General features: G+C 64.3%; 30 protein-coding genes, 2 other RNA genes and 3 pseudogenes (1 of these 35 running past the window's edge). 10 read left to right on the top strand and 25 right to left on the bottom strand.

The features are described 5' to 3' along the window. The 4 genes and pseudogenes from lysS to J7367_RS11345 all read left to right on the top strand — a co-directional run. Nucleotides 1–849, top strand: the 3' portion of a protein-coding gene (gene lysS / locus J7367_RS11360; RefSeq protein WP_057660024.1) for a lysine--tRNA ligase. The gene continues 669 nt to the left of window position 1, outside the view; 849 of the gene's 1,518 nt are visible here — the last part of the coding sequence; its start codon lies off the left edge, out of view; its stop codon occupies nt 847–849. Nucleotides 850–990: 141 nt separating this feature from the next. Then, nucleotides 991–2,127, top strand: coding sequence for a two-component system response regulator (locus tag J7367_RS11355; protein WP_007963604.1), 1,137 nt, complete (start codon nt 991–993; stop codon nt 2,125–2,127). 1 nt (nt 2,128) lies between these two features. Then, nucleotides 2,129–2,759: pseudogene (locus J7367_RS11350) on the top strand (RpfH protein). 7 nt (nt 2,760–2,766) lie between these two features. Then, on the top strand, nt 2,767–4,947 hold the full coding sequence (locus J7367_RS11345) for an ATP-binding protein (protein ID WP_057660021.1): 2,181 nt from the start codon (nt 2,767–2,769) through the stop codon (nt 4,945–4,947). A gap of 12 nt (nt 4,948–4,959) precedes the next feature. Here J7367_RS11345 and J7367_RS11340 read toward each other — a convergent pair whose 3' ends face one another. Continuing rightward, complete coding sequence (locus J7367_RS11340) at nt 4,960–5,829, bottom strand: crotonase/enoyl-CoA hydratase family protein (protein ID WP_003486308.1); 870 nt, start codon at nt 5,827–5,829, stop codon at nt 4,960–4,962. Nucleotides 5,830–6,004: 175 nt separating this feature from the next. Beyond that, nucleotides 6,005–7,687 (bottom strand): long-chain fatty acid--CoA ligase, encoded by a 1,683-nt coding sequence (locus J7367_RS11335; protein ID WP_057660019.1) that lies wholly within the window; start codon nt 7,685–7,687, stop codon nt 6,005–6,007. Between the two features lie 97 nt (nt 7,688–7,784). On the opposite strand from J7367_RS11335, the gene J7367_RS11330 reads away from it, so the two are divergent. Continuing rightward, a complete protein-coding gene (locus J7367_RS11330) occupies nt 7,785–8,234 on the top strand; it encodes a hypothetical protein (protein ID WP_057660018.1) in 450 nt (149 codons plus the stop codon). A gap of 383 nt (nt 8,235–8,617) precedes the next feature. On the opposite strand, the gene acnA is transcribed toward J7367_RS11330, so the two are convergent. Further along, entirely contained in the window at nt 8,618–11,386 is a 2,769-nt protein-coding gene (acnA, locus tag J7367_RS11325) for an aconitate hydratase AcnA (RefSeq protein ID WP_057660016.1), read from the bottom strand. Between the two features lie 147 nt (nt 11,387–11,533). Between acnA and J7367_RS11320 the strand changes: the two genes are divergently transcribed. The 4 genes from J7367_RS11320 to J7367_RS11305 all read left to right on the top strand — a co-directional run bounded on the left by J7367_RS11320 (nt 11,534) and on the right by J7367_RS11305 (nt 15,872). Further along, nucleotides 11,534–11,782 carry an AbrB/MazE/SpoVT family DNA-binding domain-containing protein gene (locus J7367_RS11320; protein WP_003486316.1) on the top strand — a complete coding sequence of 83 codons (249 nt, stop codon included), beginning with the start codon at nt 11,534–11,536 and terminating at the stop codon, nt 11,780–11,782. Next, nucleotides 11,779–12,189: a type II toxin-antitoxin system VapC family toxin gene (locus J7367_RS11315; protein ID WP_003486318.1), complete on the top strand. Its 411-nt coding sequence runs from the start codon at nt 11,779–11,781 to the stop codon at nt 12,187–12,189. Before J7367_RS11320 ends, J7367_RS11315 begins: the two co-directional genes overlap by 4 nt. 51 nt (nt 12,190–12,240) lie before the next feature. Beyond that, a complete protein-coding gene (locus tag J7367_RS11310; protein ID WP_007963592.1) occupies nt 12,241–14,832 on the top strand; it encodes a bifunctional aconitate hydratase 2/2-methylisocitrate dehydratase in 2,592 nt (863 codons plus the stop codon). A gap of 194 nt (nt 14,833–15,026) precedes the next feature. After that, nucleotides 15,027–15,872: an alpha/beta fold hydrolase gene (locus J7367_RS11305; RefSeq protein WP_057660014.1), complete on the top strand. Its 846-nt coding sequence runs from the start codon at nt 15,027–15,029 to the stop codon at nt 15,870–15,872. Between the two features lie 386 nt (nt 15,873–16,258). Here the strand turns inward: J7367_RS11305 and J7367_RS11300 are convergent, their stop codons facing one another. The 10 genes from J7367_RS11300 to J7367_RS11255 form a co-directional block, all read right to left on the bottom strand. Then, nucleotides 16,259–18,544: an EAL domain-containing protein gene (locus tag J7367_RS11300; protein ID WP_057660012.1), complete on the bottom strand. Its 2,286-nt coding sequence runs from the start codon at nt 18,542–18,544 to the stop codon at nt 16,259–16,261. A gap of 78 nt (nt 18,545–18,622) precedes the next feature. Beyond that, nucleotides 18,623–19,699 (bottom strand): chemotaxis response regulator protein-glutamate methylesterase, encoded by a 1,077-nt coding sequence (locus J7367_RS11295; protein WP_003486327.1) that lies wholly within the window; start codon nt 19,697–19,699, stop codon nt 18,623–18,625. Next, nucleotides 19,696–20,292 carry a chemoreceptor glutamine deamidase CheD gene (gene cheD / locus J7367_RS11290; RefSeq protein ID WP_003486330.1) on the bottom strand — a complete coding sequence of 199 codons (597 nt, stop codon included), beginning with the start codon at nt 20,290–20,292 and terminating at the stop codon, nt 19,696–19,698. The genes J7367_RS11295 and cheD overlap by 4 nt, the downstream gene beginning before the upstream one ends. A 2-nt stretch (nt 20,293–20,294) precedes the next feature. Next, on the bottom strand, nt 20,295–21,155 hold the full coding sequence (locus J7367_RS11285) for a CheR family methyltransferase (protein WP_005914920.1): 861 nt from the start codon (nt 21,153–21,155) through the stop codon (nt 20,295–20,297). 246 nt (nt 21,156–21,401) lie between these two features. Further along, complete coding sequence (locus J7367_RS11280; RefSeq protein ID WP_057660010.1) at nt 21,402–23,792, bottom strand: methyl-accepting chemotaxis protein; 2,391 nt, start codon at nt 23,790–23,792, stop codon at nt 21,402–21,404. Between the two features lie 83 nt (nt 23,793–23,875). Further along, nucleotides 23,876–24,259 carry a hypothetical protein gene (locus tag J7367_RS11275; RefSeq protein WP_003486337.1) on the bottom strand — a complete coding sequence of 128 codons (384 nt, stop codon included), beginning with the start codon at nt 24,257–24,259 and terminating at the stop codon, nt 23,876–23,878. A 248-nt stretch (nt 24,260–24,507) separates the two neighbouring features. Next, nucleotides 24,508–24,584, bottom strand: a non-coding RNA gene (locus tag J7367_RS11270) — sX9 sRNA. A gap of 132 nt (nt 24,585–24,716) precedes the next feature. Beyond that, nucleotides 24,717–25,199 carry a chemotaxis protein CheW gene (locus J7367_RS11265; RefSeq protein ID WP_003486339.1) on the bottom strand — a complete coding sequence of 161 codons (483 nt, stop codon included), beginning with the start codon at nt 25,197–25,199 and terminating at the stop codon, nt 24,717–24,719. A gap of 135 nt (nt 25,200–25,334) precedes the next feature. Further along, the gene (locus tag J7367_RS11260) at nt 25,335–26,120 is read right to left on the bottom strand and encodes a flagellar brake protein (protein ID WP_007963584.1); all 786 of its coding nucleotides are present in this window, start codon (nt 26,118–26,120) and stop codon (nt 25,335–25,337) included. Between the two features lie 713 nt (nt 26,121–26,833). After that, the gene (locus J7367_RS11255) at nt 26,834–29,503 is read right to left on the bottom strand and encodes a Cache 3/Cache 2 fusion domain-containing protein (protein ID WP_057660008.1); all 2,670 of its coding nucleotides are present in this window, start codon (nt 29,501–29,503) and stop codon (nt 26,834–26,836) included. Between the two features lie 645 nt (nt 29,504–30,148). Between J7367_RS11255 and J7367_RS11250 the strand changes: the two genes are divergently transcribed. Next, nucleotides 30,149–30,223: non-coding RNA, sX9 sRNA (locus J7367_RS11250), on the top strand. A gap of 74 nt (nt 30,224–30,297) precedes the next feature. Here the strand turns inward: J7367_RS11250 and J7367_RS11245 are convergent. From J7367_RS11245 to J7367_RS11190, 12 genes and pseudogenes are all read right to left on the bottom strand, one after another. Beyond that, the gene (locus J7367_RS11245; protein ID WP_057660005.1) at nt 30,298–32,559 is read right to left on the bottom strand and encodes a methyl-accepting chemotaxis protein; all 2,262 of its coding nucleotides are present in this window, start codon (nt 32,557–32,559) and stop codon (nt 30,298–30,300) included. Nucleotides 32,560–32,766: 207 nt separating this feature from the next. Next, on the bottom strand, nt 32,767–35,028 hold the full coding sequence (locus tag J7367_RS11240; RefSeq protein ID WP_057660003.1) for a methyl-accepting chemotaxis protein: 2,262 nt from the start codon (nt 35,026–35,028) through the stop codon (nt 32,767–32,769). Nucleotides 35,029–35,611: 583 nt separating this feature from the next. Continuing rightward, nucleotides 35,612–38,076, bottom strand: a pseudogene (locus J7367_RS11235) (methyl-accepting chemotaxis protein). A gap of 85 nt (nt 38,077–38,161) precedes the next feature. Continuing rightward, nucleotides 38,162–40,423: a methyl-accepting chemotaxis protein gene (locus tag J7367_RS11230; RefSeq protein WP_057660002.1), complete on the bottom strand. Its 2,262-nt coding sequence runs from the start codon at nt 40,421–40,423 to the stop codon at nt 38,162–38,164. Between the two features lie 193 nt (nt 40,424–40,616). Then, nucleotides 40,617–40,884: pseudogene (locus J7367_RS11225) on the bottom strand (hypothetical protein). 180 nt (nt 40,885–41,064) lie between these two features. Next, complete coding sequence (locus J7367_RS11220) at nt 41,065–43,176, bottom strand: methyl-accepting chemotaxis protein (protein ID WP_057660072.1); 2,112 nt, start codon at nt 43,174–43,176, stop codon at nt 41,065–41,067. Nucleotides 43,177–43,763: 587 nt separating this feature from the next. After that, nucleotides 43,764–46,022 carry a methyl-accepting chemotaxis protein gene (locus J7367_RS11215; protein WP_057659999.1) on the bottom strand — a complete coding sequence of 753 codons (2,259 nt, stop codon included), beginning with the start codon at nt 46,020–46,022 and terminating at the stop codon, nt 43,764–43,766. A 498-nt stretch (nt 46,023–46,520) separates the two neighbouring features. Continuing rightward, nucleotides 46,521–48,779: a methyl-accepting chemotaxis protein gene (locus J7367_RS11210; RefSeq protein WP_057659997.1), complete on the bottom strand. Its 2,259-nt coding sequence runs from the start codon at nt 48,777–48,779 to the stop codon at nt 46,521–46,523. Between the two features lie 220 nt (nt 48,780–48,999). Then, complete coding sequence (locus J7367_RS11205) at nt 49,000–51,369, bottom strand: methyl-accepting chemotaxis protein (RefSeq protein ID WP_057659995.1); 2,370 nt, start codon at nt 51,367–51,369, stop codon at nt 49,000–49,002. A gap of 13 nt (nt 51,370–51,382) precedes the next feature. Then, on the bottom strand, nt 51,383–52,144 hold the full coding sequence (locus J7367_RS11200) for a transporter (RefSeq protein WP_057659993.1): 762 nt from the start codon (nt 52,142–52,144) through the stop codon (nt 51,383–51,385). 302 nt (nt 52,145–52,446) lie between these two features. Next, the gene (locus J7367_RS11195; protein ID WP_057659991.1) at nt 52,447–55,236 is read right to left on the bottom strand and encodes a methyl-accepting chemotaxis protein; all 2,790 of its coding nucleotides are present in this window, start codon (nt 55,234–55,236) and stop codon (nt 52,447–52,449) included. A 72-nt stretch (nt 55,237–55,308) separates the two neighbouring features. Then, nucleotides 55,309–57,486, bottom strand: coding sequence for a methyl-accepting chemotaxis protein (locus J7367_RS11190; RefSeq protein ID WP_057659988.1), 2,178 nt, complete (start codon nt 57,484–57,486; stop codon nt 55,309–55,311). Nucleotides 57,487–57,671: the final 185 nt, after the last annotated feature.

The raw sequence follows: 57,671 nt of genomic DNA, 5'->3' as shown, positions 1-57,671 counted from the left end.
ACCACCCACCACAATGCGCTGGACCTGGACCTGTACCTGCGCGTCGCCCCAGAGCTGTATCTCAAGCGTCTGGTGGTCGGTGGCCTGGAGCGCGTCTACGAGATCAACCGCAATTTCCGCAACGAAGGCGTGTCGACCCGGCACAACCCCGAGTTCACCATGCTCGAGCTCTACGAGGCTTATGCCACGTATCACCAGATCATGGACCTGACCGAGCAGGTGATCCGCGACACCGCGCAGTCGGTGTTGGGCACCACGCAGGTAAGCTGGGACGGTGCCGACATCGATTTGGCGCCGGCTTTCCGGCGCTGGCGCATGGATGAGGCCGTTCGTCACCACAATCCGGAGATCAGCGCGGCCGACTGCACCGACCGCGAGGCGCTGCTGCGCCATTGCGAGCGGCTCAAGATCCGCGTGAAGCCGTCTTACGGCTGGGGCAAGCTGCTGCTGGAGATTTTCGAGGCGACCGTGGAGCACACCCTGGTGCAGCCGACCTTCATCACCGACCACCCGGTCGAAGTGTCGCCGCTGGCGCGTTCCAGCGACACCGAGCCGGGTTACACCGACCGCTTCGAGCTGTTCATCAACGGTAAGGAGCTGGCCAACGGCTTCTCCGAGCTCAACGACCCCGAAGACCAGGCCGCGCGTTTCCAGGCGCAGGTGCATGCCAAGGACGGCGGCGACGACGAAGCGATGCATTTCGATGCCGATTACATCCGTGCCTTGGAGTACGGCATGGCGCCGACCGGCGGCTTGGGCATCGGTATCGATCGTCTGGTGATGCTGCTGACCGGCAGCACCTCGATCCGCGATGTCCTGCTGTTCCCGTATATGCGTCCGGAAGCCTGATTTTTTTGTGCCGGCGGTGTGCCGACGGCACAGATACTGCATATGCTAGGGCGGAGCCCCGAACAGCGTATCGTTTGGGGATAGTCGGCGCAGGGGCCGGCGTCATCGCTTTTCCGTTCTCGAGATAGAGGAGCAACGGCTATGCAGGATGTTTTAGGGGGTCCGGGCGGCGCATTGTCGACGGATACATGGGGAAGCTGGGCGGAAAAGGCGGATCTGGGATTGAACATCGTCATTGTCGATGACCAGATGTCCGCTCGGACGATGCTGCGCCATGTCATCGAGGACATCGCGCCGGAGCTGAAGGTTTACGACTTCGGCGATCCGCTCGACGCCTTGGCCTGGTGCGAAGCCGGGCGCGTGGACCTGTTGCTGCTGGACTACCGCATGCCCGGCATGGACGGTCTGGAATTCGCGCGTCGGCTGCGCCGGCTGCCCAGCCACCGCGATATTCCGATCATCCTGATCACCATCGTGGGCGACGAACCGATTCGTCAGGCGGCGCTGGAAGCCGGCGTGATCGACTTCCTGGTCAAGCCGATCCGTCCGCGCGAGTTGCGGGCGCGCTGCTCCAACCTGCTGCAGCTGCGCCAGCAGAGCGAAAGCGTCAAGCAACGCGCGTTGTCGCTGGAGCAGCGCCTGCTGGCCAGCATGAACGAGGTCGAAGAGCGCGAGCGCGAAACCCTGTCGCGGCTTGCGCGCGCGATCGAGTATCGCGATTCGGGCACCAGCGCGTTCCTGGAGCGCATGTCGCACGTGGCCGGCCTGATCGCCGAGCAACTGGGGCTGTCGGAAGAGGAGGTGCGCATCATCGAGATGGCCGCACCGCTGCACGACATGGGCAAGATCGCCATTCCCGATTCGGTGCTGCTCAAGCCCGGCAAGCTTACCGATGACGAAATGAGCGTGATGCGGCGCCATCCGCGCATCGGCTACGAGCTGCTCAGCGGCAGCCAGAACCGTTTCATCCAGGTCGGCGCGTTGATTGCGCTGCGTCACCACGAACGTTATGACGGCACCGGTTATCCGGATGGCCTGGTCGGTGAGGCGATTCCGCTGGAAGCGCGCATCGTGGCGGTGGCCGACGTGTTCGATGCGCTGCTGTCGCCGCGCCCGTACAAGGAGGCCTGGACCATGGACGCCGCGCTGGCCTATCTGTATGCCCAACGTGGCCGCTTGTTCGACCCGCGCTGCGTGGATGCTTTGTTGCGCGGCCGCGCGCAGTTGGAGCAGATCTGTGGCGAGTTCTCCACCGCATCGGCGCGACCCGGGGTGTGAGGTGAGGGCGGCGCTTGCCCAGCTGCGTCGGCGACTCGCACGGCGCCCCGACAGCGAGCACGGTCAGGCGTTGGTGCGCATCGTGATGCTCTGGCTGATCCTGGCCTACACGCTGGTCTGCGCCCCGCATTGGCAACTGAGCGATGGCCATCTGCAGCGATTGCTGTGCCTGGTCGCGATCGGGCACGGTTGGGGCATTGCTGCTGTTTGCGTGGATCATTGCGAAGCCGCGGCCCTCGCACCTGCGCCGGACGCTCGGCATGCTGGCGGACTATGGCCTGCTCAGTCTGGCGATGACCTGGTTCGCCGCTCCGATGGCCTGCCTGTACGTGGTGGTGATGTGGGTCACGATCGGCAATGGCTTGCGCTTTGGCAGGCAGGCACTGCACACGGCGGTGGCCATGGCCATGCTCAGTTTCGGGGCGACGCTTACCAATAGCCCGTATTGGCAACAGCGGATCGAGCTCGGGATCGCCCTGTTGGCGGCGCTGGTGGTCATTCCTCTGTCGTTGTTGCGGCTGATGCAGGACAGTGCCGATGCCGCTGCGCGTATCGCCGCGTATGCCCATGGCGCCGATGCTGCAGGACCGCACGGCCCACTTTCATCCCCATCGAAGCGACCGCAGGTCTGAGGCGTCTATGAAGTCTCCATTGCCATGGTTGAAGCGGCGTCTTTCGGGGCGGGCGGATTCGGAACACGCGCAGAACCTGATCCGCATCATCACCACCACGTTGTTCATTTCCTACCTGGGGTGGCGCTACCACCACACCCATGGCGATACGCTGATGGCCACCTGGTTGATCCTGGTCGGCGAGCTGGTGGTGTCGCTGGGGCTGATGGTGGCGATCCTGCTGCGGCCGCACGTGTCGCACACGCGTCGCCTGATCGGCATGGTGCTCGACTACACCTGCACCGGCGCAATCATGGCAATCCAGGGCGAACCGGCGTCGCCGCTGTATGCGGTCTGCATGTGGGTGACCATCGGCAATGGCTTGCGCTACGGCAGTCCCTATCTGCGTGCCGCCACGGCGATGGCCAGCCTGAGTTTTCTCAGCGCCATCCTGATTTCGCCTTACTGGAAGGCCAATCCCTATCTGAGCTGGGGCTTGTTGCTGGGTTTGATCGCCGTGCCGCTGTACTTCGATTCGTTGTTGCGTGCGATGACGCGCGCAGTACGCGAGGCGCGGCATGCCAACCAGGCCAAGAGCCGCTTCCTGGCCAATATGAGTCACGAATTCCGCGCCCCGTTGAATGGGTTGTCGGGCATGACAGAAGTGCTGGCCACCACGCGTCTGGATGCAGAGCAGAAGGAATGCCTGAATACCATCAAGGCTTCGGCGCGCAGCCTGCTGTCGCTGGTGGAAGAAGTGCTCGATATTTCGGCGATCGAGGCGGGCAAGATCCGTATCGATCGCCGCGATTTCTCACTGCGCGAGATGATCGGCTCGGTCAACATGATTCTGCAGCCGCAGGCCAAAACGCGCGGACTGGATTACGGCACCGAGGTCGCCACCGATGTGCCGGACCTGCTCAAGGGCGACACCGGACATCTGCGCCAGGTGTTGCTCAACCTGCTGGGCAATGCGGTCAAGTTCACCGAGCACGGGCATGTGCTGCTGCGGGTCGCGCGGCTCTCCGGCAATGGTGCCGACACGGTGCGGCTGCGTTTCGATGTCGAGGACAGCGGTATCGGCGTGCCGATGGACATGCGTCCCCGTCTGTTCGAGGCGTTCGAGCAGGCGGACGTGGGTTTGTCGCGCCGCTATGAAGGCACTGGCCTGGGCACCACGATCGCCAAGGGCCTGGTCGAGGCCATGGGCGGCGCGATTGGCTTTGCGCCCAATCCATCCGGCGGCAGCGTGTTCTGGTTCGAGTTGCCGCTGGAGATCGGCGTGTTGGACGCGGCAACGCCGGCTCGCTCGCCGGTCGGGGCGCTGCTGGAGACTCCCGACGAGCTGGAAGCCTCCAACGTCATCGCCTTTTCCAACCCGTTCCTGCGTCACCGCGCGCGCGTGCGCAGCATGCGCATGCTGGTGGCCGACGACCATGAAGCCAATCGCATGGTGTTGCAGCGATTGCTGGAGAAGGCAGGGCATAAGGTGACGTGCGTCAACGGCGCCGAGCAGGTGCTGGACGTGATGGCCGACGAAGATTTCGATGCGGTGATCGTGGATCTGCACATGCCGGGCATGAGCGGCCTGGACATGCTCAAGCAGTTGCGCGTGATGCAGGCCAGCGGCATACGCTACACCCCGGTGGTGGTGCTCAGTGCCGACGTGACGCCAGAAGCGATCCGCGCTTGCGAACAAGCTGGCGCACGCGCGTTCCTGGCCAAGCCCGTCGTGGCCGCCAAGCTGCTCGATACGCTGGCCGAACTTGCCGTGAGCACCCGTGCGCTGGCAACGCCGGCGCCGGTGGTGCAGGCATCGACCAGTTTCGAGGGCGTGCTCGATGCCAGCGTGCTGGACGAACTCGCTGCGTTGGGCATGGGCGAAGAATTCGAACGGCAGTTCGTCCGGCAATGTCTGGATGATGCGCACAACTGCGTGGGCGCGATCGAGCGCGATGGCACGCGCTCGGATTGGGAACAACTGCGCGAAAGCGCCCACGCGTTGCGCGGCGTTGCCAGCAATCTGGGGCTGGCCCAGCTGGCCGGCAGCGGCGGTGAGCTGATGCGCATGGCCGATTGGCAGCTGCAGGCCGAGTGGCGACAGCGGCTGTCGGCGTTGCGCGAACAGCTGCAAACCGGAAAGGATGCACTCGCCGCGCGCGTACAAGGCGCCAACGACGACGAGCGCTCCCCCCGGAGTAGCGAATAGCCCGCCGACGCATCAGCCGGCGTCGAGCCCTGAGCGGCGCGATTGCGCGCGGACCAGACGGTCCATGGTGCGTAATGACTTTTCGCCCAACTGCATTGCCGTATCGACCCAGATTTCGGTGATGCGCATCATTTCCTCCAGCGGTACCGCCGTGGTCATTTCGCGAACCTGCTGCATCGCCGCCCAGGCATGCGGTGTGCGCTTGCTTTCGCGGATCACTTGTTCGACGGCCGCCACGCCCTGACCGCGCGGCACGACGCGATCGACCAGGCCCATGCCGAGCAACTCCTCGGCGGAGTACAGATTGCCTTCGAGCATGATTTTTTGCGCCAGTTGCGCACTGACGCGCTGGCACATGAAAGAGTAGGCGCCCATCCCCGGGAACAGGTCGAACAGCACCTCGGGCAATCCCATCATTACGCCTTCCTCGGCGACGATGGTGTGGCAACTCAATGCCGCTTCGAAACCGCCGCCGAGCGCGTTGCCCTGCACCAGGGCGATGCTGTGCGCGCGCGCACCGAGGCCGACATGGAATGCGTGCACACCGCGTACACAGCGTTGGGCGTAATCAAGCAGTCGAGCACGGTCGCCTTCGCGAATGAGTTGGCAGAACAAGGCCAGATCGCCGCCCAGGTTGAACACGTCGCTGTCGGATGCCAGCACCACGTGCGGGGCCAGCACGCCGGCGTTGTTCAGTCGTTGACCAAGGTTGCTCTGGTAGCCGGTGATGTCGTCGACCAGGCGCGTCGAAAAGCAGGCACGCCCCGGGTTGACGGCGAGGTCGGCATGCATATGGATCCAGTACACGTCACGCTGCGGTTCTTCAACGATGCGTAGGGTCGAGCCGATGTTGGTGCGAATGAAGGGTTGAACTGCAGACATGGTGGTTCTCCGTGATGACCGTCCGGCCGGCCGCCTTTCGGACGGAGATGAGGTTGAACGCGTGAGCGTGCGCCGACATCGGATTCTATGCGTGCAAAAGCGAACGCCCGCAAGGCCTTGCGGCGTTGCGGGCGTCAAAGAAGGCTGAACGCCTTCGGCTGCGGCATAAGCGGTATTACGCCTTCGGCGCGTCTCGTAGCTCGCGGCGCAGGATCTTGCCGACATTGGTCTTGGGCAATTCCTTGCGGAATTCGATCACGCGCGGCTGCTTGTAGCCGGTGAGGTTGGCACGGCAGTGCGCCTTCACAGCGTCGGCCGTCAGGGCAGGGTCCTTCTTCACGATGACCGCCTTGACGATCTCACCGGACTTGTCATCCGGCACGCCGACGGCTGCCACTTCCAGCACGCCGGGCATTTCGGCGATCACGTCCTCGATCTCGTTGGGGTACACGTTGAAGCCGGACACCAGAATCATGTCCTTCTTGCGATCGACGATGTAGACGAAGCCCTGTGCGTCCATGCGCGCGATGTCGCCGGTATGCAGCCAGCCTTCGGCGTCCATGACCTTGGCGGTTTCCTCGGGTTTCTTCCAGTAGCCCTTCATGACCTGCGGGCCCCTGATGCACAGCTCGCCAATCTCGCCCAGTGGCAGTTCCGCGCCGGCGTCGTCCTTGATGCAGGCATCGGTGGACGGAATCGGCAGGCCGATCGAACCGTTGTAGTCCTTCAGGTCCATCGGGTTGATGCATGCGGCCGGCGAGGTTTCGGTCAGGCCGTAGGCTTCGACCAAGGTCAGGCCGGTGACCTTCTTCCAGCGCTCGGTGACCGAGCGCTGGACGGCCATGCCGCCGCCAAGGGTCATCTTGAGCGAGGAGAAATCCACCTGATCAAATCCGGGCGTATTGAGCAGCCCGTTGAACAGCGTGTTGACGCCGGTGAAGGCGGTGAAGCGGGTCTTTTTCAGCTCCTTGACGAAGCCCGGCATGTCGCGCGGGTTGCTGATCAGCTGATTGCAGCCGCCGATCTTCATGAAGACCAGGCCGTTCGCGGTCAATGCGAAGATGTGGTACAGCGGCAGCGCGGTGATCACCACTTCGTTGCCTTCTTCCAGCTTGCCGGTGCCTGCCAGCCACTGGTGCGCCTGCTGCATGTTGGCGACCAGATTGCGGTGGGTCAGCATGGCGCCCTTGGCCACGCCGGTGGTGCCGCCGGTGTACTGCAGGAAGGCGATGTCGTCGGGTTCGATCTGCAGCGTCGGCACGTGGTGCTTGCGGCCCAGCGCCAGCGCCTCGCGGAAGCGAATCGCGCCGTTGATGCGGTAATCGGGCACCAGCTTCTTGACGTACTTGACCACGAAGTTGAGCAGCGCCGCCTTCGGGAAGCCCAGCATGTCGCCCAGGCCGGTGGTGATGACTTGCTTGACCGGCGTGTCGGCGATGACCTGCTGCACGGTGGTGCCGAAGTTGTCGATGACCACCAGCACGCTGGCGCCGGAGTCGATCAACTGATGCTTGAGTTCGCGCGGGGTGTACAGCGGATTGACGTTGACCACGGTCAGGCCGGCACGCAGCACGCCGAAGGTCGCAATGGGGTATTGCAGGCAGTTGGGCATCATCAGGGCGACGCGGTCGCCTTTCTTCAACTGCAACTCGCCAAGCAGGTAAGCGGCGAATTGCTCGACCAGCTGATCCGCCTCGCGGTAGGTGATGGTCTTGCCGAAGCTGTGGTACGCAGGCCGGTCGGCGAAGCGTTTCACGGAGGTGGCAAACACCTCGGCCACCGTGCGGAACTGCTCAAGATCGATTTCGGCGGCAACGCCGGCCGGATAACTTTGCAACCAAGGACGTGCCTGATTCATCTGCCCCCCTCCAGGGTGTTCTCGACGCGCCGCAGTGTGTTCCACGGCGTTACAACAGCTGGCAGCATACCGTCATGCATGGAAAAGGCGAAGCGTGATGCAGAGCAGCATTCAAGGGCAGAGGCGCGCGGTGTGGGTAGGGTTTTGCATGCTGGTCTTGCTCGGCTGCACACGTGCCGCGCCGGAACAACGTCTGCGCGCCACGCTGGAGCAGATGCATCAGGCGATCGAAGCACGCGAGATCGGCGATGCGATGGCGCCGGTGGCGGAGGATTTTGTTGGCGAAAACGGGCTGGACGCCGCCGGGTTACGGCGCTTGATGCGCGTGCAGATGCTGGGCAACCAACAGATCGGCGTGACCATGGGACCGGTCGACGTGGCGCTCGCCGGTGATACCGCCACGGTGCGCTTCGCGGCGTTGTTGACGGGCGGCAGTGGGCGCTGGGTGCCCGATCAGGCGCAGACCTATCAAGTCACCACCGGTTGGCGATTGCAGGGCAGCGACTGGCAGCTGTATCACGCGCAATGGGTGCCGGCAGCGCATTGAACGCGCCGATGCAGTGGGGCGCGGCTGGTCGTGTGGTACGGCCGACTCCTGGTGCCGGTGCATGGATGGGGCGCGTGGGGCATCCGGTCCAAGGGCGGGTCGCCCGGTAATGCCAGTGCGTGGCGCTGAGCTTGGAGGTGGCCGATCCGGCTGGCCTCCGTTAGATGGATAGTTCAACGGTGTCGCCGCCTTCTTCTCGGCCAAACAGTTCGGCGGTGAGATCGATGTCCGTGGTGCGCCGATGGCATAGGGCAACACCAACGGCGGTAGGCCATGCGCACGTGCTGACCGCGGCGTGATCGCCGTTTTCACAAGGCCTGGAACGCCACTCCCGCCGAGCGGCGGGAGTGCGTTGCATCGTTGGAGCGCGATGCGCGTTGTGGTCAGGCGGCCTTGCGTGCCGCCAGCTGACGCAGCACATACTGCAGCAGGCCGCCGTGCTTGAAGTACTCCACTTCCTTCGGCGTCAGCAGCAGCACCTTGACCTGGAACTGCTTGACGCTGCCATCGGGCTTTTTCGCATCGACGGTGGCACGGCGGCTGGCGCCGTCCTGCAGACCGGTGATGTCCAGCACTTCCGAACCATCCAGGCCGAGCGTCTGTGCGTTTTCGTTTTCCAGGAACTGCAGCGGCAGCACACCCATGCCCACCAGATTGGAGCGGTGGATGCGCTCGAAGCTTTCGGCGATCACGGCCCTGACCCCGAGCAGGTTGGTGCCCTTGGCCGCCCAGTCGCGTGAGGAGCCGGTGCCGTATTCCTTACCCGCCAACACCACCAGCGGCACGCCATCGGCCTTGTACTTCATTGCAGCGTCGTAGATGGCCAGCTTTTCCGGCTGACCGCCGTTGGCTGGGTAATACAGCGTATTGCCGCCTTCTTCGCCGCCGAACATCAGGTTCTTGATGCGGATGTTGGCGAAGGTGCCGCGCACCATCACGTCATCGTTGCCGCGGCGGCTGCCGTAGCTGTTGAAGTCGGCCGGCTGCACGCCGCGTTCCTGCAGGAAGCGGCCCGCCGGCGAATCTTTCTTGATGTTGCCGGCCGGGGAGATGTGATCGGTGGTGATCGAGTCGCCGAACAGGCCCATGATGCGCGCGCCGTGTACGTCGTCCACGTTGCCCACCTGCATGGTCATGCCGTCGAAGTAGGGCGGGTTCTTGATGTAGGTCGAGGCTGCGTCCCACTCGTACAGCGCGCCATCGGGCGAGGCGATGGTGTTCCAGCGCGTGTCGCCCTTGAACACATCCGCGTAGTTCTGCTTGAACATCTCCGGGCCGACGGTGGCGGCGATGGTGTCGCCGATTTCCTTGTTGCTGGGCCAGATGTCGCGCAGATAGACCGGCTGCCCGTCGCTGCCGGTGCCCAGCGGCTCGGTGGTGAGATCGATGTCGGTAGTGCCGGCGATGGCGTAGGCCACCACCAGCGGCGGCGAGGCCAGGTAATTCATCTTGACCTCGGGGTGCACGCGGCCTTCGAAGTTGCGGTTGCCCGACAGCACCGATGTCACCACCAGATCGTCCTTGGCAATGGCCGCAGACACGTCTTCCGGCAGCGGCCCGGAGTTGCCGATGCAGGTGGTGCAGCCGTAGCCGACCACGTAGAAACCAAGCTTCTCCAGGTCGGCGAGCACGCCGGCCTTTTCAAGATAGTCTGTGACCACGCGCGAACCCGGCCCGAGCGAGGTCTTGACCCACGGCTGCGCCTTCAATCCCCTGGCTGCGGCGTTGCGCGCGAGCAGGCCGGCGCCCAGCATCACCGCCGGATTGGAAGTGTTGGTGCAGGAGGTGATCGCGGCGATGACCACCGAGCCATCGCGCAGCTGCCAACCGGCACCGCTGGCGCTGGCGCTTTCTGCCTGCGATGCCTTCGCACCGACGGCGGTGCCGCCGCCACCTTCGTTCTTGAGGCGATCTTCCTGCTTGAGATCGGCCAGCTTCTTGCTGCGCGCTTCGGCAAACGGCTTGAGGCTTTCGCGGTAGTTGGACTGCATGTCTTCCAGCAGCACGCGATCCTGCGGGCGCTTGGGGCCGGCCAGCGACGGCTTGACCTGGCCCATGTCCAGTTCCAGCGTGGCGCTGTACCGGGCGGGCGGGGTATTGGCGTCGTGCCAAAGGCCCTGCGCCTTGGCATAGGCTTCGACCAGGGCAATCTGTTCCTCGCTGCGGCCGGACAGGCGCAAATAGGTCAGCGATTCTTCGTCGACCGGGAAGATGCCACAGGTGGCGCCGTATTCGGGCGCCATGTTGCCGATGGTGGCGCGGTCGGCCAAGGGCAGGTGCTGCAGGCCGTCGCCATAGAACTCGACGAACTTGCCCACCACACCGGCCTTGCGCAGCATCTGGGTGACCGTCAGCACCAGGTCGGTGGCAGTGGCGCCCTCGGGCAACTTGCCGGTGAGCTTGAAACCCACGACCTGCGGGATCAGCATCGACGACGGCTGCCCCAGCATGGCCGCTTCCGCCTCGATGCCGCCCACGCCCCAGCCCAGCACGCCGATGCCGTTGATCATGGTGGTATGGCTGTCGGTGCCGAACACGGTGTCGGGGTAGGCGACCAGGGTGCCATCCTTGTCGGCGCTCATCACCACGCGCGCCAGGTTTTCCAGGTTCACCTGGTGAACGATGCCGGTATTGGGCGGCACGACCTTGAAATTCTCGAATGCCTTCTGGCCCCAGCGCAGGAAGCCGTAGCGTTCCTGGTTGCGCTGGAATTCGATCTTGCCGTTGAGGTCGAGCGCGTCCGGCTTGCCGAATACATCCACCTGTACCGAGTGGTCGATGACCAGTTCGGAGGGAATCTGCGGGTTGATCTGGTCGGCATTGCCGCCGAGCTTGACCACCGCATCGCGCATCGCAGCCAGGTCGACCACGCAGGGCACGCCGGTGAAATCCTGCAGCACCACGCGCGCCGGCATGAAGGCGATTTCGGTATCGGGCTCGGCGGTGGGGTCCCACTTGGCAACCGCTTCGATATGGTCCTTGCCGACGGTCACGCCGCCGTCTTCATGGCGTAGCAGGTTTTCCAGCAGGATCTTCATCGAATAGGGCAGATGGCCGATATCGAAGCGTTCGCCCAGCTTCGGCAGGCTGTAGTACGCGTAGCGCTTGCCGTGGACCTCAAGTGAGGTGCGAGTGGAAAAGGATTCGCTCATGCATCACTCCTATGGCATCGAAGGCTTTAGGTAGGGGCTCATTCTGAGCGATTCAGTGTGTACGTACGGTGTGTCCAGACAGATCTGCGAACTTGAGTAGGACGGCATAAGTACGTATCATGCATGCATACTTTCTGGAGCATGCTCATGGAAGCCACCGTTGCCGAACGCGGGCAGATCACGCTGCCAAAGGCCGTGCGCGATGCCCTGGGCCTGACCAAGGGCACCACATTGAAGATCGAGCTCGACGGCGGGCGCATCATCCTGCGCAAGGACGTCAGCGAGGCGCTGCGCAAGGTGCGCGGCAAGTTCAAGCTGGTCGACGGCCTGACCAGCACCGATGCGGCGATGCGCGTGATCCGTGGCCGCGCCCCCGGAGATCCGTTCGACCCATGATCGCCCTGGATTCCTCGGTCCTGCTGGACATCCTGATCGGCGACCCGGTCTATGGCGAAGTGTCGGAGATCTGCATCGGCGACGCCCTGGCGCGCGACGAAGTGGTGGTCTGCGACGCGGTGGTGGCCGAGGTGCTGGCCATGCTCGACACCCAGGTCGACCTGATGGAAACCCTGGCCTCGATCGGCGTGCGCTACGAGGCCACCCAGGAAGCGGCGGCAGTGCGCGCCGGCCATATGAACAAGCGCTTTCGCGCGCGCGGCGGCAAGCGCGAGCGGGTGGTGGCCGACTTTCTGATCGGCGCCCACGCGATGCTCCAGTGCGACGGGTTGATCACCCGCGACGAGGGCTTTTTCCGCGATTACTTCAAGGGTTTGAAGATCGTCGTTCCCAAACCCGCACCCTGATCCACGTTTTGCGCTTTACCACCTTCACCGCTGCTTTTTTGGAGAACCCGCATGTTGGAAGCCTATCGCCACCACGTTGCAGAGCGCGCCGCGCTCGGTATCCCGCCGCTGCCGCTGACCGCGCAGCAGACCGCCGAGGTCATCGAGCTGCTCAAGGCGCCGCCTGCCGGTGAAGAGCAGTTCCTGGTCGAACTGCTCAGCCAGCGCGTGCCCGCCGGCGTCGACGACGCTGCCAAGGTCAAGGCCTCGTACCTGGCCGCGGTGGCCTTCGGCACCGAGACCACCGCGCTGATCAGCCCCACGCGCGCTACCGAACTGCTCGGCACCATGCTCGGTGGCTATAACATCCAGCCGCTGATCGACCTGCTGGACAACGCCGAGCTGGGCGCCACCGCCGCCGAAGCGCTCAAGCACACCTTGCTGGTGTTCGATGCGTTTCACGACGTGCAGGAAAAGGCGCAAGCCGGTAATGCGCATGCCAAGGCCGTGCTGCAGAGCTGGGCGCAGGCCGAGTGGTTCACCAGCAAGCCGGAAGTGCCGCAGAGCCTGACCGTCACCGTGTTCAAGGTGCCGGGCGAGACCAATACCGACGACCTGTCGCCGGCGCCGGATGCGACCACCCGTCCGGACATCCCGCTGCACGCGCTGGCGATGCTGAAGAACAAGCGCGACGGCGCCGCGTTCGAGCCGGAGGAAGACGGCAAGCGCGGCCCGATCCAGGCCATTGCCGACCTCAAGGACAAGGGCCATCTGGTCGCCTACGTGGGCGATGTGGTCGGTACCGGTTCTTCGCGCAAGTCGGCGACCAATTCGGTGCTGTGGTGGACGGGCGAAGACATTCCGTACATCCCCAACAAGCGCTTCGGCGGCGTGTGCCTGGGCAGCAAGATCGCCCCGATCTTCTACAACACCATGGAAGATGCCGGCGCATTGCCGATCGAGCTGGACGTGTCGCAGATGGAGCACGGCGATGTGGTCGAGCTGCGTCCGTACGACGGCAAGGCGCTGAAGGACGGGCAGGTGATCGCCGAGTTCGCGATGAAGTCGGACGTGCTGTTCGACGAAGTGCGCGCCGGCGGCCGCATCCCGTTGATCGTCGGTCGCGGCCTCACCGCCAAGGCGCGCGAGTTCCTGGGCCTGCCGGCCTCGGACCTGTTCCGCCTGCCGATGGACCCGCCGGACACCGGCAAGGGCTTCTCGCTGGCGCAGAAGATGGTCGGCCGCGCCTGCGGCTTGCCGGAAGGCCAGGGCATGCGCCCGGGCACCTATTGCGAGCCGAAGATGACCTCGGTGGGCTCGCAGGACACCACCGGCCCGATGACCCGCGACGAGCTGAAGGACCTGGCCTGCCTGGGCTTCTCCGCCGACCTGGTGATGCAGTCGTTCTGCCACACCGCCGCGTACCCGAAGCCGGTGGACGTCAAGACCCACCACACGCTGCCGGAGTTCATCTCCACCCGCGGCGGCGTGTCGCTGCGTCCGGGCGATGGCGTGATCCACAGCTGGCTCAACCGCATGCTGCTGCCCGACACCGTCGGCACCGGCGGCGACTCGCACACCCGCTTCCCGATCGGCATCTCGTTCCCGGCCGGCTCCGGCCTGGTGGCGTTCGCAGCGGCCACCGGCGTGATGCCGCTGGACATGCCCGAGAGCGTGCTGGTGCGCTTCAAGGGGCAGATGCAGCCGGGCGTGACCCTGCGTGACCTGGTCAACGCGATCCCGCTGTACGCGATCAAGCAGGGCTTGCTGACCGTGGCCAAGCAGGGCAAGAAGAACATCTTCTCCGGCCGCATCCTGGAAATCGAAGGGCTGCCGAATCTGAAGGTGGAGCAGGCGTTCGAGCTGTCCGATGCGTCGGCCGAGCGTTCGGCGGCCGGTTGCACCGTGCACCTGGACAAGGCGCCGATCATCGAATACCTGACCAGCAACATCACCCTGCTGCGCTGGATGATTGCCGAAGGCTATGCCGATGCGCGCACCCTGGGCCGCCGCATCAAGAAGATGGAAGAGTGGCTGGCCGACCCGCAACTGCTGCAGCCCGATGCCGACGCCGAGTACGCTGCAGTGATCGAGATCGACCTGGCCGACATCGTTGAACCGATCGTGGCGTGCCCGAACGATCCGGACGACGTCAAGACGCTGTCCGACGTGGCCGGCGCTGCGATCGACGAGGTGTTCATCGGTTCGTGCATGACCAACATCGGGCACTTCCGCGCCGCGGCCAAGCTGCTGGAAGGCAAGCGCGATATTCCGACCCGCCTGTGGGTGGCGCCGCCGACCAAGATGGATGCCTCCGAGCTGACCAAGGAAGGCCATTACGGCACCTTCGGCGCGGCCGGCGCGCGCATGGAAATGCCGGGCTGCTCGCTGTGCATGGGTAACCAGGCACAGGCGCGCGAGGGCGCCACGGTGTTCTCGACCTCCACGCGTAACTTCCCCAACCGCCTGGGCCGCAACACCAATGTGTACCTGGGCTCGGCGGAACTGGCGGCAATCTGTTCGCGCCTGGGCCGCATTCCGACCAAGGACGAGTACATGGCCGATGTAGGCGTGATCAAGACCAGTGGCGAGCAGATCTATCGCTACATGAACTTCGATCAGATCCAGGAGTATCAGCACGTGGCAGAGACCGTCGCCGCCTGAGTCATCCAGCAGGTTGGTTGTCCCGAAATGCCCGGCACTGCCGGGCATTTCGCTTTCCAGGCAATGGCTTCGTGTTGTGCTCACGATGCCCGGCGTTAAAACAAATACCAGCTGACTGGATTGTGGCATTGCAACAAAAATCTGAAGTGCGCAGGTCTAGAGTCCGGCCGCTCTACCACTGCCCGTTGATGCCCATGCCCACTTGCACAATCTCCGGTCAAACCCTGCATTACACGCAACACGGCCGGGGTTTCCCGGTCTTGCTTGGCCACAGCTATCTCTGGGACGCTGCGATGTGGGAGCCGCAGATCCAGGCGCTCTCGCAGCACTACCAGGTCATCGTTCCAGAGCTGTGGGGGCATGGGCAGTCAGGTCCGTTGCCGCACGGCACGCAGCAGATCGGCGACCTTGCCCGGCACATGCTGGCCCTGCTGGACGCACTGAAGTTGCCGCAGTGCGCGGTGGTCGGCCTGTCGGTGGGCGGCATGTGGGCCGCCGAGCTTGCCCTGATGGCGCCGGAGCGCGTGCGCAGCCTGGTGTTGATGGACACCTTCCTGGGCGCCGAGCCAGCCGCCACGCGTGCGCGCTATTTCGACCTGCTCGATGCGATCGAGACGGCCGGGCAGGTGACGCCTGCGTTGATCGAGGCGATCGTTCCGATCTTCTTCCGCCCCGGCATCGATCTGAGATCGGCACTGCCGGCCGCCTTTGCGCAGCGTCTGGCTGCCATGTCGGCCGAACAGTTGCGCGCATCCATCGTGCCACTGGGCCGGCTGATCTTCGGCCGAGCCAATCGACTGGATGCCCTGTCTGGACTGGATCCGGCCAACACCTTCCTGCTCGGTGGCGCCGAGGACATCCCGCGCCCGACCGAAGAGGTGTGGATGATGGCCGAGGCAATCTGCTGCGATTACGAGCTGATCCCGGACGCAGGACATATCGCCTCGCTGGAGAACCCGGGCTTTGTCAACGCGCAGTTGCTGGGATGGCTGAAGCGGACGGTGGGTGAGACCGAGGTGGAGCTGATGCGCGTGGGATAAGGGCAATGGCCTCGCCTGACGTGGGATGAGGCGCGTGGTTCCTTCTCAACTCCTCACGTTTTTACGCACAGGAGGGGGGCTTGAAGCGCGCTCTCGTCGGAGATGGCTGAAGCGCTGCAGTTGTCAGGATGATGTTTCCCTTGTCCTGTCGGGCATTGTCCTTCTTTATGGAGAGAAGGTGCCCGCAGGGCGGATGAGGGTACGGCGTCGGCGCGATGCGTGGGTGGCCGCACCCTCACCCCAACCCCTCTCCCGCGGGGAGAGGGGCTCCAAGCGCTGTCGTGGGGGGAGGGCTTGCAGCGCTTCTCTCCCGCGGGAGGGAGGCTCATGACTTGCCACGCCATGGCCCGCCTTTCCTGGCTGGATGGGAGTTCGAAGCTGTGCGATTACGGTTGCGCGCCCAGCCAGGCTTCCAGTGCCGGGGCAGGTAGAGGGCGCGAGAACAGATAGCCTTGCAGCACCTCACAGCCCAGGTCGGCGAGGAACAGGCGCTGCGCTTCGTTTTCCACACCTTCGGCGACCACGTGCTTGCGCAGGTGCTCGCCGATGCGCAGTACCGAGGTGGTGAGCGCGCGCGCGTCTTCGCTGTGTTCGATATCGCGCACGAAGCTCATGTCCAATTTGAGTTCGTCGATCGGCAGGCGATGCAAATGGCTCAGGCTGGAATAGCCGTTGCCGAAATCGTCCAGCGACAGCGAGATGCCGGCTTCGCGAATGGCATGCAGGTTTTCCAATACGCCCGGTTGCCCGGACAGCATCACGCTTTCGGTCAGTTCCAGGGTCAGGTCGGAGGGCTGCACGCCCATCTCGGCGATGAGCCGGAGCAGATCCGGCAGCATGCGCGGACTTTCGAAACCACTTGCCGACAGGTTCACCGACACGCGTGCGACCGGCACGCCACGCTGGCGCCAGTCGGCGACCTGCTGGCAGGCGCTGCGCAGGACCCACGCATTGATCTGCGGCATCATGCCTTGTTCTTCGGCCACGGGCAGGAAGCGCGCCGGCGACACTGCACCCAACTGCGGGTGATTCCAGCGCAGCAGCGCTTCCACGCCATAGAGCGTGTGCGGCGCGGCGCTGTGCATCTGCGGTTGGTAATGCAATTGCAGTTGATTGCGGTCGATGGCCTGACGCAGTTCCGCTTCCAGCGCAACGCGTTCTTGCGCCATGCGGTTCATGTCGGAACTGAAGAAACGGAAGCGCCCACCGCCTTCCTTCTTGGCGCGATTCATCGCCAAATCTGCGTGGCGCAGCAGGATATTGATGTCCTGCCCATCTTCGGGAAACATCGCCACGCCGATACTGGCCGACGGATGCACGGTCATATGGCCGACCGGCAGGGGGCTGGCGATGCTGACCAACAGACGCTCGGCGGCGGCACTGGCCTGCTCTGCGCTGCATTGCGGCAGCGCAAGCGCGAATTCGTCGCCGGAGAGTCGCGCCAGCATCGCCGTGGCGGTGACCTGGTCGTTGACGCGCAAGGCGATATCGCGCAGCAGGCCATCGCCTGCGGCGTGTCCCTGGCTATCGTTGATGAGCTTGAAGCGATCGATGTTGATGAACATCAACGCGGCCGGTTCGCCTGCGTATTCGGCCTGCGTCAGCGCCTGCTCGGCGCGCGCGCTGAACATGATGCGGTTGGGCAGGCCGGTGAGCGTGTCGTAGAACGCCAGTTGATGCACGCGCTGGCGGATCTGCTCGCGTTCCAGCGCCAGGGTGCACAGCTGCTGGCACAAATCGGTGAGCCGCATATGCCAGGCATCGGCACGTTGCGGCTTGCGGTAGTACAGCGCGAAGGTGCCGAGCACGCGCGCGCTGTTGGAGCGGATCGGCGTGCTCCAGCAGGCGCGCAGGCCCCAAGGCAACAGCGTGTCGCGATACGCCTCGAACAATGGGTCGGTGGCGACGTCTTCCACCATCACCGCGCGACCGCGCCAGGCCGCGGTGCCGCAGGCGCCTGTGCCCGGGCCGATCTTCAGGCCGTTGACCGCATCGGCGTATTCGGGCGGCAGGCTGGGCGCAGCCAGCGAATGCAGGCGACCTTGATTGTCCGCACTCATCACCGTGGCCAGCACGTCCGGTGCGATGCGTTCGACCTCGGTGCAGATCAGCGTCATCACCTCGATCAGCGGGCGTTCCTGCACCAAGGCTTCCAGCACGCGGTGCTGCAATACCTCGTGCATCTTGGTGTCGGTGATGTCGGTCAATACCGCCACGTAATGCGAGGGAGCGTGGTTGGCGTCGTAGATCGGGTTGAAGTTGAGCGAGATCCACAGCGGTGTGCCATCCTTGCGATAGACCAGCAAGTCGGCGCGGGTGTGCTGCAAGGCATCGGCGCGATCGCGCACGCGGGCGACCTCGCTTTGGTCGCTTTGCGCGCGGGTCAAGACATCGGAGGGACGCAGACCGACCAGCTCGGCTTCGGTGTAGCCGAACATGCGCTGGAAGCCGTCGTTGGCGTATAGCAGACGCGATTGCAGATCGCAGATGAGGATGGCGCTGCTGCTGCCATCGAGGGCTTCTGCGAGCAGGCGCGCACGGCGCTGCTCGGGCTGCTCGCCGGGCTTGGCCATGCCGGCGGTAATCGGGCCGGGCCTGACCAGGCCAGCGCTTGGGGCGTTGGCATTGATCGGCTCAGCCGTCAGCGGCATGCGGTCCACCGCTGCATCCACGCCAGCGCCCGCCGCGCTTCCCGGTGCTGGAGGAAGCGTTTGGTTGGTCGGGTGCGAGGGATGCGCGGCCATGCCGGATCAGCGCGCCTGCGCCGACAATGCGAGCAAGCGTTCGGCCACGCGGTCCAGCGGCACCACTTCCTGTGCGGCGCCAAGCTTGTACGCTGCACCGGGCATGCCCCAGACCACGCTGCTGGCTTCGTCCTGCACCAGCGTCGGCGCGCCGGCCTGCAGCATTTCCAGCAGGCCGCGTGCGCCGTCGTCGCCCATGCCGGTGAGGATGGCGCCCACCGCATTCGGGCCGGCATTGGCGGCAACGGAACGAAACAGCACGTCCACTGCCGGTTTGTGGCGATTGACCGGCGGGCCATCGTCGATACGGCAGCGCCACCGTGCACCGTCGCGAATGATGCGCAGATGCTGGCCGCCCGGCGGCAGATACGCATGACCTGGCAGGATCGCCTCGCCATCGGTGGCTTCACGTACCGACATGGCCGAATGGCGGTTGAGGCGCTCGGCGAACGCGGTGCTGAAGCTGGCAGGCAGATGCTGGGTCATCACCACCGCGGGCGCATCGGCGGGCATGTGTTCAAGCACCACGCGCAGCGCTTCGGTACCACCGGCGGAAGCGCCGATGGCGATCAAGCGATCGGTCGTGCGAAAGCGCAGCGCACTGCCGGCCACCGGTGCCGATTGCATATCCAGCGTGACTTTGGGTGCGCTCGGGCGATTGAGTGCGCTGACCTTGGCCTTGGCGGCCATTTTGACCTTGCTGACGATCTCTTCGGCGTAGCCTTCCAGCCCCCGTGCGACGTCGATCTTGGGCTTGGACACGAAGTCCACGGCGCCCAGCGACAAGGCCTGCAAGGTAGTGTCGGCGCCGCGCTCGGTCAGCGATGAAATCATCACCACCGGGGTAGGGCGCAGGCGCATCAGGTTTTCCAGAAACACCAGGCCGTCCATGCGCGGCATTTCCACATCCAGCGTGATGACGTCCGGATTGAGGCGCTTGATCTTTTCGCGCGCCAGCAGCGGATCGGCGGCCGAGCCGACCACTTCGATGCCGGCATCGCGCGACAGGATTTCGGTGAGCATCTGACGCACGACCGCCGAATCGTCGACGATCAATACACGCACAGGAGTTTCCAGCGTCATTCGAACAACTCCACTCCACCGGTAACCGGTGCTTTGGACAGACGGGCGCGCACGGCCGATTCGGTGGCGGCGACTTCGGCTTCGTGTGCGTGCGGCAAACGCTGCACGACGACGCGGCCAGTCGTCGCGAAGAACCACACCTTGCGCGGATGGATGCCACACAGATCTTCAGCGATGATGGGAATATGTTCGGCCTGCAGGTACTGGCGCACGAACTCGGCGTTGCGGGTGCCGACCGGGTTGCTGGTGAAGCCCTTCAACACGTTGGCGCCACCGAAGACCTTGGCTTCGATGCGTTTGCGGTGCGCGCCGCGCTTGAGCATGTCGTTGATCAGCAGCTCCATGGCATAACTGCCGTAGCGCGTGGGTGCGCCATCGCCGACCTGGCCTTCCGGCAACAGAAAGTGGTTCATGCCGCCGATCTTGAGCACCGGGTCGCGCAGGCAGGCTGCAACGCACGATCCCAAGGTGGTCGTCAACGCGGTGTCGTCGTCCACCACCAGGTACTGGGTGGGCAGCAGTTTGGCGGCAATGGTCTGGAACCGCGAATCGCGGTAGCGCATGACGTCGTCGACTTGCACGGCAGTACTCATGCTCACGCTCCTGCGCGCGGTGCGCGCCGATACAGCGTGCGCCCGCACGGCTGGATCAGGTCGGCCGCGTGCAGGTAGTTCTCCGAGTGCCCGGTGTAGAGCAGGCCGTCGTCGCCCATGTGGCTGACCAGGCGCGACAGGATGCCGCGCTGAGTGGGCTTGTCGAAGTAGATCATCACGTTGCGGCAGAACAGTGCCGCATACGGACCGCCGACGTCGTAACGCGGCGCCAGCAGATTCAACTGGCGGTATTCGATGAGCTGGCGCAGCGCCGGAATGACCCGGCATTTGCCTTCATTGGGGCCGCTGCCGCGCTGGAAGTACTTGCGCTTGATCGCTGCATCGAGCGAGGCAACGCGATCGATGGCATAGACACCGCGCGATGCGGTTTCCAGCACCTGGGTGTCGACGTCGGTGGCGACGATGCTCACTGGCGGGGTCAGCGTGCCGAAGGCTTCGCAGGCGGTAATGGCGATGGAGTAGGGCTCCTCGCCGGTGGAGGCGGCGCACGACCAGATCTTCAATGGCGCCTGCGAGGCGCGCTTTTGCAGTTCTTCGCGCAGCTTGTCGAAATGGTGCGGCTCGCGGAAGAACGAGGTCAGGTTGGTGGTCAGCGCATTGGTGAATGCCTGCCATTCTTCCTCGTCGTTGCCGGCTTCGAGCTGGTCGAGGTAATCGCGGAACGAGCGCAGGCCGAGCACGCGCAGACGCCGCGACAGGCGGCCATACACCATGTCGCGCTTGGCCGGCGCCAATGCAATGCCCACACGCTGGTAGATCAGGTCGCAGACGCGCTTGAAGTCGCGGTCGCCGAAATCAAATTCGCGTGTGTCTGAAGCGGAAGTCGTAGTCGTCATATCCATACGCGTCGTGAGCTATAACTGGATATCGGCCACGGAGCCGCGCAACTGAAGCGCTAATGCGTGGATTGGACGCGGTTGTGTTCGCTACCTGGTCCGATGGGGACGGCGGCTGGTGATGGAATGCCAGAGAGCAAAGACGCCCCAATGGTGTGCTGCCGTATCGGACCCGCGAGGATCAGTGTCGGTGCCTTGCCTAAATGCACAACGCCCCGGCAATGCCGGGGCGTTGTGGGTGACAGCGGTGAATCAGAACTCTTGCCAGTTACCGTCGGCCAGCGCGGCCTGGGATGTGGCTGGCCGCGACGCGCTTGCGGCTGCGCGCGCTACCGGCCTGGCGGCGCTTTTCACTGCAACCGGGCGCGAGGCGATCGGGCGTACGCGTGCGCTCTGCGGCGCCTGCGCAGCCGAGTCGTCCAGCTTGAACACCGACACCGCTTCGGCCAGATGACCTGCCTGCTCTTCCATCGAGCGGGCGGCGGCAGTGGCTTCTTCCACCAGCGCAGCGTTCTGCTGGGTGGTTTCGTCCATCTGGGTGATGGTCTGATTGACCTGCTCGATCCCGGACGACTGCTCCTGCGAAGCGGCAGAGATCTCGCCCATGATGTCGGTCACGCGTTGCACGCTGGCCACGATGTCGGCCATGGTGGCGCCGGCCTTGCGCACCAGTGCCGAGCCTTCGGCCACCTTGTGTACGGAGTCGTCGATCAGGCCCTTGATCTCCTTCGCCGCGCCGGCCGAACGCTGTGCCAGCGTGCGCACTTCCGAGGCGACCACCGCAAAACCGCGGCCCTGTTCACCGGCGCGTGCCGCTTCCACAGCCGCGTTCAAGGCCAGGATATTGGTCTGGAACGCGATGCCATCAATGACGCTGATGATGTCGGCGATCTTCTTGGACGAGGCTTCGATGCCGGACATGGTGGTGACCACTTGCGACACCACTTCACCGCCTTGCGAGGCCACGCCGGTGGCGCCGATGGCAAGCTGGTTGGCCTGACGGGCGCTTTCGGCATTCTGCTTGACGGTGGAGGTGAGCTCCTCCATCGAGGCGGCGGTTTCTTCCAGATTGGCGGCCTGCTGCTCGGTACGGTGCGACAGGTCGCTGTTGCCGGAGGCGATTTCGCCGGCGGCCGAATTGATCGCAGTGGACGACATCTTGATGCGCCCGACGATGTCGGCCAGCTGCTCGGCGGTGGCATTTGCATCGTCGCGCATCTGCGCGAACACGCCGCTGAACTCGCCATGCATGCGCACGGTCAGGTCGCCACGCGACAGCGCCGACAGCGCCGACAGCAGGGTCGAGATCTGTTCCAGGCTGCCGGCATTGGCGTCCAGCAACCCGTTGAGCTGCTGCGCCAACTGCAGGAAGAAGCCCTGCTTGCCGTCGGTTTCCACACGCCCGCTCATGTCGCCGCTGGCGGCCGCACGCACGATGCGGGCCACTTCTTCTTCCACCTGCACTTCGATGGTGCGGTCGCGCCATTCGCAGACTTCGCCGCTGGTCTCGCCCTGTTCGTTCTTGATCGAGGTGACGGTCTGCGCCAGCACCACTTCGCCGAAACGCTCTTCGAAGCTGGTGACGCCATCGCGTTCCAGCGCGGCAATGGCCTTGCGCACGGTCGCATCCGACAAACCCAGGTAGCTGATGTGCTGACCGATGACCTTGCTTGCGTCGAACTCGGGCGATGCCAGGCGGATGCTGCTTTCGTACTGCGCCACGATCTTCTTGAAGGCGTCGTTGGCGTAGATCATCACGCGTTCGGGATCGGTGATGAAGGTGCCGGTCGAGGACTTGTCCAGCGCAGTGCGGATGCGCAGGTTTTCATCGGCAATTTCCTGGTCGCGTTCGATGCGTTCCTTCAGGTCGCGCTGCATGCGCTGCATGGAACGCATCAACTCGCCCACTTCGTCCTGGCCCTGCACGTTGATCTGGCCGTCCAGCTTGCCGCCGGCAATTTCGGTGGCCGTGGTGACAGCGCCGCGCATGCTCTTGACGATGGAGCGGGCGAACAGGAAAGCCAGGCCCAGGCCGCCGGCGATGCCGATCAACAGCACCACCAGGGTCAGCGTGACGGAGGTGGCGTGGACCTTTTCGGCCTTGGTCTTAGCAGCCTGCGCGAGCAGGTTGTCTTCAGCAATCAAGGCCGCCAGCGAATCCTTGGCCTTGTTGTGCAGGGTACGGGTTTCGCCGACGAAGGTGTCGATGGCGTCGTCGGGCAGATTCAGCTCCATCATTTCGTCGACGCTGGCATAGGAGGCCGACGCCTTCTTCCAGTCCGCCACGAACACGTCGAACAGCTTCTTCTGTTGCGGGCTTTCGATCAGGCGCGGGTAGCCCTTGATGGTGGCTTCGATCTCGCCATTGAGCCTCTTGGCGCGGACCTTGGCTTCCTGCTTGACCGAATCGCTGGCACGCACCAGGTTCTGGTAGGCCGCATTCCGGTATTCGCCGAGCATGCCGCGCAGATCGCCTGCCTCGCGCACGCTGGACATGGTGTTGCCGGCCAGGTCGCGGGTGACGTTATTGAGCGAGGCCAGACCCGAATAGGCGATGACGCCCTGGACGAGCATGATCAGCAGCACGATGCCGAACGCCAGCATCAGCTTGGGCATCAGTTTCAGATTGTTGATCCATTGCATTGACACGATTCCCCGTAGAAGTCAGTCCGCATAGCCGCAACAGCACATCGCCACGCGCAAGGGCGTGGCGATGTGCGAGGCGATTACTTGATGGTGGCAAGCTTCAGGCTGGCCGGGGAGCTGACTTCGATTTCGGCGCGCGAACTGTCGCGCTGGATCTTGCCGAGGACGCAGACGTCCTTGCCTTCGAGCGTTTCCGGGGCGAAGCTGAACTTGCCGCGGTTGGCACCGTCGATGCGTGCGGAGAAGGTGTGGCGCGGGAACATGCCGCCCATGTACAGGAAGGTAGGTTCGCCTTCCGAGCTCTGCGCGTACTTGGCCTTTTCGACCTTGCCGCACACCATGCCGTCCTTGCCGACGAAGCGCGTCGCCATTTCCGGCGGAATCATTTCCTGCGACTGAGCCGACAGCGTGGGAGCAACGATGACAAGAGCAGCGACGGGGAGGAGCGAGAGCAGGAACTTCATAGGGATTCTCCAGAAATCAAAAGTCGATCGGTGACCCGTTGTGTGGACGCGGGCTTCATTCAGCTATCGGCTAACCGCCGTTCAACTTGAATCCAGAAAACGTGATTTTTATCTCAGTTCTATCGCGTGGTGCGTCGCGTGTCGGGAGCTTCCTGACACGCGATCGTCGTAGATGCGGTCGCGCCAACGCGTTGCGGCCGCCGGAGCGGTGCAGCGGGTGCAGGATGGCGCCATGTACGCTGAGAAGCGGCTACCGAAACGGAGCGAATCAGCCAGCAGGTGGGCGCGGGCGGGGCGCAGAAGCCGGAGTGCACGTGTGCTACCTCAGGATTCTGAGCACCAGCGGCGCCTTCTGGCGGCGTGGCAATCGTTTGGTAGCCGCTCGTCGTACATGGCGGCTCCTGCATTCCTCTACACCTCTCCGGCGACCGCAGGCGAGGCGACACAGCCGTTTGAATCAGGCGGCTTCTTCGACCAGTTGCTGACCCAGCTCGGTGCTGTCCAGCAGGGTTTCGATATCCAGCAGGATCAACATGCGATCGTCCTGGGTGCCGATACCGGAGATGAAACGGGTGTCGACCGATGCACCGAATTCGGGGGTAGGCCGGATCTGGTCGTCGTTGAGCGGAATCACGTCGGACACGCTGTCCACGACGATGCCGACCACGCGGTCCTCGACGTTGAGCACGATCATCACGGTGAAAGCGTCGTAGCGCGCTTCTTTCAGGCGCAGCTTCAGGCGCAGGTCGATCACCGGCACGATGGTGCCGCGCAGGTTGATCACACCCTTGATGTAATCCGGCGCGTCGGGCAGACGGGTGACCGAATCGTAGCCGCGGATTTCCTGCACTTTCAGGATATCCACGCCGTAGTGTTCTTCGCCCAAAGCGAAGCTGAGGAATTCACCACCGGTGCCGGTGGCAGTGCTTTTATCGTTCATGGAAACTCCGGGCGTTGCGGCTAAGTGTCAGGTTGAGGCAGGACTGCGGCAGCAGGGACGGATGCGGGATGCCCTAGCAACATCGGCGGGGTAGGCGGCAACTTTAGGTGCCGGCCCCGCGTGGTACGCGAGGGTTCAGAACACGCCGCTCTTGCGCGCATTGCGCTGGCGGTCGACACGGAAAATGTAGCGCTGGATGGTTTCGTCGGCGCCGCGCGGTAGGTCGCTGAACTGCATGCCGATCCGGAAGCCTTCGCTGCCGTTGGGCAGGGTCTGCTTGTGCTGGCTGCACACCGTCAGCGGCAGCGTGATGGGGGCGGTGTCGGGCAATTGCAGGATGCAGTTGCGGTAGGTGCGTTGCGGTTCAAGCAACGGCATGCCGTCGGTGAGAGACACCGCCAGACCGCCGCTGCTGATGTCGATCACGCGCAGCTGCAGGTTGAACTCGTTTCCCTGCGCGGCTTCCTGGCGGATAGTGCAGACTGGCGAATCGGTGATCGGCGTTTCCAGTCGATACGATTCGCGCCGCTGCATGTGGTACATCGCGGCTGGCAGGTCGACGCGGAAGGCGACGTGGATGTCGCGCTCGATCCGCTCGGCCTTTTCCAGGCGGAAGCGGATGTTCACCCGTTCCAGCTGGGCGTAGCACAACAGGTATTTGGCGCCTTCGATGGCGCGGTTGGAGGCATCGTTATGGCTGCCGTCCAGGATCACGCAGTCGTCGTCTTCGTCCACTTCCAGCACGGCGGTGGGCACGGCCATGTCGCGGCCGGCCACATGCATGGTCACGATGGCGCGTTGGTCGAGCAGCTGGCGCAGCAATCCACGGATCTGCCGCTTGTTGCGCAGCAGGTAGCGCTCGTCACCTTCGGCGAGGTGATCAGCGTCGTGGTCCAGCTCTGAGGTATCGCCTTGGGACATGGGCACAAGCACAGTGGAAGCGGGAAGGCGCCTGGCGGGTTGTCCCGGCGTCGCCTTGATATCGGCGGCAACGCCAAATCTTTAAGGCGGCTGACGAAACGTGTATGCAGTGCTCCCGCGACGGCGTGCGGGCAAGGACCCGTCGCGTTGGTCGGTGTGCAGCGTCTCAGGCAACCAGCGGACCATGGGGGGCGGTCCGCCTTTTCCAGTAAGACCACCCGCCAACTGTCTGGTGCGGTGTCCTCGCCGATTGCCAGACCGTTGGCGGCATGGATGCCGCCATCGAGCCCGCAGGGACGGGTTCACGGCGTGTCCCGCGAGCGGCGAAGGCATCGCACCCGCGATGTCTTCGCGCTTGCTGCAGGGCCCTTGCCCGCCCACCATCGCAGGACACGCTGCAAGTACGTCCCTGTCAGCTCCGTGGCGGCATCCATGCCGCCAAGGGTCCCGCGACGGTGGGCGGGCAAGGGCCGGTCGCGTTGGTCGGTGTGCAGAGTTTTGAAACCAGCCAGCAACCGCCGACGAGGCGTCCCTCGCTCGTCAACAAACCACTGGCCAATTGTCTGGCGCGGTGCCTTGCCAATTGCGGGACCGTTGGCGGCATGGATGCCGCCATCGAGCCACCATGGACGGGTTCGCGGCGTGTCCCGCGAGCGGTGAGGGCACCGCGCACTCGACGCTGCGACGTTGCTGCAGGTCGTCGTGTTGCCGTCTCAGCTATAGGCGTGGCGTGCATTGGCCAGCAGGGTACTGAGGCGGTCCTGCGGCTCCAGGCGGAACACTGCGACCGCATCGACCAGCTGTGCGGCCTGGTCTTCCATCGAGCGTGCGGCGGCGGTGGCTTCTTCCACCAGCGCGGCGTTCTGCTGGGTGGTTTCGTCCATCTGGGTGACGGTCTGGTTGACCTGGGTGATGCCTGCGGCCTGTTCGCGCGAAGCGCTGGTGATTTCGCCCATGATGTCGGTGACGCGCTGCACCGAGGTCACCACCTGCTGCATGGTGCTGCCTGCTTCGGAAGCCAGTGCCGCGCCGTTGCCGATGCGGGTCACCGAGTCTTCGATCAGGTGCTTGATCTCCTTGGCCGCGCCGGCCGAGCGCTGTGCCAACGTGCGAACCTCCGAGGCCACGACGGCAAAACCACGGCCCTGTTCGCCGGCACGCGCCGCTTCCACCGCCGCGTTCAAGGCCAGGATATTGGTCTGGAAGGCGATGCCGTCGATGACGCTGATGATCTCGGCAATCTTTTTCGACGAGGCGTCGATATCGGCCATGGTGGTCACCACGCGGTTCACGACGTCGCCGCCCTTTGCCGCCACACCGGCAGCATCCAGCACCAGGCGATTGGCTTGGTCGGCGTTGTCGGCGTTCTGCTTGACGGTGGCGGTGAGTTCTTCCATGGAGGCTGCGGTTTCTTCCAACGCGGCCGCTTGCTGTTCGGTGCGACGCGACAGGTCGCCGTTGCCGGTGGCGATCTCGGTGGCGGCCGAATTGATCGTCAGCGAAGCGTCCTTGATGCGGCGCACGATACCGGCGAACTGGTCGGCGGTGGCATTGGCGTCGTCGCGGATCGTGGCGAATACGCCCTGCAGCGCGCCGTCCATGCGTGCGGTCAAATCGCCTTGCGACAGTGACGAGAGCAGGGCGGAGACGCGCGACAGGCCGTCGGCGTTGTTGTCCAGCAGCGTGTTGAGCTGTTGAGCCAGCAGCAACAGGAAGCCATGCTTGCCGCGCACGTCGATCCGTTCGCTGAGGTCGCCGGCGGCGGCGGCCTCCACCACGTGCGCGACTTCCTGTTCCACCTGCACTTCCTGGGTACGGTCGCTCCATTCGACCACATAGCCCATGCGCTCGCCGGTCGCAGCCACGACCGGGCTGACCACTTCCTGCACGATGCGGCCGCCGATTTCGATCTGTGCGGTGTGCGTGCTCTTGAGTTGATCCAGCAGGCGTGATTGCTCGGGATTGCGATGGAACTGGTCGATGCGGGTCGTGCTCAATGCCGTGGCATCGAAGTTGGGCAGATCGTCTCGCAGGACGTCCTGCATTTCCGACAGCATGCGCTGCAGCGGGCGATTGACGTAGATGATGCGGCGCTCGGCATCGGCGATCATCACATTGGTGCTGACGTCGTCCAAGGCGGTGCGCACGCGCAGTGCTTCGCTGGCGATCAGGTGGTCGCGTTCCAGGCGCGCGCGCAGGTCGTCGCGCATGGTGCGCGCGTTGAGCAGCAGGCGGCCGAGTTCGTCATGCCGGTCGATTTCGATCGGGTTGTCCAGGCGGCCGGCCGCCACGTCGCCGAGCACGCGTTCCACTGCCAGCAGCGGGCCGGTGACCATCTTGCGCGCGGCGATGAATACCACCGCGATGCACAGTGCCAGCACCACCAGCGAGAACAGCAGCATGCTGCCCATCAGTGCGTCCAGCGGACCGTCGATGGCACTGCGCGGCTGCGCGCCGATCACCGCCCACTGCCACGGCGCATAGCGCTGTGCGGTGACTTCGAACGCCTGGCTGGTGCCCTTGGCATCGCGCAGCTGCAGGTTGGCGCTGGGCTGCTTGCCGTCCAGCACTGCCTGCAACAGGGCCTGTTGTTCGGCCGGCACCAGTGCCGCCAGTGTGGCCGGGGTGCCCGGCGGGGCCGCGATGACCTGGCCCTGATGATCGCCCGGCGCCATGTCGACGATGACGAAATAGCCGTCCTGGCCCAGTTTGGTAGTGCTGACCTGGGCCTTGAGCGCGGCCAGGCCCTGGGTGTAGTTACGCCCGACGAACAGCGCACCAATGACCTCGCCGGCGGCATCGCGCAGCGGCTGGTAATGGGTCATGTACTGCTCGCCGAACAGCTGCGCCTGGCCGGTGAAGCTCTTGCCTTGCGACAGGGCGGCGTAGGCCTTGCCCTTGCGATCGAGCAGGGTGCCGATGACGCGTTCGTCCTGCTTGTTACGCAGCGAGGTGGTGATGCGCACGAAGTCGTCGCCGGTACGGGCGAAGATCGTGGCAACGCCGCCGGTCGCCTTGGCAAAGCGGTCCACGGCGTCGACATTGAGATTCAGTGCCTGCTTGCCGGCACGCAGCGACGGGGTGTTCTGTTGGCCGATGGTCACCGTGCTGGCGCTATCGAGTTCGCGCGCGCCGGCGGGGAGCATGTCGTCGAACACGCTGCCCAGACGCTGGGTGCCTTCGCTGAGGGTGACGTCGTACATCGCCACCGACTGCTGCATCAGCCGGGTGCTGGAACGCAGTTCGGCCTTGACCTGCGATTCGATATCGCCCGCGGACTGGCGATAGATGGTCAGGGCCAACAGCCCTAGCGAGGTGGCAATGACCAGCGTAAGCAATGCGGAGAGCCGCGTACCGACCGAGAGGCGGTTGAAGGAATGCATGAGGAATCGGCCTTGCCCGGGGGAGGGCGTTACGAATGCGTGAACTTGGTAGCGGCCGTTTATGCTGAAAATTGACTGTTACCGTTGAAATCAGCATAAAATTGGGCGTTCCATTCAGCATTCGATGGCTGAAAGCGGTTTCACACTGCACGTCTTGTTACTGGCAATTGTAAATTTCGAGTGAAATTAGGGTGCTCTTGAGTGTCTCGACGGGCCGCGTATGGCTGGCGAAAAGCACGCCTTGCTGCTGCCATCGGAGCACCATCTTGGGCAACCAGTGCGATGGCTGCATAGCCGTCGAGCGGTTGCGCCCTGGGCTTGGAATTGTCTCTCATGCCTCGGTTCCTACGCATCGCTCTGCCTGAAAATTGCGCATGCGGTTTATCGGTTGCCGCACAGGGAGGGCAGCACAAAAAAGGGCCGCTTCCCCTCGCAAGGGAAGCGGCCCACAAGATCTGCGGAGCGCGGATCAAAGGCTCTCGAAATGTGTGTGTGTGGCTGGACAACGGTGTTACGTGAAACGTGCATCGGCAGCCGCGACCGGGTGACGATGAGGACGGCGGCCGATTGCACCACAGGGACTAAGAGCAGCTAACAAACTACTGTGCAGCTGCCAGGCGGGCGCGGCCGGTGCTCGGAAACGGCATGTACCGCGCGTCACGCCGGCTCCTCCGCGCCGTCCGCACCCACCTGACGACTGCTCGCTACTTTTTGTTAGCCGCTCTAAAAACGATCCCGGTGTCTGTGCCGGTCGCCCACCGCTGCCGGCGACCGGTGCGCTCTGGCGCTGCGGCTTAAAACTCCTGCCAATTGACATCGCCAACGGTCGATGCGGTTGCACCGACCGCCACGCGCGGCGGTGTCGCCGCGGCCACGGCGACACGTGCAGCCGGGCGCGTTGCCGGCCGCTGGTGGCCCACTGCGCCGGCGATGGCCGATAACCTGCGCGCCACCGGCGCGTTCGCATCGACCTTGAAGACCGCCACCGCTTCGGTGAGTTGCTGTGCCTGTTCTTCCATCGCGCGCGCAGCGGCAGTGGCTTCTTCCACCAGGGCAGCGTTCTGTTGGGTGGCTTCATCCATCTGCGTGACGGTGAGGTTGACCTGTTCGATGCCGGCCGATTGTTCCTGCGACGCGGCGGAAATTTCGCCCATGATGTCGGTGACGCGCTGCACCGATGAGACGATTTCGGCCATGGTGCGGCCGGCCTGGTCCACCAGCAGCGAGCCGTCGGTGACGCGCTGCACCGAGTCGCCGATCAGATCCTTGATCTCCTTGGCGGCGGCCGCCGAACGCTGCGCCAGCGTGCGTACCTCACTGGCCACCACGGCAAAGCCGCGGCCCTGCTCGCCGGCACGCGCCGCTTCCACTGCGGCATTCAAGGCCAAGATGTTGGTCTGGAACGCGATGCCGTCGATGACGGTGATGATGTCGGCGATCTTCTTGGACGAGGCCTGGATGCCAGCCATGGTGTCGACGACCTTGCCGACGACCTCGCCACCTTGCGACGCGACGCTGGCCGCACCGATCGCCAGTTGATTGGCCTGGCGTGCACCTTCGGCATTCTGCTTCACGGTCGAGGTGAGCTCTTCCATCGAGGCCGCGGTTTCTTCCAGGTTGGCGGCCTGCTGTTCGGTACGCTGCGACAGGTCGTTGTTGCCGGCGGCAATTTCGCTGGCAGCCGCATTGATCGAGACGGCCGAGGTCTGGATGTGCCCGACGATACCGGCCAGTTGCGTGACCGTGGCATTGGCATCGTCGCGCATCTGCGCGAACACGCCCTGGAATTGTCCATCCATACGCGCAGTGAGATCGCCCGCAGCAATGGCCTGCAACATGCCCGACAACGCCTGCAGGCTGCCATCGGCAGTGGCCATCAGCTGGTTGAGGCTCTCGACCATAATGCGGAAGTCGTACTGGAACTGCGCTGCGTCGCCGCGTGCACTGAAGTCGCCGGCCGCAGCGGCCTGCGCCAGCTGCTTGATCTGCCGATTCATCGCGGCCAGGTTGTGTTTGACCTGCGCCATGGTCTGAGTGAGTTTGGCCTGTTCGCCGGGCAGGGCGTCCATGTCGTCGCTGAGGTCGCCGATCGCATAGCGGCCCATGATCTGCGCCAGGCGCGCGGTGACCTGGATGTGGCTGTCGACCAGTGCATTGGTGTCGCCGGCCATGCGGCCGTAGTCGCCCGGAAACGTGCCGGCATCCATGCGAAAGCTCACCTGGCCGGCATCGTGGCGCTTGGCCATGTCCAGCTGGGCGGTGATCAGGTTGCGCACCCGCGACTGCATCGTGTCCATGGCCTGCAACAGACGGCCGGTTTCGTCGCCGGCATCGCTATGCACGGCGTTATCGAGCTTGCCCTCGGCAATCGCTTCGGCGGCGCGGGTGGCGCGGCTGAGTGGCCGGGTGAGGCTGCGGGTGATCAGCAAGCCCAGCGTGCCGCTCAGCATTACCACCAGCAGCGAACCGCCGACCAGCAACTTGCGCGAATCGTCCATCGACTGCAGCGCCACTTCGGCTGCTTCGGAGGCGAGCTTGTCCTGAAGGGCAATGTTCTCGCCGATCTTGTCCTGCCATTTCTGCATCGCAGGTGCGGCCTGGGTGAGCATCAGCGGCAATGCTTCATCGCTGTGGCCAGACATCACCAGGTCGACGACCTTGTTGTTCAAGTCGCGCACGGGCTGCCCGAGGCGGTCGATCTCGGTACGGATGCCGATGCCCTGCGGCGAAGACGGAATGGCATACAGCGCATCGTGCGCCTTCGCGTAGTCGGCGCGTGCCTGCTTGATGGATGCGATGAATTTCAGATTGTCTTCGTTGCTGGTCGGCAACACGACGTTGCGTAGCTCCGCGGCGATGACGTAGTTGGCATTCATCATGTCGTTGGAGAGGCGGATCTTGGTCATGTTCTGGTGCACCAGGGCATCCACCAGCGCACGTGCAGAGGTCAGCCCGCGATAGCCGATGAAGGCGATGAACCCGGACAGTAGGATCAGCACGGTAAAGGCGGCAGCCAGGCGTGGCCCGACATTGAAGCGCAGCAAAAGAGAGGTCATGAAAATCGCTCGGCTTTAAAAGGTGGAATGCGGTTGCGCTGGCAGGCTGGGAAGATCCATTGCGCCCACTTTGCGTGTCGGCAAAGCAGCGTTATCGGCGCTGCCTGCAATCGATCGCGTGAGCCCTGACGCTTGATACAGCTGGTCTCGGCAATCGGCACGGCAGTCGTTCGCAACCGACTGCCGTGCGTGAGGCTGCCCTTGCGATCAGAACTCCTGCCAATCGCCCAGCTCTGCGGCCGATGTGGCGTTGCCCGCAGGACTGCGACGTGGCGACGCGGCCGCCGGGGTGACGCGTGCTGCCGGGCGTGGTGCGAAGCGGGCATTGGCCGGGGCGCTGGCAATGGCCGACAACCGACGCGCCAACGGTGCATGCGCAGCCACCTTGAAGACCGCCACCGCTTCGGTCAGCTGCTGCGCCTGTTCTTCCATCGCGCGTGCGGCGGCGGTGGCTTCTTCCACCAATGCGGCGTTCTGCTGGGTGGTTTCGTCCATCTGGGTCACGGTCTGGTTGACCTGCTCGATGCCCGCATACTGCTCCTGCGAGGCCGAGGAGATCTCGCCCATGATGTTGGTGACGCGCTGCACGCTGGCGACGATCTCGGCCATGGTGGTGCCGGCCTGATCGACCAGGGTGGCCCCTTGCGTGACCTTTTCCACCGAGTCGTCGATCAGGTGCTTGATCTCCTTGGCAGCACCGGCCGAACGCTGCGCCAGCGTGCGCACCTCGGAGGCGACCACCGCAAAACCGCGGCCCTGTTCGCCGGCACGCGCTGCTTCCACTGCCGCGTTCAAGGCCAGGATATTGGTCTGGAACGCGATGCCGTCGATGACGCTGATGATCTCGGCGATCTTCCTGGACGAGCCCTGGATGTCGGACATGGTGGTGACCACCTTCGCCACCACATCGCCGCCTTGCGAGGCGACCGCAGCGGCGCCGATGGCGAGCTGGTTGGCCTGGCTGGCATGTTCGGCATTCTGCTTGACGGTGGAGGTCAGCTCTTCCATCGAGGCCGCGGTTTCTTCCAGGTTGGCGGCCTGCTGTTCGGTGCGCTGCGACAGATCCTGGTTACCGGAGGCGATTTCGCCCGAGGCCAGACCGATCGCATCGGCTGCGATCTGGATGCGGCCGACGATGCTGGCCAGTTGTTCGGCAGTGGCATTGGCGTCGTCACGCATCTGCGCGAACACGCCCTGGTATTGCCCGCTCATGCGCGCAGTGAGGTCGCCGGCAGCGATCGACTGCAACAAGCCCGAGAGCGATTGCAGGTTGCCGTCTGCGGTGGCCATCAAGGTGTTGAGGCTTTCCACCATGATGCGGAAATCGAACTGGAACTGCTCGGCATTGCCGCGCGCGGTGAAGTCGCCATTGGCCGCAGCCTGCGCCAGCTGCTTGATCTCGGTGTTCATGGTCGACAGGTTGTGCTTGACCTGGTTCATCGCCGCGGTAATGGCCGCCTTCTCGCCGGGCAACTGCTGCATATCTTCGGAAAGGTCGCCGATGGCATAACGCTCGATCAGGTGGATGGTCTGCATCTTCACCTTGATGTGCGCGGCCACCAGCTCGTTGGTGTCATTGGCCATGCGCCCGAAATCGCCGGGGAATGCGCCGGCATCCATGCGGAAGCTGATCTGGCCTTCTTCATGGCGCTTGGCCATGCCCAGCTGTGCGGAAATCAGGTTGCGCAGCTGGCCCTGCATGCCGTCCATGGCGTGCAACAGGCGGCCGGTTTCGTCGTTGGAGTGCGTGCTGACGTCGTTGTCCAACTTGCCTTGGGCAATGGCTTCGGCGGCGCGGGTGGCGCGCGTCAGCGGAACCACCAGGCTGCGGGTGATCAGCCATGCGAGCACGCTGCTGATGAGCACCACCGCCAGGCCGCCACCGATCAACATGGCACGGCCGCGGGCCATCGCCGTGGTAGCCAGCGCATTGGCTTCCTGGGCGCGCTGGCGCTGCAGCGCCGAATATTCCAGCAGTTTGTCCTGCCATGCCTGCGTGGCCGGTGCGGCACGCTGCAACAGCAAGGGCAGGGCTTGGTCCGACTTGCCGGCAAGACCCAGGTCGATCACCCGTTGGTTGAGCGCGCGGGCCGCCTTGTTGTTCGCGTCGATGCTTTCACGCAGCGCCTGGGCCGCAGGCGTTGCCGAGAAGGTGTAGAGCTTGTCGCGTGCTTCCTTGTAGATGCTGCGCTGCTCTTCGATGATCGCGGCGAAGCGGCGATTTTCCGCATCGCTGGTCGGCAGCACGATATTGCGCAACTGCACGGCAATTACCGACACCGCGTTGTTCATTTCCTGCAGCCGCTGGACGATCACCATGTTGCGGTTGGTGAGCGTATCCAGGGTCTGGCGGGCCTGCGCCAGTGTGTACAGGCCAGCGACGACCAGCGCGCAGGACAGCAGGATCAGCGTGCCGAAGGCAAAGCCCAGGCGCTTGCCGACGTTGTAGCGTTGAAGAAGAGCAGTCATGTTGGGATCTCGAGAGCGATGGGCAGGAAAGGGGCAGTGCGCTAGGCGGCGAGGCGTACGGAGTGCGCGGATGGCGCCGAAGCGGGCGCGCGTCGAGCCGATCCATCGAGCGTTGCGACATCCAAGGTCGCAACGCCAGCGATTGCAGGGCAGGTACGCGTGCTTGAGGTTGGTAACGGCGCGCTGGCAGTGCTGCTGAACTCGCTAGGCCCCACGCGTATGGTTCGGCGTCACCGAGGTGAGCCTGGTGTGCACAACCGCCTGGAAAGGCCTGTCAGCAGGGGCATCCCGATGGCTCGGGAAGATCGCGTCTTCACTTCCTGCTCACGGTCCTGACAGCCGCTCAGGCACTTGGATACAGGACGGATGGCTTGGCGTGTAGTTGCATGTGCGCCATCGCGCAGGGCCGATCGATGCCGGCGCATTCGCAGGAGAGCTGCTGGTGGCACTGGGCCAAACGCGTGCGCGTTGGTGATGTGCAAACGCTACGCCGTTGCCTGACAGATGCAGGCAGCGGGGACTGATCAGGTGGGACGCGGGCGTGCGCGCAGCGTCCCAGGCAGACCTGCCGCCAGGCGTTGCCTCAGGCGGCGTGGCCCAGGCGGCTGCGCGCAGGCTCGGCCTGCAACTGGAACACCGAAACGGCATCGCGCAATTGCTGCGCCTGCTCTTCCATCGAACGGGCGGCGGCGGTGGCTTCTTCCACCAGCGCGGCGTTCTGCTGGGTGGCCTGATCCATCTGCGCGACGGTCTGGCCAACCTGTTCGATGCCTTGCGACTGCTGCTGCGAGGCCTCGCTGATCTCATGCATGATGGTGGTGACGTTCTGCACCGAATCGACGATGTCCTGCATGGTGCGACCGGCCTGGCCCACCAACTGGCTGCCGTGTTCGACCCGGCTGACCGAATCCTCGATCAGTTGCTTGATCTCCTTTGCCGCACCGGCCGAGCGTTGCGCCAGCGTGCGCACTTCACTGGCCACCACGGCAAAACCACGCCCTTGTTCGCCGGCACGTGCCGCTTCCACCGCCGCGTTCAAGGCGAGGATATTGGTCTGGAAGGCGATGCCGTCGATGACGCTGATGATGTCGGCGATCTTCTTGGACGCAGCCTGGATGCCGGCCATGGTGCCCACGACCTCACCCACCACCGCACCGCCTTGCGAGGCGACCGTGGCCGCACCAACCACCAACTGGTTTGCGCGGCGCGCATGCTCGGCGTTGTTGCGCACGGTGGAGGTGAGTTCTTCCATCGAGGCAGCGGTTTCTTCCAGATTGGCCGCTTGCTGTTCGGTGCGTTGCGACAAATCCTGATTGCCGGTGGCAATTTCGCCGGCGGCGTCGTTGATGGCATTGGTGGACTGCTGGATGCGCCCGACGATATTGGCCAGCTGGGTCACGGTGGTATTTGCATCGTCGCGCATGCGCGCGAACACGCCGTGGAAGTCGCCGTGCATGCGGGCGGTGAGGTCGCCTGCCGCGATCGCCTGCAATACCGTCGAGAGCGCCTGCAGATTCGCATCGGAGGTGGCCATCAATTGATTGAGGCTGTCCACCATCGCGCGGAAATCGTACTGGAAGCGCTGTGCATCGCCGCGCACGCTGAAATCGCCATTGGCTGCGGCCTGCGCGAGCAGCCTGATCTCGCTGTTCATCGCCGACAGGTTGGCCTTGACCGTATCCATGGTGTCGGTGAGCACGGCTTTTTCGCCGGGCAGACGGTCCATGTCCTGGCTCAGGTCGCCGATCGCGTAGCGCGACATGATCTGCGCAAGTTGCATCTTGACCGCGATGTGCGAGCCCACCAGCGCATTGGTGGCGCGCACCATGGTGGCGTAGGCACCGGGAAAACTGTCTGCCTGCATGCGGTAGCTGATCTGGCCGGCATCGTGGCGCTGCGCCATTTCGCTTTGCGCGCTGAGGACGCGCTGCAGCTGCCCTTGCATCTGGCGCATGGTGTCGAGCAATTGACCGGTTTCGTCGCGGCCGGCGGCACCGACCTGATCGTCCAGCTGGCCCTGCGCGATATTGGCGGCCACCGTCGCGGCGCGGCGCACATTGTGGGTCAGGCGCGACAAGGTGTACCAGCCCAGCGCGGCGATCAGCAGCGCCAGGACCGACAGGCCGGCGATCGCTTGCCACATCGCGTTGCGTGCGTCGACCAGGTGGCGCTCGGATTGCCGCTGCAGCGCCTGCAGGGAGACGTTGCTGAGTTCCCGCATGCTCTGGCCAAGCGCATCGAGTGCGGCATTCCATTGGGCGTCCGCCTTGGCATCGCTGCCGTCCAAGGCGGTACCCAGTGCGGCCAGTGCGGCGCGTGACTGTGTGGCTTCGACCTTGGCGGCATCGGCCAGCGCAGCGTCGGGCTGTTCCAACAGGCCCATCGCCTTGTCCAGCTCATGGCGGAAACGCACATGGTTTCGGGCAAGCTGATCGAGCTGCTCGCGCAGCTGTCGCCCGCCTGCGAGGGATCGCTGGCGGCGTCCAGACGGGTCAGCGATTCGGTGGTCTCGGGGCTGTAGATCAGCGTGGACACCACCAGGTGATAGCTTTCGATGTATGGGGTGTAGACCAGCTGGCTGTCGTCGCGCAATGCATCGAGCGCGGCAAAGGCCTGTTCGCTCACGGCGGCGTAGCCCTGCGCCGCGGCACCTGCAACGTGGCGCTGCTGCAGGGCCAGCAATTGCTTCTGGCTGCGTTCGAAGCCGGGAAGATTGGCCGTGGTGGCGAGCAGTTGGGTGAGATCGCGCTCGGCGCGCTGCGCGGCGTCTTTGGCGGCGCTGCCGCTATCGACGTGGGCTGCGTGCAGGTCGGTGATCAGGCCCAGCATTTGGCCAAGCGGCGCATAGCTGCGCAATTCGTTGCTGCTGATGGCGACGCTTTCGTTGAGCTTGCCGCGATAGAGCAGCACCGGAATGACCAGCCCCACCAACGCAAGCACGCCGATGATGCCGAGTTTCCTGGCGATGGCCAGGTCATCCCAACGGCTGGTCCAGCGGCGTGGCGAAGCTGGAACGGTCTGCGACGACAGCGTGGGTGAGGTGGTCATTGATGCGTCTCATGGATGTAAGCAGGCTATCGGCTAACGACGTGTACGCCTTTAGCGGGTCGGCAGCGCTGCCGACCAGTCCGGTTCAGTCAGGGCTGGCGACCTGTTCAGAACTCTTGCAGCTACTGTCGTTGCCGGGCGCAGCGACCACGGCGCGCAGCTTGGCGGCAGGAGCGCGGCCGGCTGCCACCGCCTTGGCCGCAAGCGCCGGCGTTGCTGCCGGGCGTGGTGATGCTGCACGCGATGCGTCGTTGCTGTCGGTCTTGAAGACCGCCACTGCCTCGGTCAATCCGAGCGCCTGTTCTTCCAGTGCACGGGCGGCGGCGGTGGCTTCTTCCACCAGCGCGGCGTTCTGCTGGGTGGTTTCGTCCATCTGGGTGACGGTCTGGTTGACCTGCTCGATGCCGGCCGACTGCTCCTGCGAGGCCGCGGAGATCTCGCCCATGATGTCGGTGACGCGCTGCACGCTGGACACGATCTCGGCCATGGTGGTGCCGGCGCTGTGCACCAGCAGCGAGCCTTCGGCCACCCGTTGCACCGAATCGTCGATCAGGCTCTTGATCTCCTTGGCCGCTGCGGTGGAGCGCTGCGCAAGCGTACGCACTTCGCTGGCCACCACGGCAAAGCCGCGGCCTTGTTCGCCGGCGCGCGCCGCTTCCACCGCGGCGTTGAGTGCCAGGATGTTGGTCTGGAACGAGATGCCATCGATGACGCTGATGATGTCGGCGATTTTCTTGGACGAAGACTCGATCCCGCTCATGGTCTCGACCACCTTGCTGGCAATCTCGCCGCCTTGCGAAGCGACGCGGGCGGCGCCGATGGCGAGCTGGTTGGCCTGGCGTGCGCTTTCGGCGTTCTGCTTGACGGTGGAGGTGAGCTCTTCCATCGAGGCCGCGGTCTCTTCCAGGTTGGCGGCCTGTTGTTCGGTGCGCTGCGACAGATCCTGGTTGCCGGCGGCGATTTCGCCGGTGGCCGCGCCGATGTTGCCGGCCGCGCCCTGGATCCGCAGCACGATGCGCGTGAGCTGTTCGGTGGTGGCGTTGGCGTCGTCGCGCATCTTGGCGAACACACCGTGGAAGTTGCCGTGCATGCGGGCGGTGAGATCGCCGGCGGCGATGGACTGCAACAGCGCCGACAAGGTGCCCAGGCTGGTGTCGCTGACCTCCATCATCGCGTTCAGGTCCTGCACCATGCGCAGGAAATCGTGCTCGAACCGCTGCGCATCGCCGCGTGCGCTGAAGTCGCCGGCAGCCGCCGCGCTGGCCAGGCGCTTGATCTCGGTATTGATCGCCAGCAGGCTGGCTTTGGCCGCATCCATCGATTCGTGCAGCACCGCGCGGCTGCCCGGCAGGCGCCGTGCATCGCGGCGCAGATCGCCGCGGGCGTATTCGTTGAGCACTTCGATGGCATCGACGATGGCGTCCAGGTGCTCGAACATCATGGTGTTGATGCCCTTGCTCAAGTCGCCGTACACGCCGGGGAAGTCCTGCGGCATGCGGTGGCCGATGTCCTTGTCGGCGTGCAGCTCGATCATCCGCGTGGTTTCGCTGGAGAAACGTTGCAACTGCGTCTGCATCTTGGCCATGGCGCTGAGCAGCCGGCCGGGCTCGTCGGTGGCGGTGGTGTGCACATCGCTGTCCAGGCGGCCCTCGGCGATGGCCTCGGCGGCACGGGTGGCGCGGTTCAAGGGCTGGGTCAGGCTGCGGGTGATCAGCCAGGCCAGCAGGCCGCTGATCACGATGACCGCAATGCCGCCGGCGATCAGCAACGCCCGGCCATAGTCCATGGCGGTATTGGCATCGTCATAAGCGGCGGCGCCACGGCTGCGCTGGCGCGCAGCGTACGCATCGAGTGCGGCCTGCCATTGTTGGTTCGCCGGTACCGCCTGCTGCATCAACACCTTGAGTGCCTCATCGGGCTTGTAGTTCAAGCCCAGGTCCATGACCTGCTGATTGGCGATACGCGCTTTTTCGCGCGCAATATCAATCTGTCGACGCATCTCCGCGCCGGCAGCGTTGGACGGCGGGCGGGCGTAGAGCTTTTCGCGGTTCTGGTTGTAGTTCTGCCGCTGTTCCTCGATCACCTTGGCAAAACCGAGGTTTTCTTCCTGCGTGGTCGGCAGCACGATGTTGCGCAGATTGATCGCAATAGCTGCACTGGCGCTGCGCATCTCGCCGACATATTCGAGGATCGCCATATTGTGTTTGACGATCGACTCCATACGCCCGCGCGCTTGCGCCAGGGTCATCAGGCCAGCGGCCACCAGGCCGCAGGAGAGCAGGATCAGAAAGCCAAATGCGGCCGAAAGGCGGGTGCCGACGTTATAGCGTTGGAGAAAGCCGATCATGAAACATACCTGCTGGGAAGGAGGAGAAGGAGGCGGTTCGAGGCAACGGCGGCGGCCTCACGATCACGGTCGGCATCCGCTGCAAGCTAGGACGGCTGCATGACGCCCGGCGCTGGCACTGGTAGCCCGCGTCGGCTCCGTCCCGATTGCAGGGCAGGTAGCGGCGACCCGGTCGTATACTTGAGCTCGCTATTTAGCGTTTGTTATAGCTGGCATCATTCACGGAAGCGGGCAGCGACGTTTGCCGATGCAAGGCCATGCCGGGTGAGGTGCCGCGGCGATGAACGCGCGTGCGCAGGGAAGGGCGCCCGACGTGCATGCCGGTCGTGGCGCCAGTGCCGGCACGCGGCTGGCGTTCCGGTTGGTCTCGGAAAGCGACTGATCAGAAAGTGCGCGCGCTAGCCGACGCCTGCCGGCGGCATCGGCTGCAGGCGAGTGTCGCCTTGGCGGTTCGACGTGATCCAGGCGCAGCAGTCTGGCCCATCGCCAGCGGGGCCCGTCAATGCAATGAGGGCCCGATCTAGCACATGCGGTTGCATGTGCGCGATCGGGCCCTGCGTGTTCCAACGACGGATGTGTGGAGCGGTTGCCTGGCGCAGATGGCGTCGGTGAGCATTCTCACCGACGCCAGTGCGTGTTGGTCAGAACTCCTGCCAGCTGGTCTCGACGGTCGTCGATGCAGCGACCGCGCGTGGCTTGGCAGCTGCGGTGCCGGCGATCGAGGTCAGCTTGGCGCGCACGGCGGGCGCGGCCTTGGCGACCGATGCCGTGCGGACAGTGCTGGCGGTGCCTTGTTCGGTCTTGAAGACCGCCACGGCCTCGGTCAATCCGACCGCCTGTTCTTCCAGCGAGCGCGCGGCGGCGGTGGCTTCTTCCACCAGCGCGGCGTTCTGTTGGGTGGTTTCGTCCATCTGGGTGACGGTCTGGTTGACCTGTTCGATGCCGGCCGACTGTTCCTGCGAGGCCGCGGAGATCTCGCCCATGATGTCGGTGACGCGCTGCACGCTGGTCACCAGCTCGCTCATGGTCCTGCCTGCGGTATTGACCAGCACCGAACCGGCGGCCACACGTTCGACCGAGTCGGCGATCAGGTCCTTGATCTCCTTGGCGGCGCCGGAAGAGCGCTGGGCCAGCGTGCGCACTTCAGAAGCCACCACGGCGAAGCCGCGGCCTTGCTCGCCGGCACGCGCCGCTTCCACCGCGGCGTTCAAGGCCAGGATATTGGTCTGAAAGGCGATGCCGTCGATGACGGAGATGATGTCGGCGATCTTCTTCGACGAGGCTTCGATGCCGGCCATGGTCTCGACCACTTGGCCTGCGATCTCGCCGCCCTGCGTGGCCACGCTGGCCGCGCCGATGGCGAGCTGGCTGGCCTGGCGTGCGCTTTCGGCGTTCTGCTTGACGGTGGAGGTGAGCTCTTCCATCGAGGCGGCAGTTTCTTCCAGGCTGGCGGCCTGCTGTTCGGTGCGCTGCGACAGATCGCTGTTGCCGGCAGCGATTTCGCTGGCCGCGCCCTTGATCGAGATGGCCGACGCCTTGATGCCGGTGACGATCTCGGCCAGCTGCACGGCGGTGGCATTGGCATCGTCGCGCATCTGCGCAAACACGCCGTGGAACTCGCCACTCATGCGCGCGGTGAGGTCGCCGGCGGCGATCGCCTGCAACAAGCCCGAGAGCGACTGCAGGTTGCCGTCGGCGGTGGCCATCAAGGTGTTGAGGCTTTCCACCATCACGCGGAAGTCGTGCTGGAAGTTTTCGGCATCGCCGCGGGCGCTGAAGTCGCCATTGGCGGCGCATTGGGAAAGATGCTTGATGGCGTGATTGACCGAAGACAAGTCGCCCTTGACCTTGGCCATGGTGTCGCTGAGCACGGCCTTGTCGCCGGGCAGGGCTTCCATGTCTTCGCGCAGGTCGCCGACCGCGTATTGGCCCATGATCTGCGCCAGCCGCATCATCACTGCCACATGCGAGGCAGCCAGGTCGTTGTTGCCGCGCACGATGGTGGCGTAGTCGCCAGGAAACGCTGCTTCGTCCAGGCGGAAGTTCAGCTCGCCCTGATCGTGCCGGCGTTTCATTTCCTGCTGGCCGTGCAAGACCTTCTGCAACTGCTGCTGCATCTTGCTCATGCTGGAGAGCAGGCGACCGGTTTCATCGGTGCCGCTGCTGTCCACGCTGACCGACAGATTGCCAGCGGCGATGGAATCGGCCACGTGCGAGGCGGTGCCCAGGCGATTGACCAGGCGACGACGGATCAACCCGCCGCTGACCAGCGCCGCCAGCACGGCGATGCCGCTGCCGATGATCATCGACCAACGGCTGCTGGCCTTTGCGGCCTTCAATGTCGCGCTGCGCTTGACCAGCAATTGGTTTTCCTGCGCTTCGAAGTCGACCAGCTGCTGACGGATCTGGCCCATCGCCGCCCGTTCATGGCCGGCCTTGAACTGCGTCAGCAAGGCGGACAGATCGGTATCGCTACTCTTGCCACGCAGCGCGATCAGGTTGTCCTCAAAGCCCATGAACTGCTCATACGCCGCATGCAGGCGCTGCAGGCGTTCCTGCTGCACCGGGTTGTCGGCGGTCAACGTCTTGGCGTTGGCGAATTCCTGTTCGAACTGCACCTTGCCGTTGTTGTACGGCGTGAGATGCTGGTCCTGCCCGGATAGCAAGAAGCCGCGCGCGCCAGTTTCGATGTTGACCGTGGCAATGGACATGGCGCGGCCGGTGCCGATGACCTGATAGGTGTGGTCATTCATGGCCACCGCGTCCGACAGCTGGGACTGCCCACGTAGCCCCACCGTTGCGACGATCAAGAGCACAAGAACAACTGTGCCGAAGCCCAGTGCCAGTTGTGTCGAAAGACTTAGCTGTTTCATCGAATGTGCCTTGAGCTGGTAACAATCTGAGTTGTGTGAGCCATCCGTTCGGCCCCCCGTCATCGGCCGTTGGTGGCGCGGTGTAGTGAGGCGTTTTTCGCGCTCGCATGCGTGCCTCATTGCTGAGATAGCTAGCGGCGCAACCACTCTCAACTGAAGGGTTTCGTCACACATCCATCACGCAAGTTGGATGGCATTTATGTTCGAAAAAACCGGGCTCTACCGATGCAGGCTGCTGGTGCTCGCGACTTGGGGCTGCTCAAGCGCGCCCAGGGCCGCGCGGGGCGCCAATGCAGGCTTTGCCATGGCAATGACAGCGTTCGCGCGCGTGCGCAAGACGTCGCTGCCACGCTGCAGGGTCGGGCGTGATGCCCGCCGATGCGCCTCGTGCCAGAAGCGCCGCCCATAAAAAAAGACACCGCGCTCGCTAGCGAACGCGGTGTCCAGGTGCAGTCTTTGGGCCGACATTAGAACTCGGCCCAATTGGATGCCTCGGATGCGACCGACGCAACGGTGGGGCGTGCTGTCGGGCGTGCGAGGTGCGGCTTGATCGTCGGCTTGTTGACCGCAGCCGGACGCTTGGCGGCAATCTGGCGCACCGCCGGCGTGGTGCGGGTCACCGCTTCGGCGTCGGCCGATAGCCGGAACAGCGCCACCGCTTCGGTCAGTTGCTGGGCCTGTTCTTCCATTGCGCGTGCCGCGGCGGTGGCTTCTTCCACCAGGGCGGCGTTCTGCTGGGTGGTTTCGTCCATGCTGGTCACGGTCTGGTTGACCTGCTCGATCCCGGCCGACTGCTCCTGCGAGGCGGCAGAAATCTCGCTCATGATGTCGGTGACGCGCTGCACGCTGGCCACGATCTCGCCCATGGTGGTGCCGGCGCTGTGCACCAGTACCGAGCCTTCGGCCACCCGCTGCACCGAGTCGTCGATCAGGTCCTTGATCTCCTTGGCCGCGCCCGAAGAGCGCTGTGCCAGCGTGCGCACTTCCGAGGCGACCACCGCAAAGCCGCGGCCCTGTTCACCGGCGCGTGCCGCTTCCACAGCCGCGTTCAAGGCCAGGATGTTGGTCTGGAAGGCGATGCCGTCGATGACGCTGATGATTTCGGCGATCTTCTTGGACGAGGCTTCGATGCCGCTCATGGTGCCGACCACCTTGCTGACGATCTCGCCGCCCTGCGAGGCCACGCTGGCCGCGCCGATGGCGAGCTGGTTGGCCTGGCGCGCGCTTTCTGCGTTCTGCTTGACGGTGGAGGTGAGCTCTTCCATCGAGGCAGCGGTTTCTTCCAGGTTGGCGGCCTGCTGTTCGGTGCGCTGCGACAGGTCCTGATTGCCGGCGGCGATTTCGCTTGCCGCACCCCTGATCGACGTGGCAGAGGCCTTGATGCCGCTGACGATCTCGGCCAGCTGGGTGGCGGTGGCATTGGCATCGTCGCGCATCTGCGCAAACACGCCGTGGAACTCGCCACTCATGCGTGCGGTGAGGTCGCCGGCAGCGATCGACTGCAACAAGCCAGAGAGCGATTGCAGATTGCCGTCGGCGGTGGCCATCAAGGTGTTGAGGCTTTCCACCATCACGCGGAAGTCGTACTGGAAACGCTCGGCATCGCCGCGGGCACTGAAGTCGCCATTGGCCGCCGATGTCGCCAGGTGCTTGATTTCGGTATTCATCGCCGACAGGTTGAATTTGACCTGCGCCATGGTGTCGGTGAGCACGGCCTTTTCGCCGGGCAGCTTGTCCATATCCTCGCTGAGATCGCCAATGGCGTAGCGGCCCATGATCTGCGCAAGCTTCAATTTCACCGCGATATGCGATGCGACCAGATTGTTGGTATCGGTGGCCATGCGGCCGTAGTCGCCTGGGAACGCATCGGCATCGATGCGGTAGCTGATCTGGCCTTCATCATGGCGCCGGGCCATGTCGGTCTGGGCGCTGAGCAGATTGCGCAACTGTTGTTGCATCTTGCTCATCGCCTTGAGCAGGCGCCCGGCCTCGTCGTTGAACTGGGTGTCGACGTCGTTATCCAGCTGGCCGCCGGCGATGGATTCGGCAGCGCGGGTCGCACGGCTCAACGGCTGGGTCAGGCTGCGGGTGATCAGCAGGCCCAGGGCGCCGCTCAGCAGCACGACCAGCAGCGAGCCGCCGATCAGCAACTTGCGCGACTCGTCCATGGACTGCAGCGCAGCAGCAGAGGCGTCGCCGGCCAGCTTGTTCTGCAACGCGATGTTTTCTGCGATCTTGTCCTGCCACTGCTGCATCGCCGGTGCAGCCTTGGTCAGCAGCAAGGGCAGGGCGTCGTCGCTGTGGCCAGTCATCACCAGCTCGATGACCTTGTCGTTCAAGCCCTTGACGATTTCTCGGCGGCGATCGATTTCTGCACGAATTTCCCTGCCTTCTTCCGAGGGCGGGGTCGCGTACAGGGCCTCGCGTGCCTTGACGTAGTCTGCACGGGCATTCTTGATGTTTTCGATAAACTTGAGATTGTCCTCGTTGGAGGTCGGCAACACGACATTGCGAATCTGCGTGGCAATGACGGAGTTGGCATTCATCATGGTGTTGGACAGGCGGATTTTCACCATGTTCTGATTAACCAGGTGATCCACCAGCGCACGCGACGCGCTCAGGCCACGATAGCCGATAAACGCAATCAGCCCCGACAGCACGATCAGAACGGCGAAGGCGGCGGCCAGTCGTGGGCCGACGTTATAAAGTTGGAGAAGCTTAGTCATGGCTGGTTCCTTGAAAGCGTTGAGCAGCGGGAAGAGCGATACGCTGACGGCAGCGATACTCGCCTGACCTGTCGCTATGTGCTGTAACGGCGCCCACGTATATTCTCTGAATACCTCGATATCGAAAAAAATATAACTCAATTTAGGCTTGTGAAATAATCCGATGGTTTATTGAATCGAGGTCATCAAGATATTCAATGGATAATGCGGGCTCTACTGATCATTCGTTTTATACATTTATTAAATGTATCCGGATAACCCATTTTGTCGTGCCGATGGGTTTATTTGATCTGGCGACGCAATAAAAAAGCCGCGCTCCAGAGAGCGCGGCTTGCATGGCGGCGACTATTTCAACCGTGGGGATGTTCAACGCAACGGCCGGCATGCTGCGAACAGCTGCCATCCATGGGGGGGGCGGTGGACCCACAGTGCAGGTGGGTCACATGCCAGACCCCGGCGGTCGCGCCCACCTGGCGGCGAGCGCAGCCGTCTCGCCGCTTAGAACTCGGACCAGTCGGATTCGTTGGACGGTGCCACTGCCGCCGCGGCACGGCCCGCCGGGCGCGCAGCATGCGGCTTGCTGGCCGGCATGCTGGCAGCAGCCGGGCGCTTGGCAGCGATGTGGCGCACCACCGGCGTGGCACGGGTTACCGCTTCCAGCTCGGCCGAGAGGCGGAACTGCGCCACCGCTTCGGTGAGCTGCTGCGCCTGCTCTTCCATCGAGCGTGCAGCGGCGGTGGCTTCTTCCACCAACGCGGCGTTCTGCTGGGTGGCCTCGTCCATGTGGGTGACGGTCTGGTTGACCTGCTCGATGCCGGCCGACTGCTCCTGCGAGGCGGCAGAAATCTCGCTCATGATGTCGGTGACGCGCTGCACCGAGGAAACGATCTCGGCCATGGTGCTGCCGGCCTGATTCACCAGTGCCGAGCCTTCGGCCACCTTGCTGACCGAGTCGTCGATCAGCCCCTTGATCTCCTTCGCTGCACCTGCCGAACGCTGCGCCAGCGTGCGCACTTCCGAGGCCACCACGGCAAAGCCACGGCCCTGCTCGCCGGCGCGTGCCGCTTCCACCGCGGCATTCAAGGCCAGGATGTTGGTCTGGAACGCGATGCCGTCGATGACGCTGATGATTTCGGCGATCTTCTTGGACGAGGTTTCGATGCCGGACATGGTGGTGACCACCTGGCCGACCACGTTGCCGCCGTGCGATGCCACGCCTGCCGCGCCGATGGCGAGCTGGTTGGCCTGACGCGCGTGCTCGGCGTTCTGCTTGACCGTGGAGGTGAGCTCTTCCATCGAAGCGGCCGTTTCTTCCAGGTTGGCCGCCTGCTGCTCGGTGCGTTGCGACAGGTCGTTGTTGCCGGCGGCAATCTCGCCGGCGGCCGTGTTGATGGCCAGGGTGGAGTGCTTGATGCGGCCCACGATGTCGGTCAGGCGCTGGGTGGTCGCATTGGCGTCGTCGCGCAGACGTGCGAATACCCCGTGGAATTGCCCGTCCATGCGCGCGGTCAGGTCGCCATCGGCCACGGCGCCGAGCAGCTGCGACAGCTTGCCCAGGTTGCGGTCGCTGACTTCCATCATCGAGTTCAGATCCGACACCATCACGGCGAAGTCGTACTTGAAGCGCTGTGCATCGCCACGCGCACTGAAGTCACCGGAGGCGGCGGCCTGCGCCAGGTGCTTGATCTCGGTGTTGATCGACAACAGGCTGGCCTTGGCTGCATCCATTGCTTCATGCAGCACCGCGCGGCTGGCCGGCAGGCGACGCGCATCTTCGCTCAGGTCGCCCTGGGCATATTGATTGAGGATGCGCAATGCATCGATGATGGCATCGAGATGCTCGAAGATCATCGTGTTGATGCCGGTGGCGAGGTTGCCGTAGACGCCGGGGAAATCTTCCGGCATGCGGTGGGTGATGTCTTCGGCAGCATGCAGGTGCGACATGCGCGCGGTTTCGTCGGAGAAACGGCGCAGCATCTGGGTCATGCCACCGGTGGCCTCGAGCATCTGGCCGATCTCGTCCTTGCTGGTCTTGCCGACCTGCACGCCCAGATCGCCGCGCGAAACCGCCTGGATGGCGCCCAGTGCCTTGGCGATCGGGCTGGTGATGCTGCGCGCGATCAACCAGCCGAAGCTCACCGACAAGGCGGCCATCAGCAAGGTGCCGATCAGCAGCACTGCGCTGGTCAGCTTGAACGAGCTGGCGCTGGCAGCAACCATGTCGCCCAGCGCCTTGGACTGCTGTGCATACAGCTTGTCCACCGAGGCGAACAGTTCCTTGCGGATCTCGCCCGATTGCTTGCGCGAAAACTCCATCGCAGCGGCGCGGTCGGGCTCTGCATAGAGCGTGCGCAGTTGCTGGTTGGCCGCGAAATAGCGTGCGCTGGCATCGGTCAGCTTGGCGTACTCGGCCTTCAACGGCGAGGCCGCACCGATCTTGGCGTCAAGCTGCTTCTGGGTATCGGCGTACTTGGCCTGGATTTCATCCATGCGTTTGAAGAAATACGCGTAGCGCTCCGGGTCTTCCAGATTGAGGAACTGGCCCACTTCGTAGACGCGGAATTCGCCGGCAAAACCGCGCAACTCGGACAGGCGGCTCAACACCGGCACCACGTCCTGGTTGATCAAGGTGGTTTCGCTCTGCATCTGCTTCATGCGCGAAAAACCCAAACCGCCCAGTAATGCGGTGAGTACGGCACTCAGACAGAAGGCAAACATCAGTTTGCGGCGGATCGGCCAGTCGTTGAACTTATTCATCAGTTGCTCCGGAGCATTGCCTAACGGCGTTATCCAGCACGCTAACGGCTGAAACGCCACATTCTTTAATTGTGAAGTATTAACGGGTACGCAAACGCCTGCCGGTTCCGGCCAACGCTGCAATACAGCGGTCGCGGCGATGGGGCCGGGTCGCAGGGCCGCTAGACAGCGCGATGCGTCACTGCGCCACATCCAGGCCGCAGGTGCACACCGGTCTTGCTCAGAAGTCCTGCCACTGGCGGTCGTTTCCGGCGGTGGCTGCGGGCGCGTTCACTACCGGCTTGCGTGCGCTCGGCACCCGGGTGCTGCTCGTGTTTGACCGGGAAACTGCGGCGACGGTGGGCTTCGTGGCCGCAGGCGTTACAGCCTGCGACGGCGCATCGGCCAGGGTAAAGCGCGACACTGCGTGCGCCAGCTGGCTGGCCTGGTCTTCCATGGTGCGCGCAGCGGCAGTGGCTTCCTCCACCAACGCGGCGTTCTGCTGGGTCGCTTCATCCATCTGGGTGATGGTGAGGTTGACCTGCTCGATGCCCGACGACTGTTCCTGCGACGCGGCAGCGATCTCGCCCATGATGTCGGTGACGCGCTGCACGCTGGCGACGATGTCGGCCATGGTGGTGCCGGCCTGATGCACCAGCTGCGAGCCCTCGGTGACCTTGCTCACCGAATCGTCGATCAAATGTTTGATCTCTTTTGCGGCACCGGCCGACCGCTGCGCCAGCGTGCGCACCTCGGAGGCGACAACGGCAAAACCCCGGCCCTGTTCGCCGGCACGCGCCGCTTCCACGGCGGCGTTGAGCGCCAGGATGTTGGTCTGGAACGCGATGCCGTCGATGACGCTGATGATCTCGGCGATCTTTTTCGATGAGACTTCGATGCCGGACATGGTGGTGACCACCTGCGCCACCACCGCGCCGCCCTGCGAAGCCACGCCAGCCGCTCCGATCGCCAGCTGGTTGGCCTGACGTGCGCTCTCGGCATTCTGTTTGACAGTGGAGGTGAGTTCCTCCATCGAGGCGGCAGTCTCTTCCAGATTGGCCGCTTGTTGTTCGGTGCGCTGCGACAGGTCGTTGTTGCCGGCGGCAATCTCGCTGGAGGCGGTATGAATGCTGCCGGCGGCCTGCTGGATACGCCCGATCACCAGCGCCAGTTGCTCGGCGGTGGTATTGGCGTCGTCGCGCATCGTGGCGAAGACGCCATGGAATTGTCCCTGCATGCGCGCACTCAAGTCGCCGTCGGCCAGCGCGCTGAGCAGGCGCGACACTTCGGCGATGCTGACTGCGTTGGCATCGAGCAAGGCGTTGAGCTGTTGCGCCAGTTGCAGGAAAAAGCCTTGTTTTCCTGCACTGTCGATGCGCTTGGAAAGATCGCCGTCAGCGGCGCTACGCACCACGTCGGCAACGTCGATTTCCACGCGCGCCTCGGCCGTGCGGTCGCGCCACTCGCAGACAAAGCCCAGATGCGCGCCGGCGTCGTCGCGAATTGCCGAAACGTTCTGTGCGATGCAGGTGGTGCGGTACTGCACCTCGCGTTGGGCAGCGCCCTGGCGGTCCAGACGCTGATAGATCTCTGCGTCCTGTGCGTTGCCCACTTCCAGCAGCGAGACCGGCTGGCCGACCAGGTTGGCCGTGCGATGGAACGCAGGTGCACAGGCCTGGATATCGTCCGCGTAGGTGTGCAGCAGGTTTTGCAGCGCACTATTGGTGTAGATGATGGTGAGATCCGGGTCGGCGATATACATGCCGGTGGAAGCGTTATCCAGTGCGGTACGGATGCGCAGGTTCTCGGCCGCGATGCTGCGCTCGCGCTCCAGGCGCTCGCGCAGGTCGCGCTGCATGCGCGCCAAGGCGGCCATCAGGCTGCGCGAGTGCTTTGCGGCGACCGGGATCGGTTGATCCAGGCGGCCTTCGGCGATGTGCTGCGCGGCCGCCATCGCCAGCTGCGGCTCGCCGCCAAGCAGGCCGAACACCGAGCGCAGAATCCAGCCGGCCGCCAGCGCCAGGCACACTAATGCCAGCACCACGGCGCTACCCTGCTGCCACATCACCCGATGGCTGTATTGCTCGGCCTGGCGGCGGCTGGCCTCGTTCAAGGCCAGGATGCGCTCGCTGATGGCGCCCATGCGGGTTTCAAGCTGGCCGAACTTGTCGTTGAAATCCGCGTAAGCCGCTGTGCTGTCCGCATGCGTCTCGGCAGCTTTCACCACCTGGTCGGCGGCTGCGATATAGGCCTGCAGTGCCGGCGTCACCGCGTCCAACTCGCTGCGCAATGCAGGGGCCAGCGGCAGTTTGCGGTTGGCTGCCAGCGACTCGCGAAATTCGCCCGCATGTTCGCCCAATGCGGTGCGTGCGACTGCAACTGCGTTATCGTCTTTCGTGGAGGCAGCAAGCAACGCCGCGGTGACATCGCCGCGCAGGGCGTCGTGCATCATGTCCGCCTGCATGTGGTTGCGCAGCGCGTCGGAAGAGATGACCTGTGCGGCAATCGCATCGAGCAGGCCGCGCTGGCCGTTATAGCCCACGCCACCCAGGGCGAGCAGCGCCAATGCGGCCACCAGCACCAGGACGCCCAGCATGTGCATGATCTTCATGGTGCAACCCGTGTCAGAAGCGGAAAGACAGGCCCACGCCGAGCGCGTGATCCGGTGAGCGGTCGTTGAGTCCGCGGCTGTAGACAGCGTCCAGTTGGACGTCGTTGCTCAGCAGCCAGGCCGAGCCGATATCGAGCAGGGCGACGGTGCCGCCATCGTCGCTCTTGGCGATCTGCGGCAACGCCACTTCGACGAACGAGCGCACGCGGTCGTTCCAGGCCTTGCCGAGAACGGCGCCGAAAATGCCGGCGGTATATCGGTTGCCCTGGCCATCGTCGTCCCAGATCACCCCGGGCATCATGCCCGCGGAAATGCTGTCGCTGAGCTCCCATTCGGCCACCAGCCGGAACGAGGGGCGCGCACCATGGCCGCGTAACGCCTGCGCGCCGCTGGGCAGATCCACGTGCAGCAACCAGGCCAGCGAGGTCTTGTCATCGTCGGAACTGGCCAGGTGGTGTTTGATGCCGAGCGAGACATCGGACATGCCGCTTACCTGCGCATCGCCGGGCAGGTCGATGCGCTGCCAGCCATCGGTTTCCAGCCGCAGTTCCCAGGTCTGGCCCAGGCCGTAGCGCAGCAGCGTGGGCGTGGAATATGCATCCACCGCGTCGTCGCGTTCCCACGCGACGCTGGTTTCCACCTGCACGCGGCGGTCGCCGACGGTGAGGCTGGATTCCACGAAATCCGTGCGGTCGGTCGCGATCGGGTCTTCAGCGCGGGCCTGACCCATCACACCCAACAACACAAAACAGCTGGCGATAACAGACGGCTTCATGGCATCCCTTGCGTGGCAACCTGCGGGAACGAATATCCGGATGCATGCGCTGGCTGTGTTGGCTGCAACAGCCTGCATGCATTGCTGGACCGGCTGCTGCGGTGGGGCGCAGGCAATCGATGTCATCCACACTAACGGCAACGCTGCATGATTCTTGATGCGCGTCGGACGGGCGGAAGGGCAGGGCATGCGCAGCGCGCCGATGACGCGCCATGCCGGATGCAGCTGTCGTGGAATGCAGGTAACGCTGCGAATGTAAGGTGACGCTTGTGTGCGCTTGCAATCCACTGCGCACGGGGCGGTTAGAAATCCTGCCACTGGCTGTCGTGACCGGCAGTGCCGGACGACTTGCCCACGGACTGACGCAGCGGTGTCGCTACGCGCTTGCCGCGGGCAGGTGACGGCTTGGTGGTGCCCACCGCGCGCACCGCTGGTTTGCCAGTGGACGCAGCCAACACCGGTTTGACCGCATGGTTGAGCTTGAAGACCGCCACCGCCTCGGTCAGCTGGCCAGCCTGTTCTTCCATCGCACGCGCTGCGGCAGTGGCTTCTTCCACCAGCGCGGCATTTTGCTGCGTGGCTTCATCCATCTGCGTCACGGTGAGGTTGACCTGCTCGATGCCGGTCGATTGCTCCTGCGAAGCGGCGGAGATTTCGCCCATGATGTCGGTGACGCGCTGCACGCTGGCCACGATCTCGCTCATGGTGGTGCCGGCCTGATGCACCAGCGACGAGCCTTGTTCCACCTTGCTCACCGAATCGTCGATCAGGTGCTTGATCTCCTTTGCAGCACCAGCCGAACGCTGCGCCAGCGTGCGCACTTCCGAAGCGACCACGGCAAATCCGCGGCCTTGCTCGCCGGCACGCGCCGCTTCGACGGCGGCATTCAAGGCCAGGATGTTGGTCTGGAACGCGATCCCGTCGATGACGCTGATGATCTCTGCGATCTTCTTGGACGAGGTCTCGATGCCGGACATCGTGGTGACGACCTGCGCCACCACCGAGCCGCCGTGCGAGGCCACGTCGGCTGCGCCGATGGCCAGCTGGTTGGCCTGACGCGCATGCTCGGCATTCTGTTTGACGGTGGAGGTGAGTTCCTCCATCGAGGCCGCGGTTTCTTCCAGATTGGCGGCCTGTTGTTCGGTGCGTTGGGAAAGATCGTTGTTGCCGGCGGCAATTTCGCTTGCGGCTGCGCTGATGTGCGTGGCCGAAGTCTGAATGCCGGAGACAATGCCGGTGAGCTGCGCCACCGTGGCATTGGCATCGTCGCGCATGCGGGCGAACACGCCCTGGAAGTCGCCGTCCATGCGGGCGGTGAGGTCGCCTTCGGCCAGCGCACTGAGCAGACTGGAAATCCGCTCCAGGCTCAGCGAGGTGGTTTCCAGCAGGCCATTGAGCTGGCGGCCGAATTCCAGATAGAACCCATGCTTGTCTTCCAGCGCCAGGCGCTGGCCGAAATCGCCCATCAAGGCGGACTGCACCAGTTCGGCCACTTCCTGTTGGGTGCTCACTTCGGCGCTGATATTGCGCCACAGCAGCATGCTGCCGCTACGACGGCCATCAGGGGCATACAGCGGGGTCATGGTCAGATCCAGTGTCACCGGCCCGAAGCGGTAGCGCTCGGTGGTGGTGGACTGCAGCTGCCGCAGACGCTGTGTACGCGCGGTGCCTTCGCTGTCGTTGCCGAACACGTAGTCGATCGGCTTGCCGACCACCGCATCGGCACTGAAGCCGGTCTGGCCCTTGGCATGGAAGGCGGGCTCGCCCTGCTTGAACGAGGCGTGCAGCGCTTGGGTGATGAACACCGCGTTGTGCTGTTCGTCGGCCAGCAACACTTCCATTTCCGAGTGTTCCAGTGCGGTGCGGATGCGCAGGTTTTCGTTGGCAACCTGCGCATCGCGCTCGATGCGCTCGCGCAGGTCGCTCTGCATGCGTTGCATGGCGCCCATCAGGCGGCCCACCTCGTCCTGGCGCTGCACGGCGATCTGGTTGTCGAGCTTGCCCGAGGCGATCGCATCGGCCACGTGCGCGGCGGCCTCCAGCGGCCGCACCACCTGGCGACGCAGCAGCGCAAACAGCGCCACGCTGAGCACCAGCGCCGAACCAAGGCCGACCGCAAGGATGGTCCACAACAGGTGATGCGCCTGCTGCATGATCGTGGCATACGGCACCACCACGCCCAGCGCGAAGCGCTCCTGCGCCTTGCCGATCTGTAGCGGAACGTAGGCGCTGACCGCACCGTTTGCATCGGGGCTGAAATCCAGCGCGTCCTTGCCGGCCTTGATCGCCTCCAGCATGGTGCGGTGGCGTGCGTCGGTGACCTGCTTGCCGATGCGCGTGGTGTCGTGCGATGCCAGCACCACGCCGGCGGGCGAGAGCAGTTCGACGTAACCGTCCTGCATCGGGCGCAAGGCGCCAAGGCGCTGCTGCAATGCCGCCAGTGCCACGTCCACGGTCACCGCGCCCAGATACTTGCCGTCCTGCAGGATCGGCGTGGACAGCGTGGTCATCAGCACGGTCTTGCCGCCGATCTTGTAATCGTAGGGTTCGGCCACGGTCTGCCGCAGTAGCGCCCGCGGTTTCAGATTCCAGTCGCCCAGGCCGGGGGTTTCGTAATCGGTGAGCGGCTCGCGGACCAGTGTCTGGTCGCTGCGTCCCCAGTAGGTCATGAAGCGGCCTGTGGCGTCGTGGCCCTTGGCATTGGCGAATGCGCTGTCGTTGCCATCGAAGGCCTGCGGCTCCCACAAGGTGCCCATGCCGACCCACTCGGGGTGATCCAGCAATTGGTCGTGGACCACGGCTGCGGCACTGTCGCGGCTGATGCCGCCATTGGCGCGTTGTACCAGCAAGGTGGTGGCCAGCGATTGACCGGTCGTCAACGCCTGGCCAAGGTCGCTGCCGATCTGCTCGGCCTGGTAGCGCGCGGCATTTTGCATCGTGGCCTGCGCAGAGGCGCTCAATGCACGACTGCTTTGCCAATAGGTGATGGCCGCGGTCAAACCGAAGCACAGCGACGCGATGACCGCCGTACCGAACATCAGGCGGTACGCCAGGCGTCCGCTGAAACGTGAGTGGGTGGAAGGCGAGGTCATGGGCGTCGTTGCGAAAGGGAGAAGTGAAGGGAACGCGGAAAAGGCAACCCCGCCAGGGCGGGGCATGTGCGATCAGTAGGCGGCCAGCGCAACCCGCGCCGGCGCGCGTGCGCCTGCATGGCCAAACGGGTTGGAGGCGGCAGCAACGATCCGGAAGCTGGACACCGCTTCATCCAGCTGCTGCGCCTGCTGCTGCATGGCATTGGCCGCGGCGGTGGCTTCTTCCACCAGGGCCGCGTTCTGCTGGGTGCTCTCGTCCATCTGGGTGACGGTGAGGTTGACCTGTTCGATACCGGCCGACTGTTCCTGCGAGGCGGCAGAAATTTCGCTCATGATGTCGGTGACGCGCTGCACCGAAGAGACGATCTCGGCCATGGTCTTGCCGGCCTGATCCACCAGCAGCGAGCCCTCGGAAACCTTGCCCACCGAGTCGTCGATGAGGTGCTTGATCTCTTTGGCCGCACTGGCAGACCGCTGGGCCAGCGTGCGTACTTCCGAGGCGACCACCGCAAATCCGCGGCCTTGCTCGCCGGCACGTGCGGCTTCCACCGCGGCGTTCAACGCCAGGATATTGGTCTGGAAGGCGATGCCGTCGATGACGCTGATGATCTCGGCGATCTTCTTGGACGAGGTCTGGATGCCGGACATGGTGTCTACCACCTGGCTCACCACCTGGCCGCCTTGCGATGCCACGCTGGCGGCGCCGATCGCCAACTGGTTGGCCTGACGCGCGCTTTCGGCATTCTGCTTGACGGTGGAAGTGAGCTCCTCCATCGAGGCGGCGGTCTCTTCCAGACTGGCGGCCTGCTGTTCGGTGCGCTGCGACAGATCGTTGTTGCCGGCGGCGATTTCGCTGGCCGAGCCGGTGATGGAACTGGCGGCCTGCTGGATGCGCCCGACGATGCCGGCCAGCTGGGTGGCCGTGGCGTTGGCGTCGTCGCGCATGCGCGCGAACACGCCATGGTACTGACCCTCCAGGCGCGCGGTGAGGTCGCCTTCGGCCAGGGACGCCAGCAGCTCGGACAGCTTGCCCAGGTTGCGGTCGCTGACCTCCATCATCGCGTTGAGGTCGTTGATCATGCGCGCCGAGTCGTGCTTGAAACGCGTCGCATCGCCGCGCTGACTGAAGTCGCCGTTGGCCGCGGCCTGGGCCAGGCGTTTGATCTCGGTGTTGATCGCCAGCAGGCTGGCCTTGGCTGCATCCATCGCTTCATGCAGCACCGCACGCGTGCCGGGCAGGCGCGCGGCATTGCGCGACAGGTCGCCTTGCGCATACTCGTTGAGGATGCCGATCGCATCGACGATGGCATCCAGGTGCTCGAAGATCATCGTGTTGATGCCGGTGGCCAGCTCGCCGTAGACGCCCGGGAAATCGGTCGGCATGCGGTGGGTGACATCGTCGCCGGCATGCATGTGCACCATCACCTTGGTCTGCGCGGAGAATCGCTCCAAGGTGTGAACCATCTCGTCGGTCGCCTTGAGCATCTGGCCGATTTCATCGGTGCCGTGTTCGGCGGTACGCACGCTCAGGTCGCCGCGCGCCACACCCTTGATGGCTGCCAGGGCACGCGACACCGGCTCCAGGATGGAGTTGCCGATCATCCAGCCCACCAGCAGATTGATCAGTACCAAGGCGCCCCCGGCGATCGCAACGATGCCGGTGAACACCAGCGCCTGCGATTGGGTGTCGTCCAGGTACACGCCGGTGCCGATCACCCAGCCCCACGGCTTGTAAAGCGCGGCGTACGAGGTTTTCTGCACCGGATCCTTCTGCCCTGGCTTGGCCCAGGTGTAGTCGACATAGCCGCCGCCGGCCTGCGCTGCGGTGACGAACGCCGGAAACACGCGCTTGCCATCCGGGCTGAGCACATCGCTCAACGGCTTGCCGACCAGGTCGGGCCGGGTGGGATGCATCAGCATCGTCGGCGTCTGGTCGGTGACGTAGATGTAATCCACACCGCCACGTGCGCGCATGGTCGACAGGGTATGCAGCGCACTTTTCTTGGCGGTCTCCGCGTCGATCTCGCCCTTCTCGGCGCGCTCGGCGTAGCCATTGACCACTGCAATCGCCATCTCGATCTGGCTCTTGAGCCCATCGCGGCGCGTATCGGTCAGATCGACGTACTGCATGCGTGCGGCGATCACCGCCAAGGCAATGATGCCCAGCGCAACCAGAGCAGTCTGGGCGAAGAACTTGCGCTTGAGCGGCACATTGGCCAGCGTTTTTGCAACCGTGGTCTTCAGCGTCATGGCAGATATCCAGCAAAGGAATGTGACCGGTGTAAGTCGATTAGGGAAGGTCTGAACAACGAGACCTGACAGGGCGGAAGGTGGCGTCGTTCCGAAGAGTGGCTTTTGGAACTTCGGAATTTCGCCATTTCTGGCGCTTTCCGCGGGAATTTCCCGGTTCACAGACGCACGCTCCCCATCGCCGG

It is taken from the genome of Xanthomonas sp. D-36-1 (assembly GCF_017746155.1).
Classification (GTDB): domain Bacteria; phylum Pseudomonadota; class Gammaproteobacteria; order Xanthomonadales; family Xanthomonadaceae; genus Xanthomonas; species Xanthomonas cissicola.
Note: the sequence above shows the minus strand (reverse complement) of the source record. Positions and strands in the feature narration are given on the sequence as shown.

Coding starts and splice junctions, on each gene's coding strand:
- J7367_RS11355 (WP_007963604.1), top strand. CDS start 991: ATGCAGGATGTTTTAGGGGGTCCGGGCGGCGCATTGTCGACGGATACA.
- J7367_RS11340 (WP_003486308.1), bottom strand. CDS start 5,829: ATGTCTGCAGTTCAACCCTTCATTCGCACCAACATCGGCTCGACCCTA.
- J7367_RS11265 (WP_003486339.1), bottom strand. CDS start 25,199: ATGAACGATAAAAGCACTGCCACCGGCACCGGTGGTGAATTCCTCAGC.
- J7367_RS11215 (WP_057659999.1), bottom strand. CDS start 46,022: ATGACTAAGCTTCTCCAACTTTATAACGTCGGCCCACGACTGGCCGCC.
- J7367_RS11195 (WP_057659991.1), bottom strand. CDS start 55,236: ATGACCTCGCCTTCCACCCACTCACGTTTCAGCGGACGCCTGGCGTAC.
- J7367_RS11220 (WP_057660072.1), bottom strand. CDS start 43,176: ATGAATGACCACACCTATCAGGTCATCGGCACCGGCCGCGCCATGTCC.
- J7367_RS11205 (WP_057659995.1), bottom strand. CDS start 51,369: ATGAAGATCATGCACATGCTGGGCGTCCTGGTGCTGGTGGCCGCATTG.
- J7367_RS11320 (WP_003486316.1), top strand. CDS start 11,534: ATGGAAGCCACCGTTGCCGAACGCGGGCAGATCACGCTGCCAAAGGCC.
- J7367_RS11345 (WP_057660021.1), top strand. CDS start 2,767: ATGAAGTCTCCATTGCCATGGTTGAAGCGGCGTCTTTCGGGGCGGGCG.
- J7367_RS11240 (WP_057660003.1), bottom strand. CDS start 35,028: ATGACTGCTCTTCTTCAACGCTACAACGTCGGCAAGCGCCTGGGCTTT.
- J7367_RS11200 (WP_057659993.1), bottom strand. CDS start 52,144: ATGAAGCCGTCTGTTATCGCCAGCTGTTTTGTGTTGTTGGGTGTGATG.
- J7367_RS11315 (WP_003486318.1), top strand. CDS start 11,779: ATGATCGCCCTGGATTCCTCGGTCCTGCTGGACATCCTGATCGGCGAC.
- J7367_RS11245 (WP_057660005.1), bottom strand. CDS start 32,559: ATGACCTCTCTTTTGCTGCGCTTCAATGTCGGGCCACGCCTGGCTGCC.
- J7367_RS11335 (WP_057660019.1), bottom strand. CDS start 7,687: ATGAATCAGGCACGTCCTTGGTTGCAAAGTTATCCGGCCGGCGTTGCC.
- J7367_RS11305 (WP_057660014.1), top strand. CDS start 15,027: ATGCCCACTTGCACAATCTCCGGTCAAACCCTGCATTACACGCAACAC.
- J7367_RS11230 (WP_057660002.1), bottom strand. CDS start 40,423: ATGATCGGCTTTCTCCAACGCTATAACGTCGGCACCCGCCTTTCGGCC.
- J7367_RS11275 (WP_003486337.1), bottom strand. CDS start 24,259: ATGAAGTTCCTGCTCTCGCTCCTCCCCGTCGCTGCTCTTGTCATCGTT.
- J7367_RS11190 (WP_057659988.1), bottom strand. CDS start 57,486: ATGACGCTGAAGACCACGGTTGCAAAAACGCTGGCCAATGTGCCGCTC.
- J7367_RS11310 (WP_007963592.1), top strand. CDS start 12,241: ATGTTGGAAGCCTATCGCCACCACGTTGCAGAGCGCGCCGCGCTCGGT.
- acnA (WP_057660016.1), bottom strand. CDS start 11,386: ATGAGCGAATCCTTTTCCACTCGCACCTCACTTGAGGTCCACGGCAAG.
- J7367_RS11295 (WP_003486327.1), bottom strand. CDS start 19,699: ATGACGCTGGAAACTCCTGTGCGTGTATTGATCGTCGACGATTCGGCG.
- cheD (WP_003486330.1), bottom strand. CDS start 20,292: ATGAGTACTGCCGTGCAAGTCGACGACGTCATGCGCTACCGCGATTCG.
- J7367_RS11255 (WP_057660008.1), bottom strand. CDS start 29,503: ATGCATTCCTTCAACCGCCTCTCGGTCGGTACGCGGCTCTCCGCATTG.
- J7367_RS11210 (WP_057659997.1), bottom strand. CDS start 48,779: ATGAATAAGTTCAACGACTGGCCGATCCGCCGCAAACTGATGTTTGCC.
- J7367_RS11285 (WP_005914920.1), bottom strand. CDS start 21,155: ATGGATATGACGACTACGACTTCCGCTTCAGACACACGCGAATTTGAT.
- J7367_RS11260 (WP_007963584.1), bottom strand. CDS start 26,120: ATGTCCCAAGGCGATACCTCAGAGCTGGACCACGACGCTGATCACCTC.
- J7367_RS11280 (WP_057660010.1), bottom strand. CDS start 23,792: ATGCAATGGATCAACAATCTGAAACTGATGCCCAAGCTGATGCTGGCG.
- J7367_RS11330 (WP_057660018.1), top strand. CDS start 7,785: ATGCAGAGCAGCATTCAAGGGCAGAGGCGCGCGGTGTGGGTAGGGTTT.